This window comes from Lentzea flava (assembly GCF_014648475.1).
Taxonomy (GTDB): domain Bacteria; phylum Actinomycetota; class Actinomycetes; order Mycobacteriales; family Pseudonocardiaceae; genus Lentzea; species Lentzea flava.
This window is the reverse complement of record NZ_BMRE01000012.1, coordinates 114,221-170,100: the sequence shown is the minus strand read 5'-3', so window position 1 is coordinate 170,100 and position 55,880 is coordinate 114,221. Positions and strand designations below refer to the sequence as shown.

The following is a 55,880-nucleotide window of genomic DNA, read 5'->3' as shown; positions in this document are numbered from 1 at the left end:
CTTCGTGGCGGCCAACGCCGTCGACGGCAACACCGGCACGTACTGGGAGTCCAACGGCTTCCCCGGTCATCTGACCGTGAAGCTGGGCGCCGACGCGGACCTGTCGTCCATCGTCGTCAAACTCAACCCGGACCCGATCTGGGGCGCCCGCACGCAGAACTTCGAGGTGCTGGGCAGGGACTCGGCCGCCACGGCGTTCGCGACCCTGAAGGCCCGCGCCGACTACCGGTTCGACCCGGCCACCGGCAACACCGTGACGATTCCGGTCACCGGGCGGGCAGCGGACGTGCGGCTGCACTTCTACTCGAACACCGGCGCGCCCGGCGGCCAGGTCGCGGAGTTCGGAGTGTTCGGGTCCGCCGCACCGGCTCCCGACCTGACCGTCACGAACCTCACGTGGACGCCCGCAAGCCCGACCGAGACCGACGCGATCAGGCTCACCGCGACCGTGCGCAACGGCGGCACCGTGGCATCGGGCGCGACGAGCGTCAGCTTCACGCTCGGCGGCGGCAACGCGGGCACCGCCCAGGTCGGCGGGCTCGCTGCCGGAGCCACCACCGGTGTCACCGTCGACACCGGTCGGAGGGGTGCCGGGTCCTACGCGGCCGCGGCCACCGTCGACCCGGCCAACCAGGTCGCGGAGACCAACGAGGGCAACAACACCTTCACCTCCGGCTCTCCCCTGGTCGTCGGTCCTGCTCCTGGCCCGGACCTGCAGATCACCGGCATCACGCCGAACCCGTCGTCACCCGCCGCGGGCCAGCAGGTGACGTTCGCGGTGCAGGTCAACAACCGCGGCACGTCGCAGGCCGGTGCGTCGGTGACGCGCGTGGTCGTCGGCGGCAGCACGCTGAACGCCAACACGCCTGCGATCAACGCCGGTCAGACCGTCACGGTCAACGTCGGCACCTGGACCGCCACCAACGGCGGTGCCACGGCCACGGCGACAGCGGATGCGACCGGCCTGGTCGCGGAGACCAACGAGAACAACAACACCGCGAGTCAGTCCGTTGTGGTCGGACGCGGCGCATCGGTTCCGTTCACCAGCTATGAAGCCGAAAACGGCCGCTACCAGGGCCAGCTGCTGGAGGCCGACGCGAAGCGCACGTTCGGGCACACCAACTTCGGGTCGGAGTCGTCCGGCCGCAAGTCGGTGCGGCTCGACTCGCAGGGCCAGTTCGTGGAGATCACCTCGACGGTCGGCACGAACTCCATCGTCGTCCGCAACTCGATCCCGGACGCGGCCGCCGGTGGTGGCCAGGAAGCGACGATCAGCCTGTACGCCAACGACCAGTTCGTGCAGAAGCTGACGCTGTCGTCCCGGCACAGCTGGCTCTACGGCACCTGCGACGACCCGGAGTGCCTCACGAACCGGCCGGGTGGCGACGCCCGCCGGTTGTTCGACGAGTCGTCCAGCCTGTTGCCGAACTCCTATCCTGCGGGCACCCGCTTCAAGCTGCAGCGCGACGCCGGTGACAGCGCCCAGTTCTACGTCATCGACCTGATCGACCTGGAGCAGGTCGCGCCGCCGGCGCAGAAGCCCGCCGAGTGCGTGTCGATCACGCAGTACGGCGCCACGCCGAACGACCAGACGGACGACGCCGACGCCATCCAGCGCGCGGTCACCGCCGACCAGAACGGCGAGATCCCGTGCGTGTGGATCCCGGAAGGGAAGTTCCGGCAGGAGAAGAAGATCCTGACCCAGTTCAACTCCGGCGGCTACAACCAGGTCGGCATCCGCAACGCCACGATCCGCGGCGCGGGCATGTGGCACTCGCAGCTGTTCTCCCTGATCCAGCCGCAGGACGCGAACACGATCAACCACCCGCACGAGGGCAACTTCGGGTTCGACATCGACGACAACGTGCAGCTGTCCGACATCGCGATCTTCGGCTCCGGCCGGATCCGCGGCGGCGACGGCAACGCGGAGGGCGGTGTCGGCCTCAACGGCAGGTTCGGCAAGAACACGAAGATCACCAACGTGTGGATCGAGCACGCCAACGTCGGCGTCTGGGTCGGCCGCGACTACACGAACCTGCCCGACCGCTGGAACCCCGGCGACGGCCTGCAGTTCAGCGGCATGCGCATCCGCGACACCTACGCCGACGGCATCAACTTCACCAACGGCACGCGCAACTCCACGGTGTTCAACTCGTCGTTCCGCACCACGGGCGACGACGCACTCGCGGTGTGGGCGAGCAAGTACGTGAAGGACCAGACCGCCGACGTGGGCCGCAACAACGCGTTCCTCAACAACACGATCGCGTTGCCGTGGCGTGCCAACGGAATCGCCATCTACGGCGGCTCCGGCAACCGCGCGGAGAACAACGTCGTCTCCGACACGGCGAACTACCCCGGCATCATGCTGGCGACCGACCACGACCCGCTGCCGTTCTCGGGCGAGACCCTGCTCGCGAACAACGCCCTGATCCGCACCGGCGGCGCGTTCTGGGGCGAGCAGCAGTTCTTCGGCGCCATCACGTTGTTCGCGCAGAACCTGCCGATCCCCGGTGTGGTCATCCGCGACACCGAGATCGTCGACTCCACCTACGACGGGATCCAGTTCAAGGGTGGCGGCGGCGAGATGCCGAACGTCCAGATCACCAACGTGCGCATCGACAAGTCGAACAACGGCGCGGGCATCCTCGCCCAGGGCAGCGCACGCGGGTCGGCCAGGCTGACGAACGTCACGATCACCAACTCCGCGAAGGGGAACATCGTCGTGGAGCCGGGGTCGAGCTTCGTCATCAACTAGCCCGCATTTAGAACCACCTCCGGTCGGGTATCCCCTGGCCGGAGGTGGTTTCCCATGCCCGTCGTCGTGGTTGGGTTCGACGGTTCCGACCTCGCCCGCCAAGCCGTTCTGTGGGGCGCGGAGGAGGCTTCCCGCTCCGGCGCGGCCCTCCAGGTCGTCCAGGCCGTCCGCGCGCCTCTGCCCGAGCCCGTCTTCACCCCGATGACCACACCGGTGCCGGAGTTCGTCACCGAGGAGACGATGCGGCGCTCCGCCGAGGACCACCTCGCCGAGATCGCCGAGGAGATCAGGCGCGGCTGGCCGGACCTGCGCGTGTCCACGCGCGTGGGTCTGGGCCGTCCGGTCGACGTGCTGGCGATGGAGGAGGGCGAGCTGCTGGTGCTCGGTTCGTCCGGCCGCACCGGCATCGCCGAGATGTTCCTCGGTTCCACCGCCGCCGAACTGGTGGCGATCGGCGGACGCCCCGTCGTCGTGACGCGGTCCGGTCCGCTGGACGGCCGGGTGGTCGTCGGTGTCGACGGCTCAGAGACCTCCACCGACGCGATCGACTTCGCCTTCGCGTTCGCCTCCCGCCACGGCCGCGAGCTCCTGGCCATCCACGCGTGGAACGAGGTCGGCTGGGCCGAGCTGCCCGAGCAGGACTGGGACCACGTCCGCGTGGACCTCGCGAAGCTCCTGGAAGACCAGCTCGCCGACCACCGCGCACGGCACCCCGAGGTCCACGTGGCGCAGGAGGTCGCGTTCGACGCGCCCGCCCGCGCGTTGCTCCAGGCGGCCGACGGCGCTGCCCTCGTCGTCGTGGGCAGTCACGGTCGCGGCGCGGTGAAGCGTGCAATTCTGGGTTCGGTCAGCCACGCTGTGCTGCACCACGCGCCGTGCCCGGTCGCCGTGGTCCATCGGAGGTGACGCGAAATGCGCGGGTTAGCGGCCGTGCTGTTGTGCCTGATGCTGGCTTCGTGCGCCGGTCAACAGCCACCGCCCCGGGCTCCTGCGTCCAGCTCACCGACCAGTGACACGTCCACGCCGAGCATCCCGGCGCCGCTGCCGCCGTCGTCGGCGCCGATCACCACTCCGTCCCGCGCGCTGGAGCCGGGCATCACCGTGCGCGGCACGGTGTCGGCCGGCGTCGAGGCGGGTTGCCTGATCCTGGACACCGGTACCGCGCAGTACCTGCTGCTCGGCGCCGACCCCGCGATCGCGGTGGCCGGTGCCGAGGTGGAGGTGACGGGGCGGGCCGAGCCCGGTGCGATGACCACGTGCCAGCAGGGCACGCCGTTCCAGGTCACGAAGACGCAGCGGGTCGGCGGCTGATCTCCGGCTCAGCCGAGGGCTTCGCGCAGGAACGCGCTCGCCTGCTTGATCGCGGCCTCGGCGGCGTGCGTGCCGCGCAACGCGTTCAGCATGACGAAGTCGTGGATCGCACCCGCGTACCGGACGGCGGTGACGGGCACACCGGCCTCGCGCAGCTTGTCCGCGTAGGCCTCGCCCTCGTCGCGCAGCACGTCGGCCTCAGCGGTGATCACGAGTGCCTGCGGCAGACCCGCCAGCTGCTCCTTGGTCGCCCGCAACGGGGACGCGGTGATCTCGGCGCGCTCCGCCGGGTTCGTCGTGTACTGGTCCCAGAACCACTGCATGGCGTCGCGGCGCAGGAAGTAGCCCTCGGCGAACTGCAGGTACGAGTCGGTGTCGAAGGACGCGTCGGTCACCGGGTAGAAGAGGACCTGGGCCTTCAGCGAGACGTCGCCGCGTTCCTTGGCCTGCAACGTCAGCGCGGCCGCCATGTTGCCGCCGACCGAGTCGCCGGCCACCGCGATGCGTGAGGCGTCGAGGCCGTGGTCGGCACCGTTGCTCAGAATCCACCGCGCGGTCGCGTAGTTCTGGTTGATCGCGACGGGGTAGCGGGCCTCCGGCGACAGCGAGTAGTCCGGGAAGACGACCGCGGCACCCGCGCCGACAGCGAGTTCGCGGACGAGGCGGTCGTGGGTGTGGGCGTTGCCGAACACCCAGCCCGCGCCGTGGATGTACAGGACGACCGGCAGCACACCGGTGGCACCGGCCGGTTTCACCACGCGGACCTGGAAACCGTCGAGCTCGACCCAGTGCTCGTCGACCTCGGGCTTGTCGATCTCACCCGACTGGACCTCGTCGACGGCCTTGCGGCCCTCGGCCGGCGGGATCTCGAACAGGAACGGCGGCTGGGCGGTGGCGGCGGCGAACTCGGCGGCGGCGGGCTCGAGAACTGGGCGCTTCATGGCTGCTCCTTCAGGTCGGATGCCATGAAAGCTAGTGTGCGATTAAATCGTGCACAACGTAACTCTTGCCTCACCGCCGCCGGGAATAACCTCAGCCCACCGCGAAGGGCGCGGTCGCGCCCGTGAAGCCGGTGATCTTGCCGGTCCAGCCGGACTTCTCGTCGCCGTGGTGCACGATCCGGTACGTGCCCGCGGGCGTGTCGGCCGGGATCTGCCAGGTGATCGTGGCGTTCGAGAACGCGACGCCGACCCGTTCCCACCGGTAGCGCGTGGACCAGTCGCCGTCGTCGGCCACGCGCGTCCACTGACCGTTCACCTGCCGCTGCACCTCCAGGAAGGTGTGGTTGCGGTGCAGGTTGTTCTTCGGATGCCCGGTGACGAACACGGCCGTCACGGTCTCACCGCGCGTGTAGGACGGCTTGGGTGCGGCCAGCACGTCGCCGTACTTCTTGTCGGCGGGCTTGTCGTCGAGGACGACACCGGTCTGCAGGTTGATGTCGGTGAACGGCGGCTTGCCCGGCGTCGGACCGGCGGGCAACGTGGTGCCGTTCTTCATCGACGCCGCGAGCTTGCCGAACTCCTGCTGGTACGCGGGCGTGGTGTTGCGGCCGAACAGCGTGGAGCCGCCCTCGTACTGCTGCGAGTCGTACTCCTCCGGCGTGGTGACGTACTGGCTGTAGTCATTGGCGTAGCCCTGGATCAGGACGTTCTGCACGGGCACGCCGAGCTCGCCGGCGACGGTCCTGCGGATGCGCAGGCCCGCGGTGATCGTCACCTCACCGGGCACGGCGACGAGGTGCAACTGTCCGATGCGGACGATCTGCAGCGGCAGCACGTTCGGCGTCGCGGCGACCAGACCCGTTGGCACCAAAGAGGCCTTCGGGTACTGGCACGACTTCAGCCACTCGGGCACCTCGATGTTGAGCGGCTCGAACAGCTTCTTCAACGGCGACTGCATGCCCTCGGAGAAGCCGGGGATCGCCGGGCCGTCCTCGACGCTGCCCGCGATCGTCGACGCGCCGACGACTCCGGAGCACGTCGTGCCGGGCTGGCCGTTGGGGGTGAAGCGGCCCTCGACCTGAACGGTCGACATGTCCACGAACCGCATCCGGTAGTCGACCCCACCGCTCACAGTCTGCTGCGGGCCGTTGTAGATCTCCTGCGCCTTGCGGTTCTGGCGCTCGCCGATGATGCGGGTGTTCTCCCACTCGTTCTCGGTGGGGCCGGAGCCGGGCTTCAGGTTGAGGTTCGGCGACATGTCACCCGCGTTGGTGTTCGGGAACGCCGCGACGAAGCCCGCGGTGTTGTCCAGGTACCGCACGCCCTTCTCGTCGTGCTCCCACTGGTAGGCCGCGTAACCCTTGTTGTCCGGGCTGATCAGCGTGTTGGCGTTGGTCACCGACGTGTTGTGGGTGGCGAACCAGCTGATCGCGCCGACGTCGTCGCCGGACTGCTTGAACTTGAGCACGGTCATCTGCGGGTCGATGCCCTGCGGGAAGAACCCCTTGTCCGGGTTGCGGTCGAACGCGACGCGCGACCGGTTGACGCTCGCGTTCGTCAGCTCGCCGAACCCGAGGCTGATCGAGCCCGGTTTGAGGTCCTCGTGCGCCTCGACGATCGACTCGGTGATGCCGTCGACCACGGCCTCGAGCGCCTGCGGCTGCATGCCGAGGATCGAGAGGTTGTAGGCGAGGTTGTGCGAGTAGCCGCCGGGGCCGCTGTGCGTGTGGGTGGCCGACAGCAGCAGGTTCTCGCGCGTGTAGGTGTTGCCGTACCTGGCCTGCAGCTTGCCGAGCACGCCCTCCTGGACCGCGCGGAAGATCATCGCGAGGTCGGCGTTGACGTACGCGACGCGCTTGTTCGTCGCCCGGTCGACCACGACGTACGCCCGCGACCGCAGCCGCTGGGCGATGCCCGTCGTCTTCTGGTCGAACTTGGAGTAGCCCATCATGCCGTTCTCGGCGGCCGGACCGGTGACGTCCGAGATGCCCCTGCCGACGAGGTACGGCTCGGGTTCCGCCCACGCGAACGGGCCGCTGACCAGCGCGGCTCCTGCCAAAGCGGCGACGACCGTCATGACTGCAGTCCGCATGGACACCCCACTAAGTGAAGGGGATTCACATTTCGCGCTGAACGGTAGGTGATCCAGGCCACTCAGAGCAAGTCACCGCGAGTGCATTCGCCGTCACGACGAGCAAGATTCCCGCCCAATGGTGCAACGCGAGCTGCTCCCCCAGCAGGAACAGCCCCGCGAGCGCCGCGAGCACCGGGTGCACGCTCATCGCCAGCCCGAAGAACCGCGGCGGCACCCGCCGGAGCGCGATCACGTCGGCCGCGTACGGCACCACGCTGCAGAACACGCCCGCCCCGACCGCGTACAGCACCGCCGTCGCGGTCAACCTGCCGTCCACGACGAGGAAGACCACGACCGGGACGTAGAGCAGCGCGGACACGCTCGTCGCCGCGGCCGGTGCCTGCAGGCCGGGCAGCCGCCGGCCCACCACGCGGTTGAGCAGGATGTACGCGGCCCAGCACCCGGCGGCGAGCAGCCCGGCGCCGATGCCGGGGAAGTCGCTGCTCGGCCCCGGCAGCACCAGCACGTAGACGCCGACGGCCGCGATCAGCACGAACAGCACGTCCCTGCGCGTGCGCGAGCCGCCCAACGCGACCGCGAGCGGCCCGAGCACCTCCAGCGTGACGGCGAGCCCCAGCCCGATCCGGTCGACCGCCGTGTAGAGGCTGAGGTTCATGGTCGCGAACACCAGACCGAGCGCGATCGTCGGCCACCACTGCGCCCACGTGAATCTTCGCGGGTCGGGCCGGGCGACGGGCAGCAACACCGCCGCGGCCACGAACTGACGCACCGCCACGACACCGGCCGGGCCGATCGTGGCGAACGCGTGCGCGCCCACTGCCGCACCGAGCTGGCTGCTGGCCGCGCTGGCGGTCATCGTGGCGAACCCACCGAGGCTCTTCATGGGCACAGCCTGCGGCCGCGCGGTTGATACGGGAAATGCATGAGCCGTCTCGGCTATACGCTGGGCGCATGGATCTGCGGCAGCTGCGGGCGTTCGTCGCGGTCGTCGACGCGGGCACGTTCACCGACGCGGCAAGGGAACTCGGTCTCACCCAGGCGTCGGTGTCACGGGCCGTCGCCGCGCTGGAGGCGTCCCTGGGCGTCCGGCTCCTGCAACGCTCGACGCGGCACGTGGCCCTGACCGCGACCGGCACGCAGGTGCTGGCCGGCGCACGGCGGGTGCTCGACGAGGTCGCTCACCTGCACCGGATCGCGTCCCAGTCGCAGACCGAGCTGCGCGTCGGCTACGCCTGGTCGGCGCTGGGCAAGCACACCCGGCGCGTGCAGAAGGCCTGGGCCGCGGCACATCCCGGCCTGCCGCTGGTGTTCGTCCAGTCGAACTCGCTCACCGCGGGCCTCGCCGAGGGCACCGCCGACGTCGCGGTCGTGCGCAAGGCCCTCGACGACCCGCGCTTCGAAACCGCGCTGCTCGGCACCGAGCGCCGCTACGGCGTCGTCGCGACGGACAACCCGTTGGCGCGCAAGCGTTCCCTTTCCCTGGCCGACTTCTCCCGCTACGGCATCGCGGTCGACGACCGGACCGGAACGACCACTGTGGACCTCTGGAAACCCGGCGCCGCGCCCGCGGTCGTGCGCAACACCCACGGTGTCGACGAATGGCTGACGCTGATCGCGGCGGGCCAGGCCGTCGGCATGACGTCCGAGGCCACCGCGAGCCTGAACCCGCGCCCCGGCGTGGCCTACCGCGCGGTGAAGGACGCGCCGCCGATCGCGGTGTGGCTGGCGTGGTGGAAGGACGAGCCGCCGCGGTACGTGAACGACCTGATCACGCTGGCGTGCGACGCCTATCGCGCCTGACGATCTCGTGCACCACCGCGATCAACGCCCTCGCGGCGGCGGTCGGCGTGCGGTCGGCCGGCCGGGCGAGCCCGAGCGGCCACCGCAGGTCCGCGCCCGTGACTTTCAGGGTCGTCACTCCGGTCGCCGTGCCGAGGATGTAGTGGGGCAGCAGCGCGACACCGAGACCGTGGCGCACGAAGTCGACGCCGGTGACGATGTCCGCCATCTCCAGGGTCACGCGTCTCGGCACCGCGGCCTGCGCGAACGCCCGGTCCGCCACGGCCCGGTTGCCGTACCCCACCGGCGAGTCGATGAAATCCATTCCGGCGAGGGCGCCGATGGGCACTTCTTCGTTGGCGGCCAACGGGTGACCTTCCGGCACGACGAGGTCCATTGTGGAGTGAGCGAGCTCGTCGAGAACGATCCCGGCTGGCACCTCGCCCGGCAGTGACACGAAGGCGAGGTCGAGCCTGCGGTCCAGCAACTGCTCGACCAGGCCCTGCGAGCCCGACGTCGCCGCACTCGTGCGCACCAGCACACCGGGATGCCTGCGGTGGAACTCGCCGAGCAGCGCGGGCAGGTCGATCAGGGTCATGGCGGTGAGCGTGCCGAGCCGGACCGTGCCTTTCAGACCGCCCTCGACCTGAGCCACGGCGTCCCTCGCCTCGGTGGCGGCGTCCAGGACGGCCTGAGCCTTCGGCAGGAGCGCCTCGCCGGCGTCGGTCAGCAGCACGCGCTTGGAGTTGCGATCGAGGAGGGTGGCGCCGAGCTCCCGTTCCAGCGTCTTGATCGCGGCCGAGACGGCGGACTGGACGACGTGCACGCGGGCGGCGGCGCGGGTGAAGGTGCCCTCTTCGGCGACCGCGACGAAGTACTCCAGCTGGCGGAGGTCCACACCTGGGAGTATCTCAGAAAGTGATGATCGATAGCGTCAACTTTCGTTGGACGTGATGATCGCGGGCGCGGATCGTGGGGGCATGTCCCTGGACCTCACGCCGCTGATCGTCACCGCACCCGGTGCCGGCTCACCCGGTACTGCGGCCACCATGGCCACCGCGCCCGACGCACGCGCCGAGGCAGCCACCCCACCCGCCACCCGCTCCCACGCGGCCACCACGACACCGGCCGCCTCCAGCAGGCGCCACGGCGTCGGCTTCTGGACCGTCGCCGCCACCTTCCTCGTCGCGATGGCCTACTCGACCGTCCCCTCCCCGCTCTTCCCGCTCTACGTGGCCCGCGAAGGCTTCTCCACCTTCGCCGTCACGGTCGTGTTCGCGTCGTTCGCGGTGGGCGTGGTCATCAGCCTCGTCCTGGCGGGCCACGTCTCGGACTGGCTGGGGCGCAAGGCGATCCTCCTGCCGGCTCTCGGCCTGGAGGTCGCGTCCGCGGTGCTGTTCCTGAGCAGCACGGCCCTGCCCGTCCTGATCCTCGCCCGCGTGATCAACGGCCTGGGTGTCGGCATGATCGCCGCCACCGCCACCGCGTACCTGCACGACCTCCACACGCGGCACCGTCCCGGCGCGTCGTTGCGGCGTTTCGAGGTCGTCTCGACCGCCGCGAACATCGGTGGGCTGGGCGTCGGCGCGCTGCTCGCCGGTGTGCTGGCGCAGTACGCGGCCTCGCCGTTGAGCACGCCCTACGTCGTGCTGGCCGTGCTGCTCGTCGTGAGCATCGTCGCCGTGGCGCTCACACCGGAAACCGTGACGCGCCGGCAGGTCTCCTACCGTCCACAGCGGATCAGCACCGGCCACGGCGCGGGCTACCTCGTCGCCGGAGCGGGCGCGTTCTCGGCGTTCGCCGTGTTCGGTGTGTTCACGTCCGTCTCGCCGGGCTTCGTGGCTGGCGAGTTGCACCACCCGTCGCGGGCGCTGGCCGGGCTCGTCGTCTTCATCGTGTTCGGTGGCGCCGCGCTCGCCCAGACGCTGACGAGCGGGATGCCGGTGCCCGTTCAGCGCGCGCTCGGGCTCGGCGCGCAGGCGATCGGCGTGCTTCTGGTCGTGGCGGGGATGGACGCGGCCGGCTTCCCGCTGTTCCTCGTCGGCGGCGCGGTCGCCGGCGCCGGTGCGGGCGTGCAGTTCAAGGCGGCGATCGGGGCCGTGACGAGGACGGCGGCACCGGCGAAACGCGGAGAAGCCTTGGCAGGACTGTTCTTCATCGCCTACCTGGGGCTGAGCGTGCCGTCGCTGTCGATCGGCCTCGCCACCCGGTTCCTCCCTCCGACGACCGTGATGACGTGGTTCGCGGGCATCCTGCTCGTGCTCCTGGCGGTGCTGGCCGCGGCCCACCGCCGGAGCGATCTCCCGCAGCTCAGTCGATGTGCACCTTGACGGGATGGCGAACGTCCTTCGGGCACAGGAAGACGTTCAGGTTCCCCTCGCTCCCGAACACCCACTCGACGTTGTCGCCGGACGGCTCGTACGTGCCGAGCGAGAGCACCTGGCGCCGCACCTCACCGCACTGCGGGCACGCGAACGTCAGCGGGCCAGAGGCGTGCCACGCGGTCCAGCCGCCGATCTTCGTGCCCTCCGAGGTCTTCGGCAGGTCGCGCAGTTCCTCCGGGCGCTCGTACGCGTGCGGGTACTCGGTGTACCGGATCGGCTCGAGGACGTTGACCGTGGGAACGTAGAACTCCTCCTGCTCAGAAGGCTCCGGTTCCTCCTCGATCAGCTCGAACACCGTCGTGGAGTCACGCCACACCAGCCGCACGTCCGGGCCGTACGCGTCGGGAACCTCGTGGTCGAGCGTGCACAGGAACACCTGCAGCAGGTCCGTGCCGTCGGGAAACGGCAACTCGGGGAAATCTCGCCGGTACAGCTGCAGGGCGCCGACGAACGGCTCGCCGTCGCTCTCGCACTGCGGCCACGGCTCGTCGATCGGCCACAGCATCGGGCCGCCGATGTGGCTGTCGGCGTCCGTCGGATCGCCTTCCAGCGGGTTCAGCAGCACCGCGGGCCTCGCCCAGTCCTGCTTGCCCATCAGTCGATGTGCGGCTTGATCGGATGACGGACGTCCTCCGTGCACGCGAACACGTTCAATGCGCCCTCCTGGCCGAACTCGCACCCGACGACCGCCCGTTCGGCGACCTCGCAGGAGCACAGCTCCTTCTCGGGTTCCTCGTAGGTGTACAGAGCTAGCAGAAGGCGCCGGTCCGCTCCGCAGGAGGGGCATTCCAGCCCGAACGGCGAGGTCTGCCACCAGAACGCCCAGCCGCCGATCTTGCTGCCGTTCGCGACCGGCGGGCAGGATCGTGAGGCCCTCGTCGTGCTCGCTGCCGTCACACCACGGCCACGGCTCGTCGGCGGGCCACAGCATCGGCCCGCCGATGTGGCTGCCACTCACCCCCGGCGAGCCCGCGGCCGGATGCAGACGAACAGCGGGCCGTGCCCACTCCCCCATGATCGACACGAGAGAACAGGCCAGCTCCCGGCCCCGCGAACGGGGCCGGAAGCAGCGAAATCAGTCCGTTCCCGACTCGATCGCCGCGGCGTCGAGCAGCGCGTCGGCCTCCGAGACCTCACCGCGCGAGGCGATGGCCTCCGCGCCGCCGTCCGGCACCTCGCCGATCAGCTTCGTCGACTCGGCCTGGGCCGAGATGAGCGCCGACTGGCGGGTGCCGACCATGCCGAGGCTCGCGAAGAGCTCCAGCTTGGCGCGCGAGTCCGCGATGTCGAGGTTGCGCATGGTCAGCTGGCCGATGCGGTCGACGGGACCGAACGCCGAGTCCTCGGTGCGCTCCATCGACAGCTTGTCCGGGTGGTAGCTGAACGCCGGACCGGACGTGTCGAGGATCGAGTAGTCGTCGCCGCGCCGCAGCCTCAGGGTGACCTCGCCGGTGACCGCGGAGCCGACCCAGCGCTGCAGCGACTCGCGCATCATCAGCGCCTGCGGGTCGAGCCAGCGGCCCTCGTACAGCAGCCGGCCGAGCTTGCGGCCCTCGTTGTGGTACGCCGCGACGGTGTCCTCGTTGTGGATCGCGTTCACGAGGCGGTCGTAGGCGATGTACAGCAGCGCCATGCCGGGCGCCTCGTAGATGCCGCGGCTCTTGGCCTCGATGATGCGGTTCTCGATCTGGTCGGACATGCCCAGACCGTGACGGCCGCCGATGGTGTTCGCCTCCAGCACGAGGTCGACGGAGCTGCCGAACTCCTTGCCGTTGATGGTGACCGGACGGCCCTGGTCGAAGCCGATCGTCACGTCCTCGGTCGCGATCTCGACCGACGGGTCCCAGAACTTGACGCCCATGATCGGCTCGACGATCTCGATGCCCTCGTTGAGCAGCTCGAGCGACTTGGCCTCGTGCGTCGCGCCCCAGATGTTCGCGTCGGTCGAGTACGCCTTCTCGGTGCTGGCGCGGTAGGGCAGCCCGCGCTCCTGCAGCCACTCGGACATCTCCTTGCGGCCGCCGAGCTCGGTCACGAACGCGGCGTCGAGCCACGGCTTGTAGATCCGCAGCGACGGGTTCGCGAGCAGGCCGTAGCGGTAGAACCGCTCGATGTCGTTGCCCTTGTAGGTGGAGCCGTCGCCCCAGATCTGCACGTCGTCGTCGAGCATGGCGCGCACCAGCATCGTGCCCGTGACCGCACGTCCGAGAGGAGTGGTGTTGAAGTACGCGCGGCCACCGGAGCGGATGTGGAACGCGCCGCACGCGAGCGCCGCGAGACCCTCCTCGACGAGCGCCGACCGGCAGTCCACCAGACGCGCGATCTCGGCACCGTACGTGGCGGCGCGGCCGGGGACCGTGTCGATCTCAGGCTCGTCGTACTGACCGATGTCCGCGGTGTACGTGCACGGCACCGCGCCCTTCTCACGCATCCACGCGACCGCGACGGAGGTGTCGAGACCACCGGAGAAGGCGATGCCGACGCGTTCGCCGGCGGGAAGTGAAGTGAGCACCTTGGACACGCCGAGAATTATGCACGACAATGTATGGGCATGCACGTCGGGGTGGCTGTTAGTTGCGCCTCAGCGATGTCGTCGCAGGTAGTGAGCCATACATCGGGCCGCGCCGCGAGCCGGGCGAGCGTCTGGCCGAGGTGCTTGTGCCGCAACGGCCACCCTCGCGCGAACGGCCTCAGCACCACGGCGCGGGCGTCCAGCTCACTCACCCGGTAGAGACCCGGCGGCGCGGGCGCTGGCCCGGACCAGCCACGCGGCCGTTCGCCGGTCGCACGCTCGATGGCGTCTATCGCCTCCGGCTCGCTCGCCAGCCACACCCAGCGACGGGGAACACCGGCCTCGAGCAGCAGCGGGTACTGCTCGACGGCCGCGCGGGTGAGCGGGACGCCGGCGCGGATGCCGTGGCGGTCGAGCGCGTCGATGGTGCGCCAGATGCCGATTCGCGCGCCGTAGTCGCGCCAGCCGTGGTCGTTCGCGATGTCGAGGAGGACGTAGGTCGCTTGCCTGTTCGCCGTCATGGCGGGACGGTAGGAGCTGACATCAGTGTCAGGTTCAAGGGGCGAGGATGAAGATCGGTGAACTGGCACGGCGCACGGGCGTGAGCGAGCGGTCGTTGCGCTACTACGAGCAGCAGAACCTGCTGACGTCCACGCGCACACCCGGCGGCCAGCGCGAGTATCCCGAGTCGGCGGTCGATCGGGTGATCAGGATCCAGGAGCTGTTCGCCGCCGGTCTGCCCAGCAGGAAGATCGCGCTGATGCTGCCGTGCCTGCGCGACAGCGACGGCGGGCCGTCCGAGATCGCCACCCCGTTGCTCGTCGAGGACCTCAAGAAGGAGCGCGAGCGGATCGACCGGATGATCGCCGATCTGCACAACACGCGGGATGTGCTGGACGACGTGATCGAGGCGGCGGAGGGCTGACGGTCACCGCCGAAGGGCTCAGGCAAGCCTGCCGCGAGCCGGGATCCGCCGTGCTGAAGGCGATCGAGGGCCAGGCCCTGTCCACTGTGGACTACGGCTGGGCGTGCGGTGAGCCGGGGCTCGCGACCGGGTGCGGCGCCACCTGGTGAAGGAGCGCGGGGTGGACCGCAAGGCGGTCACGTTCAGCGGGTACCGGAAGGTCGGCTCGGCGCGGCTGCGAGACCGCTCAGCCGCAGCGTCTCGGCCACGACGGGATCGGCGGCCGTCATCCCGTACCGGTGCTCGTACACCGCCAGCACGATCCGTCGCGAGTCCTCGGCGGCCGGCGGGGTGTTCGGCACGTGGTCGGCGGCCATCAGCAGCATCGGGTGCCCGGCGCTGCCCTGCGGCGGCAGGAAGCCGCGGACCGGCAGCACCTCCGCGCCCAACCGGCGGTAGAACGCGATGCGGCGGTGCCTGATCAGCTCCTCGGCGGCGCTGATGCCGGGCTGGGCCGGGTCCTCGACGTCGAAGATGATCCGGGTGTGTCCGGCGCCGGTCATCTCGTCCCGCAGGTGTGCCCACAGGCGCCCGCCGAGGCCGCGGCCCTTCTCCCCCACGGCGAAGTAGCGCAGGTAGACCCAGCCGGTCTCGGCGAGCACCCGCAGCACCGCGAGGCCCAGCGGCTTCGAGTCCACCAGCACCAGCGCGGTGTCGGCGAGCAGGTTCTCCACCGGCGCGCGGAGGTGCGGCGCGAAGCCGTCGAAGTAGATCTGCCGGACCTGCGCCAGTTCGGCGTCGGTCAGCGAAGAGGCCGCGACGAGTTTCACGAGATCCCCCCCCCAGGACATGAACGATCTTCCGGCTACGGCAAAGATTTGGCAAACCACCTAGACGTGAACTGTGTTCATGTACCACCTTCTGCCTCGCAAGCCTCACCGCACCCTGCTCACGGAATCGAGGCCACTGTTGAGGAAGTTCCTGCCCGCGCTGACCGGCGCGCTCCTGATCACCGCCCTGCTGCCCGGCGTCGCGCTCGCCGACCCGCCGCAGGCCATTCCCGCCAGTTTCGCGGCGGAGGACGGCAAGTGGCAGCCGGCGTTCGACTACGACGGTGACGGTTGCTACCCGACCCCGGCGATCTCGCCGACCGGTCAGGTGGCGACGGGCCTGAAGAACTCGGGCGCGCTCAACGGCAACTGCCACGACCGCTCCGACCTGGACAACACCAACTCCTACAGCCGCTCCAAGTGCAACAACGGCTGGTGCGCCTACCTGTACGACCTGTACTTCGAGAAGGACCAGGCCGTGCCGGGCTGGGACTGCTGCGGCCACCGCCACGACATCGAGCACGTGATCATCTGGGTCCAGAACGACGTGGCCCAGTACGTCTCGACGTCCGCGCACGGCAAGTACAGCACCTACTCGCGCGACAAGGTGGCGTGGGAAGGCACCCACGCCAAGATCATCTACCACAAGGACGGCGCCAGCACGCACTGCTTCCGCCTCGCGGGCTTCACCGAGGTCGCGGAGAACCACTACGGGGTCTACCAGTACCCCGCCCTGGTCAGCTGGGACCGCTTCCCGGCCGGGGTGCGCGACATCCTGGTGAACGCCAACTTCGGCAGCGCGTCGCTCGCGATCAAGGACAGCGCGTTCAGCTACAACCTCGGCATCGCCAAGCCGGCCGGGATCCCGTTCGACCCGAACGCGTAGCTCATTTCGCGACGCGGTCGAGCCATTCGGCCAAGAGGGCCCGTTCCGCTGGAGACAGCATCAGGGGCGGGTCCTCCTCCAGCGCCGCCTTCAACGCGATCGCGCGGCTCGGGATGTCCGTCGGCTCGTCCGGCGAGGCGTCCGTCGTGATCGCCCTGATCACCTGCTCGCGCGAGAACGTGATCAGCTCCAGGTCGCGTTCGGGTTCCGGCGTCGCGATCAACGACAGCACGACCCCCATGCCCGCCGCGTGCACGAACTGCGCGGCCTGCTCGACCGGGACCGTCAGCCGGCCCACCGCCGCGATGCGGCTGATGATCTCGCGGAGCATCGCGTCCGCCTCCAGCCGCGCCTCCCGCTTGCGCGGCTCGCCGTACATCAGCAGGTAGAACGCGGGCCGCGCCAGGCCGAACCCGATGTGCAGCTCCCACCCGCGACGCAGGTCGTCGACCGGGTTGTCGCTCGCGCCCATCGCGTGCTTGGTCGCGAGGTAGTCGGAGAAGCCGTAGGCCGCGACGGCGTCGAGCAGACCGTCCTTGTCCCCGAACAGCCGGTACAGCGTGGGTGCCTGCACACCTGCCGCCGACGCCACCGCGCGCGTGGAGACAGCTTCCTTGCCGCCTTCGATCAGCAGCTCGGCCGCGGCCTTCACCAACCGCTCTCTCGTGTCCATGTAACGACGATAACACATCAGGGGTAGCGCTGATTCGGTAGCAGTGATACGTTAGTTGTGTTAGCGACGGAAACACCAGCTAGGAGCACTGTCATGACTCGCGTTGCGATCGTCACCGGTGGATCGAGGGGGATCGGACGGGCCGCCGCCGAGCGTCTCGCCGCGGACGGCATGGCCGTCGTCATCGTCTACGCCGGCAACAAGACCGAGGCCGACAAGGCGGTCGAGGAGATCAAGGCGGCCGGCGGCCAGGCCATCGCCGCCCGGGCGGACGTGGCCGACGAGATCGCTCTCGGTGCGGCGTTCGACCTGGCCGCGGAGACGTTCGGCGGCGTCGACGTCGTCGTGAACTCCGCGGGCATCATGCCGTTGGGCACGGTCGCGGACATGGACCTCGATGTCTTCGACCGCCTCATGCGCACCAACGCCCGTGGCACGTTCGTCGTGTCCCAGCAGGCGGCCAGGAAGCTGCGCAACGGTGGCGCGATCATCAACCTCTCGTCGTCGGTCGTGGGCCTGCGCTTCCCCCAGTACGGCGCCTACGCCATGTCGAAGGGCGGCGTCGAGGCGCTGACCCTGGTCCTCGCCCGCGAGCTGCGCGGCCGCGACATCACCGTGAACGCCGTCGCCCCCGGCCCCACCGCCACGGCACTGTTCCTGGAGGGCAAGGACGAGGCGACGATCGACACCCTCGCGAAGCAGGCCCCGCTGGAGCGCATCGGCTCCCCGGAGGACATCGCCGAGGTCATCTCCTTCCTCGCGGGCCCGGCCCGCTGGATCAACGGTCAGGTCGTTCGTGCGAACGGAGGCATCATCTGATGGGCAAGGTCATCGTCGTCACGGGAGCGTCCAGCGGTTTCGGTGCGCTCGCGGTGCGAGCACTGGCCCGCGCGGGCCACACCGTCTACGCCGGCATGAGGGAAACGACGGGCCGCAACGCGCCGGCCGTCGCCGAGCTCGGGGCTTTCGGTGCCGAGAACGGGGTCGACGTGCACGCCGTCGAGCTCGACGTGCAGTCGCAGGAGTCCGCCGACGCGGCCATCGCGCTGATCATCGCCGAGCAGGGGCGTCTGGACGTCGTGGTCCACAACGCGGGGCACATGGTCACCGGCCCGGCCGAGGCCTTCACGCCGGAGCAGTACGCGGCCCTGTACGACGTGAACGTCCTCGGCACGCAACGGGTCAACCGCGCCGCGCTGCCGCACCTGCGGCGTCAGCGCTCCGGCCACGTCGTGTGGGTGGGTTCCTCGTCGACGCGCGGCGGCACTCCCCCGTACCTGGCCCCGTACTTCGCGGCCAAGGCGGCGATGGACGCGGTCGCGGTCTCCTACCGCGCCGAGCTGCTCCGGTTCGGCATCGAGACCACGATCGTCGTGCCGGGTGCGTTCACCCACGGCACCAACCACTTCGCGCACAGCGGCTCACCCGCCGACACCGCCGTGGCCGCCGCCTACGAGGAGTTCTACCCCGGCCTGATGGACCAGGTGGGCGCCCGTCTCGCCGAGCTGGAGCCGTCGTGGGCGTCCGTCTCGGCCGTCGCCGACGCGATCGTGTCCGTGGTCGACGCCGAGAAGCCGCCGTTCCGCGTGCACGTCGACCCGTCCGACGACGGCGCCGAGGTCGTGAACAAGGTGGCGGACCGGGTGCGCAGCGAGTTCCTGCGCCGGGTGGAGCTGGCCGACCTGATCTAACGGCCGGCGAGGAGCGCGGACACGGTGACGAACCGGAAACCGCGCTCCCCGAGCTTGGTGATGATGGGCTTCAGCGCCTGCCGGGTCTGGTCCCTGGACTGGTACATGGGGTGCAACAGGATGATCGAGCCCGGCTTGGTCCGGTCGAGGACGTCCTGCTCGATCTGCTGGGCGGTGGGCGTGCCCGCGGAGTCCGGTTCCACGTCCCACATGATCGTCTTGCGGTGGTGCTCGCTCAGGTAGTGCGGCAACGCGAAGAGCTTCTTGCCGTTGGGCGGGCGGAAGTGGATGTCACCCCGGTAGCCCGTCCTGCGGATCTGGGCGTCGGTGTCCTCGATCTCCTTGGCCACCGTGCTGGGCAGCACACCGACCATCCGCTGGTGGTTGTAGGTGTGGTTGCCGATCTCGTGGCCCGCCTGCGCGATCTTCCTGCCCAGGTCCGGGTGCTTCTCCAGATCGCGGCCCACGAGGAAGAACGTGGCCTTGACCTGTTCCTCGTCCAGCGTGTCGAGGACCTGCTGGGCGCCGGCCGGGTCCGGGCCGTCGTCGAAGGTCAGGGCCACGACCTTCTCGGTGGTGTCGACCCGGTGGACGAGTTCCCCGAAGAACTGGAAGGTGCGGGAGCTGCTGACGTTCCACAGCACCACCGCGGCGACGAGCACGACGACGAGACCGGTGGCGGTGATGATCGTCGGCTTGCGGCGCAACCACTTCATGTGATCACTATGGCCAGCGCCGCTTTCCCGAGGCGCAGCACCCCGTCGTCGAGCGGCGTGCAGCGCTTGCCGCCCTTGCCGCGCAACGCCTTGAACGCGCCCGGCGCGACGACGACGTCCATCCAGGCGCACGGGCTGGCGGGCCGGTGCACCTCGAACCGCACCGGCCCGTCCCCGGTGTCGAGGCTGAACACGGTGCCGCGGGCCAGCGCGTCCACGTCGAACCCGCGCAGCACGATGTTCCGCCGCGCCACCAGCGGGTCCACCGGCCACGGGTCGAGCGACTCGGCCGCGATCACCGTCACCGCCGCGTTGTGGTGCGCGGGGTTGTTGAAGAACCGGTCGCCGACGATCCCGAGCCCGGCCCGCAGCCGGACGTGGTCGCGCCCGACGGGCTCCGGGTCGGGACGAGGGCCGTCCGACGGACGGCCCTCGAAGGCGTGCACGGCTGAGACGTGCAGTGCGACGATCTCTACTTCTCGCCGAGCTGCCATTCCGGCCTCACGTAGTGGCACGTGTAGCCGTTGGGGTAGCGCTCCAGGTAGTCCTGGTGCTCCGGCTCGGCCTCCCAGAACTCCGTCGCCTGCGTGACCTCGGTGACGACCTTGCCGGGCCACTTGCCGGAGGCGTCGACGTCGGCGATGGTCGCCTCGGCCACCTGCTTCTGCGCGTCGTCGGTGTAGAAGATCGCCGAGCGGTAGCTGGCGCCGATGTCGTTGCCCTGGCGGTTGCGGGTCGTCGGGTCGTGGATCTGGAAGAAGAACTCCAGGATCTGCCGGTAGCTCAGCCGCTCGGGGTCGAACACGATCTCGATGGCCTCGGCGTGGTTGCCGTGGCGGCGGTACGTGGCGTTCGGCGTGCTGGGGTCGCCGGTGTAGCCGACTCGGGTGGAGACGACGCCGGGGTGGCGGCGGAACAGGTCCTGCATGCCCCAGAAACAGCCGCCCGCGAGAACAGCCTTCTCCGTCACGGTGGTTCTCCTCTGCTCGGTGTTCACTCAGGAGAACGTTCGGTCTCTCCCGGTTCATCCCCGTCAACCTGTGACGTAACTATTACGGACCGCGCCTCGATGACCTCGCCCAGGTAGCGCAGCACGACCGCCACGGCGGCAGCGACCGGCACCGAGAAGAACGCGCCCGCGATGCCGTACAACGAGGTACCCGCGGTCACCACGAGCAACACCACCGCCGCGTGCAGGCGCAGGCCCCGCGACTGCAGGATCGGCTGCAGCACGTTGCCTTCGACCTGCTGCACCACGACCACGATGATCAGCATGATGATCGCCGTGGTCAGCCCGTTGCTGACGAGCGCGACCAGCACGGCCAGCGCGCCGGCGATGAACGCGCCGACGATCGGGATGAACCCGCCGAGGAACGTCAGCGCGGCCAGCGGGACCGCGAGCGGCACCCCGAGGATCACCAGGCCCAGCCCGATGAACACCGCGTCGATCAGGCTGACGAGCGCCTGGCTGCGGATGAAGCTGCCGAGCGTCACCCAGACCCGCTCCAGCACGGTCGTGACGTGCAGGCCCGCGCGCTCACCGATCAGCCCGCGCAGCCACGGCGTGAACCGCATGCCGTCCTTGACGAAGAAGAACGCGAGCAGCAACGCCACGAGCCCGGTCACGACCCCGGACGTCACCGCACCAGCCCCGGTCAGCAACCCGCTCGCGATCGACCCGATGCTCGACTTGACCTGCTCGACCCCCTGAGCGATCAACCGGTCGAGATCCGTGTCGGCGAGGTTGAGCGGAGGCCCTGCCGCCCACTTCTGCGCCTGCTGCAACGCCTCCTGGGCGCTCTGCGCGATCTCCGGCACACCGGACGCGATCGACGTGGAGATCGCCGCGATCACCCCACCCAGCACCACCAGCCCGACGACCAGCACGATCGTCGCCGACAGCGCCGAGTTCAGCCCCTTCGACATCAACCACCGGGCGGGCGGCCACAGGACCGTCGTGATCAGCAACCCGAGCAGCACGGGCATCACGACCACCCACAGCTGCCCGACGAGCCACAGCACCATCCAGAAGCCGAGCGCGGCCAGCGCGACCCGCAGACTCCACCGCGCGAGCCAGCTCACGCCGTGCCCGATGGCCTCACCCTTGTCCGCCCACCTGCGTTCCCGTTCCACGCGGACAGTCTGTCGTGATCTAGCCCGATCGGGTAACAGACACGCGAACTACGCCTCGGCGAGGCCTGCCACACCGCCGAGCGCTACGGGTGCATCCGGCGACTGCTCCGCCCGCCGCTCCACAGCCAGATCGCGACCCCGGCCGCCACCAGCACGGCGAACCCGATCAGACCGTCGGAGACGCCCCCTTCCTTCTGGCGCTGCGGGGCGGCGGTCTGCGGAACCACCTTCGCTGCCGCACGCGGCGGAGTCGGTGCGGCCGGGGAAGGCTGCGCGACCAACGCCAGCGGGATCGCCTCGGTGTCGTTGAAGTCGACCATCCCGGTGGCTTCGAGCACCGTCATGTGGTCGAGCACGGTGTCCATGCACACCTTGGCGTAGTCGCGGATGGCCGTGTTGCGCGTGCCGGTGCGCACCTGGGCCAGGAACTTGTAGACCACGCCGTGCGCGGCGCGGAGGCGGTTCGCGAAGATCTTGTCGAACTCGGTGCTGCGCGCGGGCGCGGCGGACATCTCGTTCAGCCAGCCCTGCTGCGCCTCGTTGGGCCGGGTGGGCAGCTGCACGTTCAGCGTGCGGGCCAGTTCGGCGGTTCGCCGGTCCAGGTCGGCGTGGCCCTCGACGAGGTGCCTGCTCGCCTCCTGCACCTTCGGGTTGGCCGACTTCTGCAGGCCCATCCGGCCGGCGGGGCCCTCCCACAACCCGGCGAGTGCCACCTTCTGCAGCAGGTCGCGGCCGGCGGGGCCCATCGGGCCGAACTGCGTCTGGACGTAGTCGGGGCCGAAGTCCGGCTGCGCGACCGCGGGTGGTGCACCCATCAGGATGACCAGCAGGGTGATGAGCAGTGTCCGCATGCCGGGAGGTACGGACGACGGCACACGCGCTGACCGTTGCACAGTGCAATGGTTATCGGTTCGTTACCAAAGCCGAGGCCTCGATCAGCGCCTCTCGTTCGACCCGGCCCACGGCACGACGAACTCCCCACGTCGACCAACAAGCGCAACCCCGGAGTTGCACATCCCCCGAAGATGCGCAACTCCAGGGTTGCGGGTTTACGGGCGGGCGCCCAGGGAGCCCACGAGTGCTGACGTCACCGCGGAGGAGGAGATGACCGTGCCCTTCTTCATCGTGCCCTGGTCCCCCGACTGGTCCTCGGCGATGACCTCCCTGGTCCCGATGAAGTCACCGTTGTCCGGGTCGATGATGATCTCGGTGAAGTTGTCGTAGTACTTCTTGCCGAGAGCCACGCCTTCCTTGCCGTCGAGGTTCGCCCGGTTGTCGGTGACGACCAGCCCCGGCAGCAGGGCGAGCGCGCGGAAGAGGTTCGCGCGCACCTCGGCCGGGTACTGGCCCGACCGCAACGCGTCGAGAGCCTGCATGAACGCGCCCGCGTCGTCGGCGTGCCCCTCCTCCCTGAGCCTGGCCAGCAGTTCCTTCGGGTCCTTGGGCAGCGCCGCGATGAACTCGGGCGTCGGGTTGTGGAACGTGGCGTTGGTGCAGCGGTCCGGCTGGCCTTCTGCGTAGTAGGAGTACTTGCCGCACTTGCCGCGGAACTCGTCACCGTTCTTGAACGGGCCGGAGTCCGGCGTGCCCTGACCCTCGTGGCCCGGCACCCACGCCACCGAGTTGATCGTGAACCTCAGCATCCACTCGTCGCGGCGGTCAGCGGGGATCCACTGCTCGTTCACCATGTCGGTGGTCCACGCCTCGTCCGAGCCCCACGCCCTGGTGATGCCCTCGTACCTGGAGCGCACATAGCGGTACTGACCAGGGGCGATGGGCCGTTCGACGACGCGTGAGGCGAGGTCGGCGGCGTGGATCAGCTCCTCGGCGGCGGTCGCGGAGTTGCTGCCGACGCCGGTGAGGTCGACGGTCGACGCGACCAGGGAACCGCCGGTCAGCACGGCGACGGCGGCCGCGGCGGCGAGCCAGCGCACCCGGCGGCGCGGACGGCGTTCGACGGCAACGGGTTCCGCCGCACGTGCCTGCAAAGCGGCTGCCAGCGCGTTCCTGCCCGCGGTGACGTCGAACCGCACGGGCTCGTCGGCGGCACGGGCCAGCGCCGCGTCGAGCACTCGGTCGAGGGTCTCTGGCTTGGTGGGCTCAGACATGGCTGTCCTCGGAGAAGGTGTGGTCGGTGGCGGCGATGCGGGTGCGCAGCCGGGCGCGGGCACGGTGCAGCCTGGTGCGCACGGTGGCCACCGGGACGTCGAGCGCCACGGCGATCTCGGCAGGGGCGAAGTCCGCCCAGGCGTGCAGCAGCAGCACCTCGCGTTCCTCGACGCGCAGCTCGGCGAGCCAGGCGGTCAGCGGCCCGGCGAGCAGGTCCGCGTCCGCCGCCGCGCTCGCCCGCTCACCGATGTCGCCCTCGTCGACGCGGGCCGCGTGGGCCTTGCTCCACGCACGCAGCTTGCGTTCCTCCGCGCGCACGTGGTTGCGCAGCAGGTTCGTCGCCACGCCGTAGAGCCACGCGCGCACGGCGTCGGCCTCGTAGACCTGACCGGCGCGCTGGTCCCACAGCACCAGGAAGGCCTCGGACACCACGTCCTGTGCGGTGTCGGCACCGACGCGCCTGGCCACGTAGCGGTGCAGCCGCTCGGCCGTCGACTCGTAGAGGGTCAGCAGCGCGGCCTCGTCGAGCACGGCGGGCGCCACTTCCGGTGTCAGCGCCACGGGCGCCACGTCGCTTCGCACACCCCTACCTGGCCGCAGGCCCCAGGAGCGTTCCCGGCGTGTGCTCACCGCCACATCGTGGCGGCGGAGATCAGAGTTCGCTCGGGAACGGGTGGCGGGCGGCGAACTCGGGCGCCGTCATCCCGAACAGCACGACGTCGTGGTGGCGGCCGGCGAAGAACTCGTGGTCGCGCAGCCGGCCCTCCTCCGTGAAGCCGAGCTTGCGCTGCAACGCGAGAGAAGGCTCGTTGAACGCCCAGACGCCCGCCTCGCACTTGTGGAACCGCCGCTCGCCGAACATGAAGTTCAGCAGCAAGGGCACGGCGTCCGTCGCATAGCCGCGGCGGTGGTGCTCACTGCCCAGCGCGATGCCGTACATGAACCGTCCGGCGCGGCGGTCGACGAGGGCCGTGGACACCGTCCCCACGAGCACGCCGGCGGCCAGCGTCTCGATCGCGAGCACGAAAGTGTCGTCGTCCTGCTTCAGCGCGGTCTGCTCGGCCCACTCCCGTTTCCGCGCTGCCGACCGCGGCGGACGGATCATCGACCCCCTCCGCTCGTCCACGGTGTTCTGGTCGAGCTCGCGGAAGACCTCCCAGTCCTCCGGCTCCACCGCGCGCAGACGTACGAGCTTCCCCACCCAGGCAGACGTCATGGCTTGATCAAACGACCACCCGATCGTGTCCGGCAACCGGATTACTACCATCTGCCCGGTGACCGCCTACGACGATCTCGACCTCGACACGACGGTGCTGCCGGAACGCCAGCAGAAGATCCTCCTCGCCATCCGCGACTGGGTCGTCGAGCACGGCTACTCCCCCAGCACCCGCGAGATCGGCGACGCCGTCGGCCTCAAGTCGTCCTCCTCGGTGTCCAAGCACCTGGCCGCGTTGGAGGACAAGGGTTTCCTCAAGCGCGGCTCGTCGGTCACGCGGCCGATGGACGTGCGGGTCTTCCTGCACGAGACGGCGTCCGCGCAGGTCTCCGAGGACTCGATCTCGGTGCCCGTCGTCGGTGACATCGCCGCCGGTACGCCGATCTCCGCCATCGAGCACGTGGACGACGTGCTGAACCTGCCGCGCGGCCTGGTCGGCCGGGGCAGCAACGTGTTCGCGCTGCGCGTGCGCGGCGACTCGATGGTCGACGCCGCGATCTGCGACGGCGACATGGTCGTCGTCCGGCAGACGCACGAGGCCCACAACGGGCAGATCGTCGCCGCGATGATCGACGAGGAGGCGACGGTCAAGGTCTACCAGCGCCGGGGCGGCCACGTGTACCTCGAGCCGCGCAACCCGGACTACCCCGTCATCGACGGCGACAGGGCGGTCGTCCTCGGCGTCGTCGTGTCCGTGCTGCGCAGCGTCTGAGACCGCGTCAGAGCACGCCCCAGTCGCGCTCCACGAGGTGCTCGGCGACGGCCAGCACGGCGGGAGCGGGTGTTCCGCGGGTCACCAGGTAGAGGGTGTTGAGCGGCGGGACCTCCGGCTGGTGCAGCAGCTCGACGGACCCGGCGGTCAGCGCGGGCTCCGCGAGGTAGCGCGGCAACGCGGACACGCCCGCTCCGGCGATCACGGCGGCCAGGACCGCGCGCAGGTCGGGGACGACGACGGCCACGGCGTTCTTCGGACGCTTGCCGAACTCGCTGCGCCAGTACCGGCGGATGATCGGCAGCTCGTCCGAGTAGGCCACGAGCGGCAGGTGTTCGAGGGCGCGTGCCGGATCGTCGCGCAGCAGCGCCTGGTCCACGGTTCTGGCCAGCAGTGGTGGCCCCACCAGCAGGAACTCCTCGTCGGTCAACGGCGTCGCGGTGAAGCCGGGACCGGGCCGGACCGCCGACAGCACGACGTCGAGCCGCCCGGACCTCAGGGCGTCGAGGAGGTCGTTCGCGAGGCCGAGGGTGATCTCGAACCGGAGGCCGCACCGGGTCAGCGGGGTGAGTGCGGGCAGGCCGCGCGCGGTCATGAACTCGGCCGCTCCCCCGATCCGCACCGTGCCTTCGACGGCGGGCGCGGGGTCGAGCGCGCTTCTCAGCTGGTCGAGATGGGGCCCGACGCGGCGGGCCAGTTCCTCGGCTCGCGGTGTGGCGGTGACGCCCCGGCTGCCGCGGACGAACAGCGGTGCGCCGAGCTCCTTCTCCAGCTTGGCGAGCTGACCGCTCACCGCGGGCTGGGTCAGCCCGCGCCTGGTCGCGGCGGCGGTGATCGAACCACCCCGGTAGATCTCCAGGAAAGTCACCAGCAGATCGAGGTCCGTCAACTTCTCAGCCATAAGGAAGCTTATAGCAGCGCCGACGTTCATGAAGGATTCGTGATGACATGGGTGCCATGAAGAAGTTGCTGATGGTCGTGTCCGGCGCCGACTCGCTGACGTTGGCGGACGGCACGAGCCACCCCACGGGGTTCTGGGCCGAAGAGGTCGTCGAGTCGGTGCGCGTGCTGCGTTCCGAGGGCGTCGAGGTCACGATCGCGACGCCCGGCGGTGTCGTGCCCACCGTCGACAAGGCGAGCCTGGACGGCACGTTCGACGAGGCCGTCGCGTCACTGCACGACCTGCGCGCACCGGCGGTGCTCGAAGAGATGAACGCCGCCGACTTCGACGCCATCTACCTGCCCGGCGGCCACGGTCCCATGACGGACCTGGCGTTCGACAAGACGCTGGGCGCGCTGCTGGCGGAGTTCCACGACAGCGGCAAGCTGGTCGCGGCGCTGTGCCACGGCCCGGCCGGGCTGCTCAGCGCGGTGCGCGCGGACGGCTCGTTCGTGTTCGCGGGCAAGGAGATGGCGGTGTTCAGCGACGAGGAGGAACGCCAGGGCGGCCTGAACGTGCCCTACTCGGTCGCGGGACGGCTGGAGGAGCTGGGCGCTCGGCTCGCGACGGGTGAACCGTGGTCGAGCACGGTGGTCGTGGACGGCAGGCTCGTGACGGGCCAGAACCCGCAGTCCACCGCGGCCACCGCGACGAAGGTCGCCGCCCTGATCTAACGCAGGGCCGCCGCGATCCGCTCCAGCAGCGCCGGTTCGTCGGCTTTGGTGACCGGCAGCTCGGTCGGCGCGTTGTCCCAGTCGACGTGGTCCATCTCCAGCACGGACCTGCGGTCGAAGTCGAGCGCGCGGGCACCCAGTTCCGGCTCCAGCAACCCGATGACGAGACCGGTGTCCACGGTGGTGTGCCGGGCGAGCAACGCGGCGTCGTAGAGGTCCTTGGCCTGCGGATAGCTGTCGGTCATGAGCCACTGGAGCTTCCACGCGAGCGACAGCTCCTGGTTCGCGGCGAACAGCGTCGTGCCGGCGATCCGCAGGGGTTCCGGCGCGATCGGCAGCTCCTCGTCGAACACGAGGTCGACCTGGATCGCGCCGTGCGGCAGGCCCTCGACCTCGAACGGGAACAGCACCCGCTGGCCGGGCACGCGCTCGTAGGTCCAGATGGGCTCGGTGTCGAACGGGCCGGGCAGCAGCACCGGGCCCGGATTGCGCACGACCTTCGAGGTGATGCCGTCGATGAGCTCGTCGGCCTCCTCGCCACCGAACGCGATGCTGCGCGGGGTGACCACGAAGTCGATGTCACCGGGCTCCCGCGCGGCGTCGCCGAACCACTCCCGCATCACGACGCTGCCGCGCAGCACGAGGTTGTCCCGCCACCGGGTCTTCCCGATCAGGTGCAGCAGGCGGGCCATCGCCCGCCTGCGCCCCGCGAGCCACCGCGCGCCGTCCGCCGGGTCGCCGAACCTCGGTTCGCCGGCCCGGAAGGCGTTCCGGTGCTGTTTGAGCGCTGGGTCGAACACGGCGCGCTGCTGGATGTCCTGTCCCGGCTTCACCTGGAGCGGGCTGTAGGTCACCGGGAAGTCACGCGCGTTCGCGGGCGCCTGCCGCATCCGCTCGTCCCGGCTGCGCCACCAGTGGTACGTGCCGTGGATCCAGCCGTTGTCGATGTGCAGCGCGTCGTCGTCGACGACGTACTCCTCCTCGACCTCCAGCACGGCGAACTCTTCGAGGTCTGCGAGCAGCGCCGCGAGGTTCTGCTTCGCGGTGTCGCGCCCGACGCCGAAGCACCGCTGCGTGACGAACCGCTCCTGGGTGCCGTTCTCGTACTTGCGGCGGGCGTTCTGCGACACGTGCGCCTCGTGCCCGTCAACGGCCTTGAGGATGCGCGCGTACCAGTCGTGCCACGTCCCGGACATGAGGACCTTGACGTGGTGCTCGAAGTACAGCGCGGGGTCGGCGTCCTCATCGGACTGCGGCACGCCGTCGTTCCACGGCGCCGCCTCGATCTTCACCCGCACGACGTGCAGCTCGGCCTCGAACAGTTTCCGCCGCCACTGCGCCGCGACCGCCCGGACCTCGTCGAGCGTGCCGGTGGCGCCGATCGTCAGCATCGGCTGCGACGGCACCTCGCCCTGGTGCAGCTCGATGTGGCTGAACTTGACCTGGTGGCGTGCGGCGAACGCGGCCAGCTCGTCGACCTGCCACTCCGACCCGGTCAGATGTAGCTCGAACTCACCCGAGAACACGGCTTCCCCCTCCGCTGAGGGCGCTGACCCTAGCTCGCAGGGATGTGATCGGCGCAATGGGAATACCTCGGGGGTGCGTGCGTTAAGGTAGATGCAAACGCATAGAACTTCCGACAGAAGGAGGCGGGGATCGTGCAGTTCGGAGTGTTCTCGGTGAGCGACATCACCAGGGACCCGGTCAGCGGCGAGACCCCCAGCGAGGCCGAGCGCATCGACGCGATCGTGCAGATCGCGGAGAAGGCCGAAGAAGTGGGACTGGACGTGTTCGCGATCGGCGAGCACCACAACCCGCCCTTCTTCTCGTCGGCGCCCACCACGCTGCTCGCCCACATCGCGGCGAAGACCAAGAAGCTGATCGTCAGCACCGCGACGACGCTGATCACCACCAACGACCCGGTGCGCATCGCCGAGGAGTACGCGATGCTGCAGCACCTGGCGAAGGGCCGCATGGACCTGATGCTGGGCCGCGGCAACACCGCGCCGGTCTACCCGTGGTTCGGGGCGGACATCCGGCAGAGCCTGCCGATGGCGCTCGAGAACTACAACCTGCTGCACCGGTTGTGGCGCGAGGACGTCGTCGACTGGGAAGGCAAGTTCCGCACCCCGTTGCAGGGCTTCACCTCCACGCCGCGGCCGCTGGACGACGTGCCCCCGTTCGTGTGGCACGGCTCGATCCGCACGCCGGAGATCGCGGAGCAGGCTGCCTACTACGGCGACGGCTTCTTCGCGAACAACATCTTCTGGCCGAAAGAGCACTACATGCGGCTGATCAAGTTCTACCGCCAGCGGTACGCGCACTACGGCCACGGCACGGAGAAGCAGGCCATCGTCGGCCTCGGCGGTCAGGCCTACATCGCGAAGCGGTCGCAGGACGCGATCAACGAGTTCCGGCCGTACTTCAACGAGGCCCCCGTCTACGGGCACGGCCCGAAGATGGAGGACTTCATGGAGATGACGCCGCTGTCGGTCGGCAGCCCGCAGGAGGTCATCGACAAGACACTGACCTTCCGCGAGCACTTCGGCGACTACCAGCGCCAGATGTTCCTGATGGACCACGCGGGCCTGCCGCTGAAGACCGTGCTGAACCAGCTCGACCTGCTGGGCGAGGAGGTGGTTCCGGTGCTGCGCAAGGAGATCGAGTCGCGCCAGGACCCGGAGACCGCCAAGCCGCCGACGCACGCCCTGCGCGTCAAGGAGAAGTACGGTGACCAGCCCGCGCGTCAGCCGCGGCCGAACGCCAACCGGGGTGACAACGTCACGGGCGGCTCGCCGTACCAGGACTCGGAATGACGCGAGCGAACGAGGCGTGGGAGTCCTTGATGAGGGCCTACGCCGTGCTGATGAAGCGGTTCAACGCAGAGGACGTCTGGGGCGACCTGACGATGAGGGAGTACGACGTCCTCTACACCTTGTCCAAATGCGACAGTCCACTGCGGATGAGTGAGCTGAACCGCCACGTGCTGCTGAGCCAGCCCGCGCTGTCCCGCATGGTCGACCGCCTGGTCGACCGCGGGCTGGTGGACCGCTGCACGGACCCCGGTGACCGCCGGGGTGTGCGCCTCTCGCTCACCCCGGACGGTCGCAAGACCCAGCAGGAGATCGGCCGTCCGCACGCTCGCAGCGTCACCCGCGCGTTGAGCGTGCTGACACCGGAAGAACTTTCGCAGCTCGCCGCCATCACCGGCAAGCTCGCCCAAGATCGGGCACAGAGCGAGGAGAAATGACCGAACAGTTCACGCTCGTCGTGGTTTCGGCCGGCACGAGCGACCCGTCGTCCACCCGCCTGCTCGCCGACCGCGCCGCCCAGCGCGTGGCGACGCTCGCGGCCGAGAAGCAGTACGAGGTCGACGTCCAGGTCGTCGAGCTGCGCGAGCTGGCAGGCGAGATCGCGAACGCGCTGGTGTCCAACCACATCGGCGCCAAGCTGCAGAAGGCGATCAAGGCTCTGCAGCACGCGGACGGCATCGTCGCGAGCACCCCCGTCTACAAGGCGGGCGCGAGCGGGCTGTTCACGTCGTTCTTCCAGATCCTGGACAACGACCTGCTGATCGCCAAGCCCGTCGTGCTCGCCGCCACCGCCGGCACGGCACGGCACGCCCTCGTGGTCGACGACCAGATGCGCGGGCTCTTCGCCTACCTGCGGACCGTCGTGGTGCCGACGTCGCTGTTCGCCTCGACCGAGGACTGGCAGGACAACGCGCTGAACAAGCGCATCGACCGCGCGGCCCTCGAACTGGTGGCGCTCATGGCCGCCGGGTTCGAGAAGCAGGTGCGCAGCGAGTCGTGGGGCCGCTACCAGCACGAGTTCGGCAGCGCGGGCGGCACCGAGCTGTCGATCGACCTCGACTCGGACCTGATGCGCCTCGCCGCGGGCGGTCACGCGTAGGGCACGACCTTCCGCCCGGCTGCGGCAACGCGTGCCGCAGGCGGAGCTCGAAGAACTCGTGGCGGCGCGGGGCCGCACGTCCTCGCGGCGCTGGACGTGCGGCCCCATCGGGGCGGACCGTGCTCGCTACCTAGGCCAGGAGCTGGGGGATCTCCTCTGGTTCGACGACCTGCCGGACCTCGACGGACATCTCCTCCACGCCCGCGAAACAGGTGATGTACTCCTCCGCGACGGACTTGGCCTCGGCGAGGTCCTTCGCCTGGATGATCATGAACCCGCCGATGACCTCCTTCGCCTCGGCGAACGGGCCGTCGGTCGAGGAGATCTCGGTACCGCGCCTGCGCACGGCCGCTCCGGTGGACGGCTTGTGCACGCCCTCACCGCCGAGGAACACACCGTTCGCGTCCAGCTTGTCGACGAACGCGTTCATCCGCCGATGAAGCTCCGGACTCGCCTTCCACGCCGCGTCGGCGTCCTCCGGGACCCGGTGCATCAACAGAAACCGCATGGCATCTCCCCTGATCTCGGTACGGCGGCGTCGGGCCGCCACACCTGCGTCGATCGGCGTCACGGTCGTTTCGACATTTCGCCATGATGGACCGGTGATCTTTTCCAGGCTCGTCGTGCCCCTGCTGAGCATGTGGTTCTTCGGCAACCTCTACGAGCAGGTCGTGTGGAACCCGCAGCTGCTGGCCGACCCGCGACCGGGCTCGCTGGTCGGCGTGTTCGCGGCGGGCAGCCCGGTCTACTACTACCTGCCGTGGGGGCCGCTCGGGGTGGTCCTGGCGGTCGTCACGCGTGCGCCGTGGCCCGCACTCGGGTGCCTCGCGGTCTCGATCGCGATGAAGATCCTCCTGATCACGCAGGTCAACCCCGTGTTCCGCGACCCGGCCGTCTCCCGTGAGGTCGTGCACGACCACGCGGTGCTCTGGGCGTTCGGCAACGGCGTCGTCGTCATCGCGGTGGGGGCCGCGATCCTGCTGGTTCAGCGAGCAGCCCGGCGCGGCGCGACACCAGGTGGTCGGCCGTCCGCAGCGCCAGCGCGGCCATCGTGAGCGACGGGTTGGACGTGCCGAGCGACGGCATGCTGCCGCACCCCACCGCGTAGAGGTTGGGGTGGTCCCAGCAGCGTTGCCACTGGTCCACGACCGAGTCGCGCGGCGAGGACCCCATCACGTGCGTGCCGCCGCCGTGCCCAGCGCCCCAGTAGCGCAGCGGCTCGCCGTCGTGCTCGAAGTACCGCTCGTCGTCCGGCTTGTACGAGGTGTGGTCCTCGGCGCCGAGCAGCTCGAACAGCCGGTCCGACACCCGTTTCGCGGCCAGCAGACCGTCCTTCACGTAGCCGGACAGGTCGTAGTGGACGCTCGGCCGCGGGTTGCCCAGGGCGTCGCACTCGGTTGCCAGCGTGACCCGGTTCGCCGGGTCGGCCTCCTGCTCGATCTCGAACTGCAGCGTGAACTGCCTGCCGACCCGGTCCGCCACGGCCTGGCGCAGTGCCCTGCCGCGCAGGCCGGCCGCGACGAACTCGGCCGTGTCGGTGTCCGGGCTGCCCGCAGGCCAGCCCCAGCCCCAGTTGCCGATCTCGATGCGGAACGGTGCCCGCGTGCCGCGTTCCCCTCCCGCGCGGAACGCCTCGATGCTCGTCGTCGACCCCGGTCCGCGGAACGGCCCGACCGGGTGCGGCATCAGCGCCCACGTCAGCAGGGCGGGGTGGTCCATCAGGTTGCGGCCGACCTGGTCACTGCTGTTCGCCAGGCCGGACAGGAGCAGCAGCTTGGCGTTCTCGATGGCGTGCGCGGCCAGTACGACGACGTCCGCCTCGACCTCGTGCCGCGTGTGACGGCCGGTCGTGTCGTCCTCGTAGCGCTGATAGCTGACCTTGGTGACGCGCCCGAACTCGTCGGCGTGGACCCGGTTCGCCACGCATCTGGTGCGCAGCTCGACGGTGGGCGACCAGCGTTTCTGGGTGCGGTGCGGCGTGTACTTGGCGTTCTCCGGGCACACCGGCACACAGCTCGCGAATCCCGCGCAACGGTTGCCGTCCGGCCGGTAGCCCGTTGTGGGAACGCCGTTGCGTGCCTGCGGTGTGCCGGTGACCAGCAGCTCGTGCCCGTCGATGCTCGCACCGTCCACAACGGACGCCACCACGTGGTCGAGGTACGTGCGCGGCAAGGCGTGCATCGGATAGACGTACCCGCCCGCGACGGGAACGTGCTGCCGTTGCTCGTCGGCGTCGGCCGCGACCCCGATCTCCCACTCCGCCGCGCGGTAGTAGGGCTCCAGGTCGTCGTAGCCGATCGGCCAGTTGCGGCCGCGGCCGAGATCCGCGGTGCGGAAGTCCTCGGGGTGCATGCGGGGCGTGATGCCGACCCAGACGGAGCCGGTGCCGCCGTTCGCCCGCAGGTACGGGCTCGCGTAGGCGAACGGCCCGGTGTTGATCAGGTAGTCGCTAGACGGCGCCGCCACCGTCCGGCGATACGGCGCGAGCGGCGTCTTGACGAGCGCGGTCCGGAACGCGCGCACCGCCTCGTCGTGGCCGGTCTCGGCCCCCGCTTCGAGGACGATGACGCGAAACCCGTTGTCCCCCAGCACCTTCGCGATCAGCGAGCCGGCGAACCCGGCCCCGACGACCACGGCTCTCATCCGGCGCTGCTTCTGGGTCTGCGCTCCCAGCTGCCGAAGCCGGGACCCGCCGTGCCCGGCGCGGCCACCCCGACGGCCTTCCACGCGAGCCCCTCGGCGTAGGCGCGGGCACTCGGGACCACCCCGCGCCAGACACCGGTGTACCAGAGTTGGATGATCTCGGCCGGCGAGGCGTCCCGCGCCAGCACGGCGTACTGCTCGACCAGTCCGGTCGACCTCAGCTCCTCCGCCGAGAACCCGGTCAGCTCGGCGGACAACTCCACGAAGGCGTCCATCGGGCCATCCTCGACCGCCGGGCCGCGTCACGCCCGGCCTCTCACCCGCGTGGCGCAACCTCCATCTCGCCCAGCAGCGACCAGTCGTCCTGCTCCAGCACCGCGTTCACGATCTTCGGCGTCTCCTGCAGGTACGGCGGCAGCTCGGCCTGCGCGACCTTGAAGTGCGCGGACTGCACGTGCGCCGCACCCGCGTCACCGTCCCGGAAGGCCTCCACGAGCACGTACTCGGTCTCGTCGTCGAGACTGCGCGACCAGTCGAACCACAGGCAGCCGGGCTCGGCGCGGGTGGCCTCGGTGAAGGCGCGGGAGATCTCGGGCCACGTGTCGGCGTACTCGGGCAGGACCCGGAACTTGGCGGTGATGAAGATCAAGACGGCCTCCGTCGGGTGATTTCCGTGGATGAACGGAACCTTCATTCACCCCAGGTGGACGAAGGTTCCGTTCATCCACAACGTAGGAGCTCCGCGGCGTGGTGACCACCAGGCCGGCCTGCGAGTCCACCCGACCTGCGCGATCATCGCCGGGTGCCCGAGATCGACACCCGCAGGCGGAACCTGGTCGTCGCGGCCGTCCTGCTCGCCATGCTGCTGGCCGCCCTCGACCAGACGATCGTCTCCACGGCGCTGCCCACGATGGTCGCCGAGCTCGGCGGCGGCGCGCACCTGTCGTGGGTGGTGACGTCGTACCTGCTCGCCGAGACCGTCATGACGGTCCTGATCGGCAAGTTCGGCGACCTCTACGGGCGCAAGAAGACGTTCCTGGTCAGCGTCGTGCTGTTCCTCGCAGGGTCGTTCTTCGCGGGCTGGTCGGAGTCGATGGGCATGCTGATCGCGTTCCGCGCGGTCCAGGGGCTCGGCGGGGGCGGCCTCATGGTGACCGCGACGGCGATCATCGCGGACGTCGTGCCGCTGCGGGAACGCGGCAAGTTCCAGGGGTTCGCGGGGGCCGTGTTCGGCATCGCGACGGTCGCCGGGCCGTTGCTGGGCGGGTTGTTCGTGGACCATCTGAGCTGGCGGTGGGCGTTCTACGTCAACATCCCGCTCGGCGTCGCCGTCATCGGAGTAGCCCTCGCCGCCCTGCCGACGATCAAGGCGGACGGTCGCCCGAAGATCGACTACGCGGGCATCGCGCTCATCGCGCTCGCGGCGACGGGGCTGACGCTGGTCACGAGCTGGGGCGGCACCGAGTACCCGTGGACGTCACCGACGATCCTGTGGATGGCGGCGGGCTCGCTCGTTCTCCTCACCGCCTTCGTGTTCGTCGAGCAACGGGCCGCCGAGCCGATGCTGCCGATGAGGTTGTTCCGCAGCCGGGTGTTCACGGTGTCGGGCATCCTGAGCTTCGTCGTCGGGTTCGCGATGCTCGGTGGCATCACCTACCTGCCGATCTACCTGCAGTACGTGCGCGGCGAGTCGGCCACCGCGTCCGGGCTGTGGATGCTGCCGCTCATCGCCGGGCTGATGGCCACGGCGCTGCTCACCGGCAACACGATCAGCCGGACCGGCAGGTACCAGGCCTTCCCGCTCGCCGGGTCGGCGGGGCTCGCCGCCGGCATCTTCCTGCTGTCCTTTTTGGACGCCGGCACCAGCTACTGGGCGATGGGCGCCTTCATGGTCGTGCTCGGCGCGGGCATCGGCCTGGTGGCGCAGGTGCCGATGATCGTCGTGCAGAGCACCACCAGCTACGCCGACCTCGGCGTCGCCACGTCCGGCATCAGCTTCCTGCGCACGATGGGCAGCTCGTTCGGCGTCGCGATCTTCGGCACGATCTACGCGAACCAGCTGCCGGAGCACCTCGTCGTGCCGCAGGGCGTGGACCCGCGCGCCATCGCGAGCCCGGCCGCCGTCCACGCGCTGCCCGACGCGATCAGGGCGCCGATCGTCGCCGGCTACGCGGAAACCGTGCAGACGATGTTCCTCATCGCCGCGCCGATCGGCCTGGTCGCGCTGCTGGTCGCGTTCTTCCTGCCGCAGGTGCCGCTGCGGGACACGAGCCGTGCCGCCGCCACCGGCAACAGCGGTGTGGGCGAGAGCTTCGCCGCGCCGCCGTCGAACTCCTACGACGAACTGCGCAAGCTGGTCTCCACCGTGGTCTCGAAGTCCGCGGAGGACCCCGGGATGGCGGTGCTGCGCAGGTCCGGCGTCGACCTGCCGCTGGAACAGGCGTGGCTGCTCGGGCGGATCTACCGGGCGTCGACGGACGACGGCGTCGCGACGCTCGACGAGATCGCCGAGATGACCGAGGTGCCGGGCGGCATCTTCGAGCCGACCGCGCGGGCGCTGGTCGAGTCGGGACACCTCGCTCTCGACGACGGCGGCTACCGGTTCACCGACCGGGGCGCCGACGTGTTCACGCAGCTCGTGCGCGCGTGGCGGGGCTGGCTGCTCGACCAGCTCGAAGACTGGCACGAGCCGGACCAGCGCGACTTCGCCGAGGCGCTCGACTCGTTCACCGCCGAGCTGATCGAGAGCGGGCGCCAGATGAGCAGGGTCTAGAGGCGAGCCGTCAGGGCCGCGGCTTCCGAGGCGCGGCCCTGCTTCTCGTACAGCTCCAACGCCCGCCTCCACTGCTCGCGCGCCTCGCCTTCCGACCCCGTCGCGAACAGCACGTCGCCGAGGTGCTCCAGGACGGTGGCCTCCTCCGCGGAGTTGTCCAGCTCCCGGTACAGCGCCAGGGCCTCGCGGTAGTGCGCGAGGGCGTCGGCGTGCCGGCCGTCGTGGTGGGCGATGTGCGCCAGACTGTCCAAAGTGGCCGCCGCGCCCTCGGTGTGCCCGAGCTTGTCGTTGAGCACCATGGCGTCCTCGCAGTAGGCCCGCGCCTCCGCGTACCGGCCGAGGCACGCGTACCGCCAGCCGACCTCGTTCAGCGACTCCGCCTCGCGGATCTCCGACCCGGCCGCGCGGAACTTCGCGAGCCCCGCCAGCGAGTGCTCCAGCGCCCTGCCCAGGTCGCCCTCGAACTCGGCCGCCCACGCCATCGCCCGGTGTGCGCTGCCCTGCGCCACGTGGTCGTCGGTCTGCGCGAACAACTCCAGGCTGCGCTCGAAGTGGCGGTGTCCCAGCGACGACCGGCCCAGCTCGACGTAGCCCAGGCCCAGGCACATGTGCGCCGCCGCCTGCTTCGCGCCGTCCTGCAACACCTCGGCTGCCCGCAGGGCGATCAGCCAGGCGTCGACGTCGTCGGACGTCCGGCCGCGACGCGAGTAGTAGCTGTTCATCGTGCGGCCGAGCAGCCACGCCACTTCGAACGCGCCGCTGTCCAACGCGCGCCGCTGCGTGGTCGTCAGGCAGTCGTGCTCCGCGTCGAACCACGCCATCGCGTCCGCATTGTCCGCAAAGGACAGTGAGTGGCCGCTTTCGTGCTCCGGCAACGGCTTGTGCGGTTCCAGCCTCGCCGCCGCGGCCCGCGCGGTCGCCGCGTAGAAGTCCAGCAGACGCGACCCCGCGTCGGCCTCCAGGTCGGCAGCGTACAACCCGACCAGGTCGTGCATCCGGTACCGGCCGGGCACGTGCTGCTGCAGCAGGTAGGTGTTCTCCAGTTCCCGCAACACCATCCTGGTTCGCGGGACGGACCGGTCGAGCAGCGCCGCCACGGCTGGGAGCGACACGTCCGCCGTGCCCACCGTGCCGAGCAGCGCGAACGCCCGCGCCGCCTCGTCCGACAGCGCCGCCACGGACCACGAGAACACCGCGCGCAGGTTCGTGCCGATCTCGCCCGCGTCCAGCGCGTCGAGCGGCTGCTCCCGCAGTTCCTCCGCGAACACCGCCAGCGGGAAGTCGGGCTCCATCGCGGCACGCGCGGCGACGATCGACAACGCCAGCGGCAGGCCACCGCACCAGGTCACGAGGTCCGCGACGACCTCCGGCTCGGCCGCCACCCGGTCGGCGCCGAGCCTGGCCCGCAGGAACGCCTGCGCGTCGGCGGAGTTCAGCACGTCCAGCGACACCGACCTGGCGCCGTGCGCCGCCACCAGCCCCGCGAGCTTGAGCCTGCTCGTGACCAGCACCGTCGCGTCCGGCCCCGGCAGCAACGGCACGACCTGCTCGGTGGATCGGGCGTTGTCGAGCACGACGAGCATCCGCCTGCCCGCCATCAGGCTGCGATACCGGGCGGCCCGCGCGTCCAGGCCCTCGGGAATCATCTCCTCCCCCAGCGCCTCCAGGAACTCCCGCAGCACCGTCTCCGGCGGCGTCGGCTCGGCTGCCGGGTCGAAGCCGCGCAGGTTCACGTACAGCTGGCCGTCCGGGAAGTCGTCGGCGTGCCGGTGCGCCCAGTGCAGCGCCAGCGCGGTCTTGCCGATGCCTCCCGTGCCGCCGATCGCGGTGATCACGACGGTTTCCGGCGCGTCCAGCGCGGCCAGTTCCTCCTCGCGGCCGGTGAACCACGGCTGCGGCGCGGGCAGCTGCAGCGGCCGGCACTCCGCACGGGCGGACTCTCCGGCGAGGATCCGCTGGTGCACGTCCTGCAGCGGTTTGCTCGGATCCGCGCCGAGCTCGTCGGCGAGCTCCCGGCGCACGGTTTCGTACTGCCGCAACGCCTCGGCGTCGTTGCCCGACAGGTGCAGCGCCAGCATCAGTTGCGCGGCAAGGCGTTCGTCGTGCGGCCGTTCGTCCGCCATGCGCCGCAGCACGGGCAGCAGCGCGGCGTGCCGCCCCTGCGCGAGCGCGGCGTCGTTGCGGTCGAGTTCGGCGGCGAAACGTTCGGCGTGCAGACTTTCCCGCAGCGCGTCGAACCACGGCGAGTCGAGCCCCTCCACAGCGTCACCGCGCCACAGGCCCAGCGCCTCGTCGAGCGCGCCCAGCCGCACGAGTGCGCGGAAGCGGAACAGATCGACCTGGGCCGTGGCCACGTTCAGGCGATAGCCGGCGGGTGAACGTTCGATGTCGAGCCCGAGCAGCTTGCGCAGCTTCGACACGTACCCGTAGAGCGTCTCGCGGGCCCTCAGCGGCGCCCGCTCACCCCAGACGCGGTCGAGCAACCGGTCCACCGGGACCGGACGTCCCTCCTCGACCAGCAGCGCGACCAGCACCGACTGTTGCCGGACGTGGCCCACGTCGACCAGCGCGCCGCGGTTGCGCACCTCCACGGCACCGAGCAGCCCGAACTCCAAGATCACCCCTCAGCAGCGGATTCAAGGTTCATCCTAGGTTCGTTCCTGATCAAAGGGGCAACCTTGCCGGTGGCAGGAGGGCCCCGGACATCAGACGTCCGGCAGCCCAGCCACACGGGGCCCTCCACCACCGACCGGCGAAAGATCACCCGACCAGACCAGGGCGCGGCCGTATATCCACATGCGACCCTGAAATCGATGAGCATCACGCGAATCGGGTCGTTCAACGTGGAGAACATGTTCGAGCGCCCCAAGGTGATGGGCCGCGGCGCGACCAGGCACGCGGCCCCGGTGCTGGCCGCCCACGCGCGGTTCAACGAGCTCATCGCCGCCGACACCTACACGCCGGAAGTCAAGGAAGAGCTCAAACAACACCTGGCGACGCTCGAGTTGCTGCGCGGTGACCGCAGCAGGTACGCGATCCTGCGCCGCATCCGCGGCCGGTTCCTCGCCCGCCACCGGACCGGCGAAACCTCGGTCGTGGCAAGCGGTCGCGAGTCCTGGGTCGGCTGGGTCGAGCTCACCACCGAACCCATCAGCGAGCTCGCCACCCGCCACACCGCCCAGGTGATGCGCGACGTCGGCGCCCACGTCCTCGGCGTGGTCGAGGCCGAGTCCCGCGAGCTGCTGCACATGTTCTCCGCCAGCATGCTCAAAAGCGTCGGCTGGACCCCGTACGACGAGGTCCACCTCATCGACGGCAACGACGAACGCGGCATCAACGTGGGCCTGCTGACGCGCGACGCGCACGAGGTCATCACCATCAGGACCCACGTTTACGCCAAGGACAACTCGGGCGTGATCTTCTCCCGCGACTGCGCCGAGTACCACGTCCGCACGCCCGCAGGTCCCGAGGTCGTGGTGCTCGTGAACCACCTGAAGTCCAAGGGGTACGGCACTCCCGGCGACCCGATCGGCGCCCGCCGCCGCTTCCGCCAGGCCGTCCGCATCGCCCGCATCGTGAACCGCCTGCGTGACGAGGGCCACGAGCACGTCGCTGTCGTCGGCGACCTCAACGACACCGCCGGCAGCGAGGCGCTGCGCCCGTTGTTCCAGCGCACCGGCCTGCGGGACATCAGCGAGCACGCGAACTTCGAGTGGAACCACCGGTTCGGCACCTATCGCGGCGTCAACGAGAAGGGCAAGATCGACTACGTCCTGCTCACCCCGGAGCTCTTCGCCAAGGCGGTGGGCGGCGGCATCTTCCGCAAGGGCGTGTGGCGCGGCCCGCGCACCAAGAACCGTTGGGACGTCTACGAAACACTGACCGACGAGGTGCACGCGGCGAGCGACCACGCCGCGATATACGCCGACATCGACTGGTCCGCCTAGACGACCTCGACGGTCACCTCGACCACGTCGCCGGGACCCACGTCGTTCTTCTTCCGCACGGCCGCCTTGATCGGCAGCACGTAGCAGCCGGACTCCTTGTCCGGGAACACCGACGTCGACCACGACGAGGCGCCCAGCCCCGCGCGGACCTTCACGGAACCGAAACCGGCGCCGGGCGTGGCGAGTTCCCTGATTTGCTCGGAGACGTCCTCCGGCAGCGTCACGAAAGTCCACGTGTCCATCCGGCGGGCATCCCAGAGCCACAATTCGGCGGTGAAGACGAACATGCTCACATTATGGGGCCAAACAGGTGATGTGTCCGGTATCGCATCACGTATCGGCAACTGCGTCTTGAATGCTGGCTTAGGTTAGCTTTACCTTGTCCGCGCCCTGTCTGACCTGGGGGTTGGCCGAGGAGGACCGCCGGTGAGGCACCGTGCACGGACCGTGACGCTGGTCGCGGCGCTGTTGGCGTCGACGTTGAGCGCCTGCAGTTCCGCGAACGATCTGATCATTTACTCCGGCCGCAACGAACAATTGGTCGGCGGGCTCCTGGACCAGCTGGAAGACGCGGTCGGAATCGACGTGCAGGTCCGCTACGGCGGCAGCGGCGAAATGGCGGCGCAGCTGCTCGAAGAAGGCCAGGGAACCGAGGCCGACCTGTTCTTCTCGCAGGACGCCGGCGCGCTCGGCGCGGTGGGCGCACAGGGCAGGCTCGCCGAGCTGCCCGCCGACGTGCTCGGCATGGTGCCGGAGAACTACCGGGCCCGCGACAAGCGCTGGGTGGCCACGAGCGCACGCGCCCGCGTGATCGCCTACGACCCCCGCGTCGTGCAGGAGAGCGAGCTGCCCAAGACGGTCGAGGAGGTCGTCGACCCGAAGTGGAAGGGCAAGATCGGGTACGCGCCGACCAACGGCTCGTGGCAGGCGTTCGTGACGTCGGTGCGCGTGCTCAAGGGTGAGGACTTCGCCAAGGACTGGCTGAAGAAGTTCGCCGCCAACGAGCCCAAGCGGTTCGACAACAACAACAGCATCCTCAAGGCGGTCGACGACGGGCAGCTCCCGTTCGGGCTGATCAACCACTACTACTGGTACGCCATGGTCGCCGAGAAGGGCGGCCAGGCAGGCGTGAAGGCCAGGCTGCACCGCGTCGGCAACGGTGATCCGCTCGCGCTGGTCAACGTGGCCGGGGTCGGGATCATCCAGGGCACCAACCAGAGCGAGGCCGCGCAGAAGGCCGTGCGGTTCCTGTTGTCCGAGAAGGCGCAGCGGCACTTCGCCGACGTGACCGCCGAGTACCCGGCCAACCCGGACGTGAAGCCGGGCAAGCACCAGCTGCCGCCGATCACCGACCTGCAGGCGCCCGACCTCGACCTCTCCAAGCTGTCTTCGTTGCAGGAGACGCTGAAGCTGTTGCAGGAAGCGGGGTTGTCCTGACCCCCGGCCGCCGGGCCGCGCCTGCTCTGACCACGCTCTCCCTGCTCGTCGCCGCGGTGGCCGTGCTGCCGCTGGCGTATCTGGCGGTGCGTTCGTTCGAACGCGGTGGGGGTGTCGTGTGGGACGTGCTGGCGCGGACCCGGACCGCGGAACTGGCGCTGCGCAGCCTCTCGCTCGCGCTGGCGGTGACGGCCTCGTGCCTCGTGCTGGGCGTGCTCGGCGCGTGGCTCGTGGTGCGCTCGGATCTGGTGGGGCGACGGGTTTTCGGCGTGCTGCTGGTGCTGCCGCTGGCGGTGCCGTCCTACGTCGCCGGGTTCACCTGGATCTCCGTGGTGCCGGACCTCACCGGGTTCGCGGGCGCGTTCGTCGTGCTGACGCTGGTGTCGTACCCGTACGTGCTGCTGCCGGTCGCGGCCGCGTTGCGCACGGCCGATCCTGCGGTGGAGGAGGTCGCGCGGTCGCTCGGCAGGACCAGCCGTCAGGTGTTCTTCTCCGTGACGCTGCGGCAGATCCGGCCCGCGGCGCTGGCGGGCGGGTTGCTGGTCGCGCTGTACGTGCTGAGCGACTTCGGCGCGGTGTCGCTGATGCGGTACGAGGCGTTCACGCTCGGCATCTACACGAGCTACCGGGCGTCGTTCGACCGCACCCCGGCGGCGGTGCTCGGCGTGGTGCTGGTGGTGCTGGCGATCGCGTTGACGGTCGGCGAACGACGGGCTCGCGGTGTCGTGGCGCATCGCGGCCGGCGACAACCGCTCACCGTGCCGCTGGGACGGGCTCGGGTGCCGGCGTTGGCGGGGGCCGCGGTGCTGGTGCTGCTGACGCTCGGGGTGCCCGTGATCAGTCTCGTGTGGTGGCTCGTGGAGGGCACCTCGACGTCGTCCGCGGCGGATGTGCTCGCCACGACGGGGAACACCGTCGCGGTGTCGGCGCTGGGAGCGTTGCTGACGCTGCTTCTGGCGCTGCCGGTGGGGATTCTGGCCGCACGGCACCAGGGCCGGCTCGCACGAGGGGTCGAGCTGGCCAGTTTCGCCGGGCACGCGCTGCCGGGCATCACGGTCGGACTGGCGTTGGTGTTCTTCGGGATCCGGTTCGCTCCGGCGCTGTACCAGACGATGCCGATGCTCGCGTTCGCGTACGCGGTGCTGTTCCTGCCGTTGGCCGTCGGAGCGGTGCGCACGGGTGTGGCGCACGCACCGCCCGTGCTGGAGGACGTCTCGCGGTCGCTCGGGCTCGGGCGGCTGCGGACGGGGTTGCGCGTCACCGTTCCCCTGGCCACGCCGGGGATCCTGGCCGGCACCGCGCTCGTGTTCCTGACGTGTGCCAAGGAGTTGCCGGCCACGTTGCTGTTGCGTCCGACCGGAGTGGACACCCTGGCGACCGAGCTGTGGACGCGGACAGAGGTCGGCGCGTACGCCGCGGCGGCGCCCTACGCGGCGGTTCTGCTCGTGGTGGCGGCGATTCCGGCGCTCGTGCTGGACCGGTTCTCGGGAGGTGAGCGGTGAGCGGCTTGGCGGTGAAGCGACTGGTCGCGGGTTACGGCGGGGAACCCGTGCTGCGCGAGGTCGACTTCGAGGTGCCGGAAGGTGGCCTGCTCGCGGTGCTCGGGCCTTCCGGGTGCGGCAAGACGACGTTGCTGCGGGTGCTGGCTGGCTTTCACCCGGCCTCCTCCGGCGAGGTGTGGCTGGGCGGGCGGCAGCTGACCGCCGACGTGCCGCCGGAACAGCGCGGGATCGGGATCGTGCCGCAGGAGGGCGCGCTGTTCCCGCATCTCAGCGTGGCGGGCAACGTCGGGTTCGGGCTGCGCCGGGGTGAGCGCGACGATCGCGTCGAGGAACTGCTCGACCTGGTCGGACTCGCGGGCTTCGGCGCGCGGATGCCCGCCCAGTTGTCCGGCGGGCAGGCGCAACGGGTGGCGCTGGCCCGTGCGCTGGCGCCGCGGCCGGGGGTGGTGCTGCTCGACGAACCGTTCTCGGCGTTGGACGCCGGTCTGCGCGAGGAGCTGCGGGCGGACGTGCGCGCGACGTTGCGGGCGGCCGGTGCGACGGCGTTGCTGGTGACGCACGACCAGGAAGAGGCGTTGAGCATCGCGGATCACGTTGTGGTGCTCAGGGATGGTGCCGTGGCGCAGTTCGCGAGGCCGCAGACGATCTACGCCTCGCCCGCCGATCTCGGGGTGGCGTTGTTCGTGGGTGACGCGGTGACGTTCCGCGGTGTCGCCCGCTCCGGCCTGGTGGCCACGCCGCTCGGGGAGTTGCGGACGTCCGGCGACGGGCCCGGCACGGTTCTGCTGCGTCCCGAGCAGCTCGTGCTCGGGACGGCCGGCGTGCCGTCCACTGTGGACGACGTGCTGTTCCACGGGCACGACGCGACGGTTCTGCTGCGGCTCGCGGACGGCGCACAGGTCCGGGCACGCGTGCAGGGCCGGATCTCGGTGCGCCCCGGCGACTCGGTCGCGGTGTCGGTCGACGGCCCGGCGTTGTTCTTCGGGGACACCGCGTGACGGCCACGGCGGACCTCGGGTTCGCGGACAACCTCGCGGTGCACGGCGACCGGCTCGCCCTGGTGGCCCCGGACGGCGCACTCACCTACGCGGAGCTGGACCGGCGGGTGGCCGCAGCCGCGGAACGGCTCGGCACCACGCGCAGGCTGGTGCTGCTCGCCGCGGAGAACGACGTCGAGTCGATCGTGTGCTACCTGGCCGCGTTGCGCGGACGGCATCCGGTCGTTCTCGCCGCCGCGGCGCAGGTGCCGGGACTCGTGGCGGCGTACGACCCGGACGTGGTGATCTCGGGCTCGTGGACCGAACGGCACGAGGGCACGGTGCACGAGCTGCACCCCGAGCTGGCGCTGCTGCTGTCGACGTCCGGCACGACCGGGTCGCCGAAGCTGGTGCGGCTCAGCGCGGACAACCTCGCCGCGAACGCCGCGTCGATCGGGTCGTACCTCGACATCCGGGCGTCCGACCGCGCCATCACGTCGTTGCCGCTGCACTACTGCTACGGCCTCTCCGTCGTGAACAGCAACCTCGCGCGCGGGGCCGGGCTCGTGCTGACCGGGCGTTCGGTGATCGAGCCGGAGTTCTGGGATCTGGTGCGTTCTCACGGCGTGACGAGCCTGCACGGCGTGCCGCACACGTTCGGGCTGCTCGACAGCATCGGCTTCGAGGACATGGATCTTCCGTCGCTGCGGTACGTGACGCAGGCCGGCGGGCGGCTGGCTCCGGCAGATGTCGTCCGTTACGCGTCGCTGGGTGCCGCACGTGGCTGGCAGTTCTTCGTGATGTACGGCCAAACCGAGGCCACCGCGCGCATGGCGTACCTGCCGCCTTCGCTGGCCGTGACGCACCCGTCCGCGATCGGTGTCGCGGTTCCCGGCGGGGAGCTGTCGATCGACGACGGCGAACTGGTCTACCGCGGCGCCAACGTGATGCTCGGCTATGCGCGGTGTGCGGACGACCTGGCGCTGGGTCGCACGACGTTCGAGCTGCGGACCGGCGACCTCGGCTCGTTCGAGGACGGCGTGTTCTCGGTGACCGGCCGCAAGAACCGGTTCGTGAAGCCGTTCGGGCTGCGCGTCGATCTCGACCAGGTCGAGCGGTCGCTGCTCGCGGACGGCCTGCGGGTCGCCTGCTCGGGCGACGACGAGGGCCTGGTTGTCGCGGTGCTCGGGGACGCCGACCGTGCGGCACGGCTGATCCGCGCCCTGACCGGCCTGCCCGCACCGGCTGTCCGCGCCTACGCCGTGACGTCGTTTCCCTTGCTGTCCAACGGGAAAATCGACTACCGGGCGGTCGCAGCACCCCCTGACCGCTCCTCGGCGTCCGTACGCGAGGTGTTCGCCTCGGTTCTCGGCGTGCGGTCCGTGCCGTCCGACGCGACGTTCACCTCACTGGGCGGCGACTCGCTGCGCTACGTCCAGATGACCGTGCAGCTGCAACGGTTGCTGGGCGACCTGCCCGGCGACTGGCCGACGATGCCGGTGTCGGCACTGGAGTCGCTGCGCGCCACGCACCGCCGCCTACCGATGATCGACACGACGATCGTGCTGCGGGCGTTGTCGATCCTGCTGATCGTCGGCTCCCACGTGGGCTTCTTCAAGCTGCTCGGCGGCGCCCACCTGCTGCTCGTGGTCGCGGGCTGGAACCTGGCCAGGTTCCTGCTGCCGGCCCGGCCGCGGCACATCCTGCGCGCGGCGGCGTTGATCGCGGTGCCGACGTCGCTGTGGCTCGGCTACCGGGTCGCGGTCACCGACGACGTCACGCTCGACAACGTCTTGCTGGTCAACAACTTCACCCGCGTCGGCGCCGCCGGTTACTGGTTCGTCGAGGTCCTCGTGCACGTGCTCCTGTTGTGCGCGCTGGTGTTCGCGGTGCCGGCGGTCAGGCGCTTCGAGCAACGGCACGGCTACGCGTTCGCGCTCGCGTTGCTCGGCCTGACGCTGGCCCTGCGGCTCACCGTCGAGGGCGACTTCTTCGCCCGCAACATGACCACGCTCGGCGCGGCCTGGTTCATCGCGCTGGGCTGGCTCGCCCAGCGCTCCCCCGCGGTGTGGCAGAAGTGCCTCGTCGTGGCGGTGGTCGTCGCGATGGTGCCCGGCCGCATGGAGGACCTCTCCCGCGAGATCGTCATCATCGCCGGTCTGATCCTGCTGCTGTCGCTGTCCCGCGTGCCGGTGCCGCGCGGCCTGCTGACCCCGCTGAGCCTGCTGGCCGGTGCGTCGCTCGCCATCTACCTCACGCACTACGCGGTGTTCCCGCCCTTGCAACCCCAGGTGCCGGCGGCCGTGGTGTGGGCCGTGTGCATCGCGGTGGGGTGCGCGGTGTGGTTCGCCATCACTCGCGCGGTCACAGCGGCGCGCTGATGTGGAGGTGCTCGTCGACCCTCCTCCCGGCGAGCGCCTCCCCCATCCCGAGCAGGTACCCGATCTCCATCCAGAACCGGCGTGCCCGGCGCCCAGCACCACACGATGGCGCTCCAGCTTCCGTCCCCGCCACACCGGGTCTCCGGCATCGCACCTCGGCGGCGCGCTCTCACAGCACGGCGGCCTCCCTGCTCCAGCCCGGCTCCCCCGCGCTCCTCCTTCTCTCGCGAGGAAGATGACCATGGTTTCCGGACATCTACCAGACGGCGCCAGGCGTGAATCCGGGCAAACATCACCCATCAGAGTGACGGGCAGGCTGGGTGACGAACGCCACCGACCATTTCGGTCGGTTTACCTACCGATCCGGTCGGTAAACGCCGTAAATTCGAGTGCATGCCACGACAGCTCAGGACCGGAGCCGACGAGAAGATCCTCGACGCCGCCGCCGCGCTCTTCGCGCGGCACGGTTTCGAGCAGACCTCGTTGAAGGCGCTCGCCGACGCCGTCGGCCTGTCCAAAGCCGGTCTGCTGCACCACTTCCCCAGCAAGGAAGCCCTCTTCGAGGCGGCGTGGCAGCAGAGCCACGTGCTGAGCAGGCAGGTGCTGGAGCTCGTCAGCCCCCTACCTGCCGGGCCCGCCCGCGACCGGAGGGCGCTGGAGCTGCTCACCGACGTCGCGCTCGACCGGCCCGGTCTGGTCGCGCTGCTGTTCCGCTCGATGACCGCGCCGGGTGAGGACCCTCAGCAGGCGCAGGACGAGCTGCTGCTCAACGAGATGTTCGTCATCGACCCCGAGCGGGAACTGCCGCGCGCGATCCGGATCGTCGGCGCGCTCACCGCGATGGCCGTGCTCACGCTCATGGCCAACCAGGAGGGCGACAAGACCACGTGGCGTCCCCTGATCCTCGCAACCTGTTACGACGCACTCGGGCACCGGGAGGCCTGATCATCATGGCGAAACTGCTCTACAGACTGGGAATGGGCGCGCACCGGCGCCGGCTCCCGGTCGTCCTGATCTGGCTGCTCGTGCTGATCGGCGCCGGCGCCGGTGCCTTCACGCTCGGCGGTGAGACGTCCAACTCGATGTCCATCCCCGGCCAGGAGTCGACGACCGCGCTCGAGCGCATCCAGCAGAAGTTCGGTTCCGGCGAGACGGCGTCCGCGCGTGTCGTCGTGCAGGCGCCCGAGGGCCAGAAACTGCCGCAGCACGCGAAGGCGATCACCGAGCTGGTGGCCGACGAGGCGGCGCTCAAGGGGGTCCGTTCGGCGACCAACCCGCTCGACCCGGCGGCGCCGAGCGTGAACCGCGACGTCACCGTCGGCTACAGCACCGTCACCTACGACGTGAAGCCCGGCGAGGTCACCGCCGACCAGCGGTCCGAACTGCTCAAGGCCGTCGACAAGGCACGGGCCGCCGGACTGACCGTCGAGGTCACCGGCACCGCGATGCAGGAGACGCCGCACGTCGGCGGCCCGACCGAGGCGATCGGTGTCGTGCTGGCGCTCGTCGTGCTCGCCCTGACCTACGGCTCGCTCGTGACCGCGGGCATGAACCTGCTGACCGCCGCGATCGGCGTCGGAATCGGCGCGCTCGGCATCACCATCGCGACCGGGTTCATGGACCTGCAGTCGACCACGCCGATCCTCGCCTCGATGCTGGGCCTCGCGGTCGGCATCGACTACGCGTTGTTCATCATCAACCGCTACCGCCAGGAGCTGCGCCGCGGCTCCGACGTCGGCCACGCCGTCGCGACCGCGGTCGGCACCGCCGGTTCCGCCGTCGTCACCGCCGGTCTCACCGTCGTCATCGCGCTGGTGGGTCTCGCGATCGCGGGCATCCCGTTCCTCACGCAGATGGGCATCGCGGCCGCCGCCACGATCGTCGTCGCGGTGCTGATCGCCGTCACGCTGGTGCCCGCCGTGCTGGGCATGCTCGGCCGCCGCGTGCTCACCCGCAGGGAACGCTCCGCCGCCGCCCCCGAGCCCGCCGACCGCGGCGTCATCCGCGGCTGGGCCGGTGCCGTCACGCGCAACCGCGTCGTCGCGCTGCTGCTCTCGATCGTGGCGCTCGGCATCGTCGCGGTCCCGGTGGCCTCCATGGACACCACGCTGATCCAGAAGCCGCCGGCCGGCTCCACCCAGGAGCGCGCCGACCAGATCCTTGCGCAGGGCTTCGGCGAGGGCTTCAACGGTCCGATCATCGTGCTCGTCGAGGGCAACGGTGCCGCCGCGACCGCCACCAAGGCCGCGGAACCGATCGCGAAGATGTCCGACGTCGCCCTGGTGACGCCCGCGCAGCCGAGTCCGGACGGCTCCGCGGCGATGGTCACGGTGATCCCGAAGTCCGGCCCGGACAGCGCCGCCACCGAACAGCTCGTCGCCGATCTGCGCGCCGAACTGTCCGGAGTGGAGGGTGGCAGGGCCTACGTCACCGGCGCCACCGCCGTCAGCGTCGACGTGGCCACGTCGCTGGACCGCGCGCTGCCGATCTACCTGGCCGTCGTCGTGGGCCTGGCGCTGGTCCTGCTGATCCTGGTGTTCCGCTCGCTGCTCGTGCCGCTCGTGGGTGTGCTCGGCTTCCTGCTCACCATCGGCGCGTCGCTCGGCGCCACCGTAGCGGTGTTCCAGTGGGGCTGGCTCGCCGGCGCGGTGAACCTCGACAGCACCGGACCGCTGATCAGCCTCACCCCGATCCTGGTGATCGGCATCCTGTTCGGCCTGGCCATGGACTACCAGATCTTCCTGGTGTCCCGGATGCACGAGGCGCACCACCGCGGCGCGCAGCCGGTCGAGGCCATCACCACGGGCTTCCGCCAGGCCGCCCCGGTCGTCGTGGCTGCCGCACTGATCATGTTCTCGGTGTTCGCGGGCTTCGTCCCTGCGGGCGAGGCGACGGTGAAGTCGATCGCCTTCGCGTTGGCCGTGGGCATCTTCGTGGACGCGTTCGTGGTCCGCATGGTCCTCGTGCCCGCCGCGCTGGCGCTGATCGGTGAGCGCGCCTGGTGGCTGCCGAAGTGGCTGCGCTGGCTGCCGGAGCTCGACGTCGAGGGCACCGCGCTGGACTCGTACGAGCGCGAGACCCCCGAGCCGGTCACCGTCGGCTAACCCGCTCGCCTGACCAGTGGCCGGTCCACCTGTTCGCCGGGGACCGGCCACTGGCCTGACAGCAGCCTGCCCGCCCACCGCGCGACCGTGCGCGGCGGAGGCTCGACCGCACCCCGTAACCGGGCCACCACGGTCAGTTCGGTGCCACCGGGCTCCTCGACCGCGAGCTCCCAGCCGCGGCCGTCCGTCCAGAGCAGTGCCACGTCACGACCGGGGTGTCCCGGCAGCCGGCCGTCCACGGCGAGGTACAGCCGCAGCGGCCGCTCCTCGTCGACGCACGACGACTCGCCGCTCAAACCGAGTTCCGCGGACACCCGGCGTGCGTAATCCCGAACCGCGGTCATGAACACGACGCCGCCTTTCGCCCCAACGGTGCAACAGCGCCGACTGCTTGACGTATGGGCCGTTTACCCCGTTGAGGGTGATTCCACCCTCTGTTCCGATCCAGAGGATCCGTCGCGTTTTCCCCGCGGCCGAAAATCCGGGACTCGCCGCGAGCCCGCCGGTCGCGCCAAGGTGGACAGGCCGCCTCCGCCGCGTGTCACCACGGCAGGAAGTGAGCGATGGAGTTCCCGGACACCCCCACCACCATCAGCCGCCGCTGCTTCATCGGCGGCTGCGCCGCGGCCGCCCTCACGACCGGCACCGCGGCGGCCTCGGACGTCGAGCCGTGCGGCAAGCTCCCGCCCGGCACGGTTCTCGCGAAGAAGGCCGACGTGCCGCTCAACGGCGGTGTCGTCGTCTACTTCGACGACGAGACGTCCGTCGTGGTCGCGCAGCCGAAGAAGGGCACGTACACGGCGTTCGACGCCAAATGCACCCACGCCGGCTGCATGTGCAGCGAGGTCGACAACAACCTGATCATCTGCTGGTGCCACGACAGCCGGTTCAGCTCGGTGGACGGCAAGCGGAAGAAAGGCCCGGCGAAGAAGCCGTTGCCGCGGATCAGGACGAAGGTCAAGGGAGACGACATCGTCGTGGCCTGAGCCGCCGCGGCCTGCGCGGACGGGTCCGGAGAGTCATGCTGTCCGGACCCACCGCACGAGAGAGGCCGGTCGGATGAGCTTCCAGGACGAGGTGCTGCCGCTGCTCCACCGCGACATCGAAAGCCTGCACAACGGCGACGCCGGGCCGCGCAAACAGATGTGGTCGCGCACGGAACCCGTGGTGCTGTTCGGCGCCGCGATGGGCGGCGTCGGCTGGACCGAGGTGGAACAGATCTTCGACACGATCGAGAAGTGGTTCCACGGCAGCAGATCCCTCGACATCGAGGTCGTGGCCGCGGAGTCGAGCGGCGATCTCGGGTACGTGTGCGCGATCGAGCGATCCGAGATCGTCGATCCCGCCGGGTCGCCCAAGACCTACGCGTTGCGCGTCACCACGGTCTTCCGCCGTGAGGACGGCACGTGGCGGATCGTGCACCGCCACGGCAGCCCCTTGGACGAACGGGCACTGGACGCCCTCGCGAGCATCCGGTAGCGGCGCCGGACTGGACCGTCCGCGCCACCCGGTGCGCCGAGGGCTTGCGCGTCCTCACGCCGACCCGTACGACGAGAGGGTGAACCTCCGCAGCGCGCACTGGTACGCCGGACAGGACCGCAACGCCTACATCCACCGCGCCTGGATGCGCCGGGGCAATCCGGACGACGCGTTCACCAGACCGCAGATCGCGATCGCCAACACCGCCTCCGACCTCACGCCGTGCAACGCGCACCTGAACGAGGTCGCCGCGTCCGTCTCGAACGGCGTGCACGAGGCAGGCGGGATTCCGTTGAACCTGCCCGTGGTGTCGCTCGGCGAGACCAACGTCCGCCCGACCGCGATGCTGTGGCGGAACATGGCGGCGATGGCCGCCGAGGAGATGCTGCGCGCCAACCCCGTCGACGGCGTGGTGCTGCTCGGCGGATGCGACAAGACGATCCCGGCGCTGCTGATGGCCGCCGCGTCCGTCGACATCCCGGCGGTCGTGGTGCCCGGCGGGCCGATGCTGACCGGCACGTTCCGCGGGGTGCCGCTGGGCTGCGGCACGGACGTGTGGCGGCTGTCGGAGGAGGTCAGGGCCGGGACGTTGTCGCAGGAGGCGTTCACCCGCTCCGAGTCGGCGATGATCCGCAGCCGCGGCCACTGCAACACCATGGGCACCGCCTCGACGATGGCTCTCGTCGCCGAGGCGCTCGGCACCGTCGTCCCCGGCGTGGCGGGCACCCCGGCACCGGACAGCCGGCTGCTGGAGGCCGCGCACGGCACCGGCCGCCTGGTCGTCGAGCTGGTCGCGGAGGACCGGCGCCCCAGCACGTTCCTCACGAAGGCGAACTTCCACAACGCGATCGTGGCGCTGGCCGCGATCGGAGGCTCGACCAACGCCGTGGTCCACCTGCTCGCCATCGCCGGGCGCTTGGGCGTCGACCTCACCCTCGACGACTTCGACCGCATCGGCTCCGGTGTCCCGCTGCTCGTGGACCTCCAGCCCGCCGGCCGGTTCCTGATGGAGGACTTCCACCGCGCGGGCGGACTCCTGGCGGTGCTGCGGGAGGTCCGCGACCTGCTCGATCCGACGGGCCTGACCGTCACCGGGCAGCCGCTCGTCAACTACCTGGAGGACGCCCCGATCTGGGACCCGGAAGTGATCCGCAGCCGCGCCGAACCCATCATCGCCGAGGGCGGGATCGCGGTGCTGCGCGGCAACCTCGCCCCGCTCGGCGCGTTGATCAAACCGGCGGCCGCGTCGCCGAACCTGTTGCGGCACCGCGGAAAGGCCGTGGTGTTCGACAGCATCGAGGACTTCCACGCCCGCATCGACGACCCTGACCTCGACGTGGACGCGGACTCGGTGCTGGTGCTGCGCGGCTGTGGGCCGCGCGGCTATCCGGGCATGCCGGAGGTGTCGAACATGCCGCTGCCCAAGAAGCTCCTGGAACAGGGCGTGCGCGACATGGTCCGCATCTGCGACGGACGCATGAGCGGCACCGCGTACGGGACGGTCGTGCTGCACGTGGCACCGGAGGCGGCCGCAGGTGGGCCGCTCGGGCTGGTCCGCACCGGCGACGTCATCGTGCTGGACGTGGAGAACCGGCGCATCGACGTGGAGGCGCCGGACTTCGGATCCCGCACCCCCAGCACGGCGATGTCGGAGGCGTTCGCGGCACCGAAACGCGGCTGGGAACGGCTCTACGTCGACCACGCGCAGGGCGCCGACACCGGAGCCGACCTGGACTTCCTGGTCGGCTCCAGCGGCAGCGAGGTCAGCCGCGAGTCCCACTGAGCCGGTCGACGACCTGCGCCTCGTACAACGACTCCGGCACCAGCGGCCCGGTCTTGATCTCGATGCTCCCCCACGGCCCGGGGAAGTACGGCTGCGAGCGCCGGGTGCCCTCGTTGGACACGGCGTAGTTCTGCGCGGTCGGCGGCTTCTGGACGACCATCTCCTTGTTGTAGTCCCAGACCACCGAGTGCGCGGCGCCCCAGCCGTGCGAGGTGCCGTAGTCACCGCGGTTGATCAGCTTGGCCTGGTTGCCGCCGGTGCCCACCTCGCGGATGTTGTCGAACAGCAGTCCCTGGCTCCACCGCCGGTGCGCCTCGGCGTCGCCACCGTCCACAGTGGCCCGATGCCACACCACGCCTGCCGCGGTGTTGGCGCCGTTGCTGACGAACGCGTGCCGCGCCTTGGCCGCGTGCAGGCCGGTGAACAGGATCAGGTCTGAGTTGCTGTTGGCGGCGAAGTTGTACATCCGGCCGCCGGTGCGGATCGCGACCGGATCCGTTGCCTGCGCGTCCTTCACGGTGATCCGCACCGACCGTTCGGTGACCACGCCCGCGTAGCCGAAGTAGCGGGTCTTGACGCCCCGCACCCAGCTGTTGTCCGCACCGAACACGCCGATCGCGTTCCACGCGTGGTTCTCGTCCTCGCCGCCTTTGGTCTCGATGTCGACCCGCAGACTCTCCACACCGGACTCGCTGACGAGGGTGCGCGAGGTCACCGGCGCGACCGTGGAGACCGTCAGCGACCGGTCGAGGTGGTTGTAGACCGGCGCGTCGAACGTGAGCCTGCGCCCGTCGATCGCCCTGATCCGGCGCACCCAGTGCAGGTCCATCGATCCCGGCGTCCACTTGGCGTCCTGCACCACACCGCCGCCGCCGACCGCGTCGATCCACTTCTGCGACGACGGGTGCCGGACCACGACCTCCTGGCCCACCTTGAACTGCGCGGCGTTCGCGACCTCCAGGCTCAGCGAGCCGACCTGCACGAACGGCGTGGTCACCTCGGTGGCCGAGCCGGTCGTCCAGGGCGTTTTCGCATCGCTGCCGAGCACCACGACCGTGCGCTGGTGCGGGGTGTCACCGCGGCCGAACAGCGTGGTCGCGTCACCGGATCCGCGCAGCACCACGCCGCTGTGCCTGATCCGCACGGTCCCGCGGATCTCGTACCGCCCGGCGGCGAGCTTCACCGCGCCGCGGTGCCCGTTCGCGTCGGGGGTGCGGGCGCCGACCTGATCGATCGCCTGCTGGATGCGCGCCGTGTTGTCACCGGCGACGGGGCTGATCGTGACCGCGTCCGGCACGGTGGGCAGCGGCTTCTCGCCGTAGTGGTAGCCGACGTAGCTGAAGTCCGGCACGCGGTTGCCGTCCTTGTCGGAGGCGTACTTCAGCTTGCCGTTCGTGCCGTAGGAGACGTGGGCGGACGACCACTGCCCCGGTTGGGGTGCGGGTGGGTACTTGCCGCAGAACTCCTGCCAGCACGCCGGTGCCGCCTGCGCCACCGGGGTCAGGCCGCCCAGAAGGGCCAGCGTGGCAAGGATTTTCGCCATTCGAGACACTCGCACTGCTCCTGCCGCGTCAACGTGGAAGGCGGCAGCTGGAGCAGCGTATCCCCCTCACCCGGCTTCGGGCACCGGCCACCGATTTTTCGCCGCCGCCCAGACGACGGACACCGCGACGACCACGTGGACGGCGCCGTAGACGCCGACGATCAGGTGGTCTCTCGCGCCCTCGCCGGCCAGCAGCGCCACCACGTGCCCGACGCCCGTGGTGGCGATGACCAGGAGAATCATGCAGAGCCCGCCCAGCCGGAGCTGCTGGGTGAAGTCCTTCGAGTGCGACAGGCCGCCGCACCAGATGCCGAACGCCAGCGGGCCGGGGATGAGACCCCACTCCTCGACGTCCGCGGGCAACGGCCAGTCCACGACGTACAGGGCGATGAGCGCCGCTCCGAACAGCAACGCCACCGCCGCGAAGAGTCCGAACACGATCCTGGCGACCACGCGGCCCTCCCCCACTGCGGCGGAGGTGACGATAACCCCGGTCAGCCGTGCGAGTGTTCGTGTTCCTCCAGATGACCGGCGTCGTGGACGTGGGTGTGCGAATGCGTCTCGCCGCCGTGCGTGTGGGTGTGCTCGTGTTCGACGTGCTCGTGCGTGTGTGCCCCGTGCGGATGCGTGTGGGTGACGTCGCCGTGGCTGTGCTCGTGACTGTGCACTTCATCGCTCATGTGCCGGATGCTGGCACGGGACGCGGCAGCCCGCAGTTGTTGCCACTTCCTGGCCGTCAGACCTTCAGCACCGCTTCGACGATGACGTTGTTGCGGTAGCTGCCCGCCACGCGGTCGAAGTCGCCGCCGCACGTCACCAGGCGCAGCTCGGACAACGGCGTCGGCCCGTACACGACGGCGGTCGGGAACGCGGTCTTCTCCGTCGAGTACGTGTGGTTCACGACGAACGTGAGCTTGCTGCCGTCCTTGCGCTCGACCAGCACCTCGGCGCCGGGCCGCAGCTCGGGCAGCCGGAAGAACACGCCCGGCCCGGTCTTCGAGTCGACGTGACCCGCGATCACGGCGGGCCCTGCGTCGCCCGGCGCGACCCCCTTGGCGTACCAGCCGGCCCTGTCCGCGCGCGTCGGCGGCTCCAGCACCCCTGAGGAGTCCACCTTCAGCGCTTCCAGCGAGGTCTC

The 55,880-nt window shown here is 70.1% G+C and carries 57 protein-coding genes (2 of these 57 running past the window's edge); 26 read left to right on the top strand and 31 right to left on the bottom strand.

Going from position 1 to position 55,880, the window contains the following annotated elements; all coding sequences use genetic code 11:
- The 3 genes in view from IEZ09_RS17095 to IEZ09_RS17085 are tightly spaced (at most 54 nt apart) and all read left to right on the top strand, a layout consistent with a single transcriptional unit that may run on beyond the window.
- Positions 1-2,755, top strand: the 3' portion of a protein-coding gene (locus IEZ09_RS17095; RefSeq protein ID WP_189254688.1) for a CARDB domain-containing protein. 575 nt of this gene lie to the left of the window's left edge; only the last 2,755 of its 3,330 coding nucleotides appear in the window; the start codon falls outside the window, past its left edge; it ends in the stop codon at positions 2,753-2,755.
- A gap of 54 nt (positions 2,756-2,809) precedes the next feature.
- On the top strand, positions 2,810-3,661 hold the full coding sequence (locus tag IEZ09_RS17090) for a universal stress protein (protein ID WP_189254687.1): 852 nt from the start codon (positions 2,810-2,812) through the stop codon (positions 3,659-3,661).
- Between the two features lie 6 nt (positions 3,662-3,667).
- Positions 3,668-4,066, top strand: coding sequence for a hypothetical protein (locus tag IEZ09_RS17085; protein ID WP_189254686.1), 399 nt, complete (start codon positions 3,668-3,670; stop codon positions 4,064-4,066).
- 8 nt (positions 4,067-4,074) lie between these two features.
- On the opposite strand, the gene IEZ09_RS17080 is transcribed toward IEZ09_RS17085, so the two are convergent.
- The 3 genes from IEZ09_RS17080 to IEZ09_RS17070 form a co-directional block, all read right to left on the bottom strand.
- Entirely contained in the window at positions 4,075-5,007 is a 933-nt protein-coding gene (locus IEZ09_RS17080; protein ID WP_189254685.1) for an alpha/beta hydrolase, read from the bottom strand.
- Positions 5,008-5,098: 91 nt separating this feature from the next.
- Positions 5,099-7,099, bottom strand: a complete 2,001-nt coding sequence (locus IEZ09_RS17075; protein ID WP_189254684.1) for a neutral/alkaline ceramidase — start codon at positions 7,097-7,099, stop codon at positions 5,099-5,101.
- A gap of 25 nt (positions 7,100-7,124) precedes the next feature.
- A complete protein-coding gene (locus IEZ09_RS17070) occupies positions 7,125-7,985 on the bottom strand; it encodes an EamA family transporter (protein WP_229812638.1) in 861 nt (286 codons plus the stop codon).
- 68 nt (positions 7,986-8,053) lie between these two features.
- Between IEZ09_RS17070 and IEZ09_RS17065 the strand changes: the two genes are divergently transcribed.
- Complete coding sequence (locus tag IEZ09_RS17065; protein ID WP_189254683.1) at positions 8,054-8,902, top strand: LysR family transcriptional regulator; 849 nt, start codon at positions 8,054-8,056, stop codon at positions 8,900-8,902.
- On the opposite strand, the gene IEZ09_RS17060 is transcribed toward IEZ09_RS17065, so the two are convergent.
- Positions 8,871-9,779: a LysR family transcriptional regulator gene (locus tag IEZ09_RS17060; protein ID WP_189254682.1), complete on the bottom strand. Its 909-nt coding sequence runs from the start codon at positions 9,777-9,779 to the stop codon at positions 8,871-8,873. The genes IEZ09_RS17065 and IEZ09_RS17060 overlap by 32 nt on opposite strands.
- 82 nt (positions 9,780-9,861) lie before the next feature.
- Between IEZ09_RS17060 and IEZ09_RS17055 the strand changes: the two genes are divergently transcribed.
- Entirely contained in the window at positions 9,862-11,211 is a 1,350-nt protein-coding gene (locus IEZ09_RS17055; protein ID WP_229812637.1) for an MFS transporter, read from the top strand.
- On the opposite strand, the gene IEZ09_RS17050 is transcribed toward IEZ09_RS17055, so the two are convergent.
- From IEZ09_RS17050 to IEZ09_RS17035, 4 genes are all read right to left on the bottom strand, one after another.
- Complete coding sequence (locus IEZ09_RS17050; protein ID WP_189254681.1) at positions 11,192-11,860, bottom strand: YwqG family protein; 669 nt, start codon at positions 11,858-11,860, stop codon at positions 11,192-11,194. The genes IEZ09_RS17055 and IEZ09_RS17050 overlap by 20 nt on opposite strands.
- Positions 11,860-12,162, bottom strand: coding sequence for a hypothetical protein (locus tag IEZ09_RS17045; RefSeq protein ID WP_229812636.1), 303 nt, complete (start codon positions 12,160-12,162; stop codon positions 11,860-11,862). The genes IEZ09_RS17050 and IEZ09_RS17045 overlap by 1 nt, the downstream gene beginning before the upstream one ends.
- A 178-nt stretch (positions 12,163-12,340) precedes the next feature.
- Entirely contained in the window at positions 12,341-13,786 is a 1,446-nt protein-coding gene (argG, locus tag IEZ09_RS17040) for an argininosuccinate synthase (RefSeq protein ID WP_189254680.1), read from the bottom strand.
- An 8-nt stretch (positions 13,787-13,794) separates the two neighbouring features.
- The gene (locus IEZ09_RS17035) at positions 13,795-14,298 is read right to left on the bottom strand and encodes a polysaccharide deacetylase family protein (protein WP_189254679.1); all 504 of its coding nucleotides are present in this window, start codon (positions 14,296-14,298) and stop codon (positions 13,795-13,797) included.
- 47 nt (positions 14,299-14,345) lie between these two features.
- Between IEZ09_RS17035 and IEZ09_RS17030 the strand changes: the two genes are divergently transcribed.
- On the top strand, positions 14,346-14,702 hold the full coding sequence (locus tag IEZ09_RS17030; RefSeq protein WP_189254678.1) for a MerR family transcriptional regulator: 357 nt from the start codon (positions 14,346-14,348) through the stop codon (positions 14,700-14,702).
- Positions 14,703-14,884: 182 nt separating this feature from the next.
- Here the strand turns inward: IEZ09_RS17030 and IEZ09_RS17025 are convergent, their stop codons facing one another.
- Entirely contained in the window at positions 14,885-15,511 is a 627-nt protein-coding gene (locus IEZ09_RS17025) for a GNAT family N-acetyltransferase (protein ID WP_229812635.1), read from the bottom strand.
- Positions 15,512-15,650: 139 nt separating this feature from the next.
- On the opposite strand from IEZ09_RS17025, the gene IEZ09_RS17020 reads away from it, so the two are divergent.
- Positions 15,651-16,397, top strand: coding sequence for an NPP1 family protein (locus tag IEZ09_RS17020; RefSeq protein WP_229812634.1), 747 nt, complete (start codon positions 15,651-15,653; stop codon positions 16,395-16,397).
- Between the two features lies 1 nt (position 16,398).
- Here the strand turns inward: IEZ09_RS17020 and IEZ09_RS17015 are convergent, their stop codons facing one another.
- Entirely contained in the window at positions 16,399-17,070 is a 672-nt protein-coding gene (locus IEZ09_RS17015) for a TetR/AcrR family transcriptional regulator (RefSeq protein ID WP_189254675.1), read from the bottom strand.
- Between the two features lie 93 nt (positions 17,071-17,163).
- On the opposite strand from IEZ09_RS17015, the gene IEZ09_RS17010 reads away from it, so the two are divergent.
- Both IEZ09_RS17010 and IEZ09_RS17005 read left to right on the top strand, forming a co-directional pair.
- Complete coding sequence (locus IEZ09_RS17010) at positions 17,164-17,889, top strand: SDR family oxidoreductase (RefSeq protein ID WP_189254674.1); 726 nt, start codon at positions 17,164-17,166, stop codon at positions 17,887-17,889.
- A complete protein-coding gene (locus IEZ09_RS17005) occupies positions 17,889-18,761 on the top strand; it encodes an SDR family NAD(P)-dependent oxidoreductase (RefSeq protein WP_229812633.1) in 873 nt (290 codons plus the stop codon). Before IEZ09_RS17010 ends, IEZ09_RS17005 begins: the two co-directional genes overlap by 1 nt.
- Here the strand turns inward: IEZ09_RS17005 and IEZ09_RS17000 are convergent.
- The 8 genes from IEZ09_RS17000 to IEZ09_RS16965 form a co-directional block, all read right to left on the bottom strand.
- Positions 18,758-19,477, bottom strand: coding sequence for a polysaccharide deacetylase family protein (locus IEZ09_RS17000; RefSeq protein WP_189254673.1), 720 nt, complete (start codon positions 19,475-19,477; stop codon positions 18,758-18,760). The two genes, IEZ09_RS17005 and IEZ09_RS17000, sit on opposite strands and share 4 nt — an antisense overlap.
- Entirely contained in the window at positions 19,474-19,971 is a 498-nt protein-coding gene (locus IEZ09_RS16995; RefSeq protein WP_189254672.1) for an MOSC domain-containing protein, read from the bottom strand. The genes IEZ09_RS17000 and IEZ09_RS16995 overlap by 4 nt, the downstream gene beginning before the upstream one ends.
- A complete protein-coding gene (msrA, locus tag IEZ09_RS16990) occupies positions 19,950-20,447 on the bottom strand; it encodes a peptide-methionine (S)-S-oxide reductase MsrA (protein ID WP_189254671.1) in 498 nt (165 codons plus the stop codon). Before msrA ends, IEZ09_RS16995 begins: the two co-directional genes overlap by 22 nt.
- Before the next feature lie 23 nt (positions 20,448-20,470).
- The gene (locus IEZ09_RS16985; RefSeq protein WP_189254670.1) at positions 20,471-21,610 is read right to left on the bottom strand and encodes an AI-2E family transporter; all 1,140 of its coding nucleotides are present in this window, start codon (positions 21,608-21,610) and stop codon (positions 20,471-20,473) included.
- An 83-nt stretch (positions 21,611-21,693) separates the two neighbouring features.
- On the bottom strand, positions 21,694-22,461 hold the full coding sequence (locus tag IEZ09_RS16980) for a DUF4142 domain-containing protein (protein ID WP_189254669.1): 768 nt from the start codon (positions 22,459-22,461) through the stop codon (positions 21,694-21,696).
- A 198-nt stretch (positions 22,462-22,659) separates the two neighbouring features.
- Positions 22,660-23,718, bottom strand: coding sequence for a CU044_5270 family protein (locus IEZ09_RS16975; RefSeq protein ID WP_189254668.1), 1,059 nt, complete (start codon positions 23,716-23,718; stop codon positions 22,660-22,662).
- The gene (locus tag IEZ09_RS16970) at positions 23,711-24,301 is read right to left on the bottom strand and encodes an RNA polymerase sigma factor (protein ID WP_189254667.1); all 591 of its coding nucleotides are present in this window, start codon (positions 24,299-24,301) and stop codon (positions 23,711-23,713) included. The genes IEZ09_RS16975 and IEZ09_RS16970 overlap by 8 nt, the downstream gene beginning before the upstream one ends.
- A 70-nt stretch (positions 24,302-24,371) precedes the next feature.
- Positions 24,372-24,935, bottom strand: a complete 564-nt coding sequence (locus tag IEZ09_RS16965; protein ID WP_189254666.1) for a GNAT family N-acetyltransferase — start codon at positions 24,933-24,935, stop codon at positions 24,372-24,374.
- 58 nt (positions 24,936-24,993) lie between these two features.
- Here IEZ09_RS16965 and lexA point away from each other — a divergent pair, with 58 nt between their 5' ends.
- On the top strand, positions 24,994-25,647 hold the full coding sequence (gene lexA / locus IEZ09_RS16960; RefSeq protein WP_189254665.1) for a transcriptional repressor LexA: 654 nt from the start codon (positions 24,994-24,996) through the stop codon (positions 25,645-25,647).
- 7 nt (positions 25,648-25,654) lie between these two features.
- Here the strand turns inward: lexA and IEZ09_RS16955 are convergent, their stop codons facing one another.
- Entirely contained in the window at positions 25,655-26,548 is an 894-nt protein-coding gene (locus tag IEZ09_RS16955; protein WP_229812632.1) for a LysR family transcriptional regulator, read from the bottom strand.
- A 56-nt stretch (positions 26,549-26,604) separates the two neighbouring features.
- Here IEZ09_RS16955 and IEZ09_RS16950 point away from each other — a divergent pair, with 56 nt between their 5' ends.
- Positions 26,605-27,261: a type 1 glutamine amidotransferase domain-containing protein gene (locus tag IEZ09_RS16950; protein WP_189254664.1), complete on the top strand. Its 657-nt coding sequence runs from the start codon at positions 26,605-26,607 to the stop codon at positions 27,259-27,261.
- Here IEZ09_RS16950 and IEZ09_RS16945 read toward each other — a convergent pair.
- The gene (locus IEZ09_RS16945) at positions 27,258-28,787 is read right to left on the bottom strand and encodes a nucleotidyl transferase AbiEii/AbiGii toxin family protein (protein ID WP_189254663.1); all 1,530 of its coding nucleotides are present in this window, start codon (positions 28,785-28,787) and stop codon (positions 27,258-27,260) included. The two genes, IEZ09_RS16950 and IEZ09_RS16945, sit on opposite strands and share 4 nt — an antisense overlap.
- A 132-nt stretch (positions 28,788-28,919) precedes the next feature.
- Here IEZ09_RS16945 and IEZ09_RS16940 point away from each other — a divergent pair, with 132 nt between their 5' ends.
- The 3 genes from IEZ09_RS16940 to IEZ09_RS16930 are packed head-to-tail and all read left to right on the top strand — an operon-like array spanning position 28,920 to position 31,173.
- Positions 28,920-30,077 (top strand): LLM class flavin-dependent oxidoreductase, encoded by a 1,158-nt coding sequence (locus IEZ09_RS16940; protein WP_189254662.1) that lies wholly within the window; start codon positions 28,920-28,922, stop codon positions 30,075-30,077.
- Positions 30,074-30,511, top strand: coding sequence for a MarR family winged helix-turn-helix transcriptional regulator (locus IEZ09_RS16935; RefSeq protein WP_189254661.1), 438 nt, complete (start codon positions 30,074-30,076; stop codon positions 30,509-30,511). Before IEZ09_RS16940 ends, IEZ09_RS16935 begins: the two co-directional genes overlap by 4 nt.
- Positions 30,508-31,173, top strand: a complete 666-nt coding sequence (locus IEZ09_RS16930) for a CE1759 family FMN reductase (RefSeq protein ID WP_189254660.1) — start codon at positions 30,508-30,510, stop codon at positions 31,171-31,173. The genes IEZ09_RS16935 and IEZ09_RS16930 overlap by 4 nt, the downstream gene beginning before the upstream one ends.
- Positions 31,174-31,303: 130 nt before the next feature.
- On the opposite strand, the gene IEZ09_RS16925 is transcribed toward IEZ09_RS16930, so the two are convergent.
- Complete coding sequence (locus IEZ09_RS16925) at positions 31,304-31,681, bottom strand: YciI family protein (protein ID WP_189254659.1); 378 nt, start codon at positions 31,679-31,681, stop codon at positions 31,304-31,306.
- A 94-nt stretch (positions 31,682-31,775) separates the two neighbouring features.
- Between IEZ09_RS16925 and IEZ09_RS16920 the strand changes: the two genes are divergently transcribed.
- Positions 31,776-32,228 (top strand): hypothetical protein, encoded by a 453-nt coding sequence (locus tag IEZ09_RS16920; protein ID WP_189254658.1) that lies wholly within the window; start codon positions 31,776-31,778, stop codon positions 32,226-32,228.
- Here the strand turns inward: IEZ09_RS16920 and IEZ09_RS16915 are convergent.
- The 3 genes from IEZ09_RS16915 to IEZ09_RS16905 are packed head-to-tail and all read right to left on the bottom strand — an operon-like array spanning position 32,128 to position 34,465.
- Positions 32,128-33,816 carry a GMC family oxidoreductase gene (locus IEZ09_RS16915; protein WP_189254657.1) on the bottom strand — a complete coding sequence of 563 codons (1,689 nt, stop codon included), beginning with the start codon at positions 33,814-33,816 and terminating at the stop codon, positions 32,128-32,130. The two genes, IEZ09_RS16920 and IEZ09_RS16915, sit on opposite strands and share 101 nt — an antisense overlap.
- Complete coding sequence (locus IEZ09_RS16910; protein ID WP_189254656.1) at positions 33,813-34,091, bottom strand: hypothetical protein; 279 nt, start codon at positions 34,089-34,091, stop codon at positions 33,813-33,815. Before IEZ09_RS16910 ends, IEZ09_RS16915 begins: the two co-directional genes overlap by 4 nt.
- Positions 34,092-34,132: 41 nt before the next feature.
- Positions 34,133-34,465, bottom strand: coding sequence for a putative quinol monooxygenase (locus IEZ09_RS16905; RefSeq protein WP_189254655.1), 333 nt, complete (start codon positions 34,463-34,465; stop codon positions 34,133-34,135).
- 153 nt (positions 34,466-34,618) lie between these two features.
- On the opposite strand from IEZ09_RS16905, the gene IEZ09_RS16900 reads away from it, so the two are divergent.
- Positions 34,619-36,589, top strand: coding sequence for an MDR family MFS transporter (locus IEZ09_RS16900; protein WP_229812631.1), 1,971 nt, complete (start codon positions 34,619-34,621; stop codon positions 36,587-36,589).
- Here IEZ09_RS16900 and IEZ09_RS16895 read toward each other — a convergent pair.
- Complete coding sequence (locus IEZ09_RS16895; protein WP_189254654.1) at positions 36,586-39,210, bottom strand: AfsR/SARP family transcriptional regulator; 2,625 nt, start codon at positions 39,208-39,210, stop codon at positions 36,586-36,588. The two genes, IEZ09_RS16900 and IEZ09_RS16895, sit on opposite strands and share 4 nt — an antisense overlap.
- 192 nt (positions 39,211-39,402) lie before the next feature.
- On the opposite strand from IEZ09_RS16895, the gene IEZ09_RS16890 reads away from it, so the two are divergent.
- A complete protein-coding gene (locus IEZ09_RS16890) occupies positions 39,403-40,536 on the top strand; it encodes an endonuclease/exonuclease/phosphatase family protein (protein ID WP_189254653.1) in 1,134 nt (377 codons plus the stop codon).
- On the opposite strand, the gene IEZ09_RS16885 is transcribed toward IEZ09_RS16890, so the two are convergent.
- Positions 40,533-40,823, bottom strand: coding sequence for a DUF1905 domain-containing protein (locus IEZ09_RS16885; RefSeq protein WP_189254652.1), 291 nt, complete (start codon positions 40,821-40,823; stop codon positions 40,533-40,535). The genes IEZ09_RS16890 and IEZ09_RS16885 overlap by 4 nt on opposite strands.
- Positions 40,824-40,962: 139 nt before the next feature.
- Between IEZ09_RS16885 and IEZ09_RS16880 the strand changes: the two genes are divergently transcribed.
- From IEZ09_RS16880 to IEZ09_RS16855, 6 genes are all read left to right on the top strand, one after another.
- Positions 40,963-41,973, top strand: coding sequence for an iron ABC transporter substrate-binding protein (locus tag IEZ09_RS16880; RefSeq protein ID WP_189254651.1), 1,011 nt, complete (start codon positions 40,963-40,965; stop codon positions 41,971-41,973).
- Between the two features lie 56 nt (positions 41,974-42,029).
- Complete coding sequence (locus tag IEZ09_RS16875; protein WP_229812630.1) at positions 42,030-43,475, top strand: ABC transporter permease; 1,446 nt, start codon at positions 42,030-42,032, stop codon at positions 43,473-43,475.
- Positions 43,472-44,473, top strand: coding sequence for an ABC transporter ATP-binding protein (locus IEZ09_RS16870; protein WP_189254650.1), 1,002 nt, complete (start codon positions 43,472-43,474; stop codon positions 44,471-44,473). The genes IEZ09_RS16875 and IEZ09_RS16870 overlap by 4 nt, the downstream gene beginning before the upstream one ends.
- Entirely contained in the window at positions 44,470-46,833 is a 2,364-nt protein-coding gene (locus IEZ09_RS16865) for a non-ribosomal peptide synthetase (RefSeq protein ID WP_189254649.1), read from the top strand. Before IEZ09_RS16870 ends, IEZ09_RS16865 begins: the two co-directional genes overlap by 4 nt.
- A gap of 393 nt (positions 46,834-47,226) precedes the next feature.
- Entirely contained in the window at positions 47,227-47,778 is a 552-nt protein-coding gene (locus IEZ09_RS16860; protein ID WP_189254648.1) for a TetR/AcrR family transcriptional regulator, read from the top strand.
- 5 nt (positions 47,779-47,783) lie between these two features.
- The gene (locus IEZ09_RS16855) at positions 47,784-49,937 is read left to right on the top strand and encodes an MMPL family transporter (protein WP_189254647.1); all 2,154 of its coding nucleotides are present in this window, start codon (positions 47,784-47,786) and stop codon (positions 49,935-49,937) included.
- On the opposite strand, the gene IEZ09_RS16850 is transcribed toward IEZ09_RS16855, so the two are convergent.
- Positions 49,934-50,281 (bottom strand): DUF6292 family protein, encoded by a 348-nt coding sequence (locus tag IEZ09_RS16850; RefSeq protein ID WP_189254646.1) that lies wholly within the window; start codon positions 50,279-50,281, stop codon positions 49,934-49,936. The genes IEZ09_RS16855 and IEZ09_RS16850 overlap by 4 nt on opposite strands.
- A 219-nt stretch (positions 50,282-50,500) precedes the next feature.
- Here IEZ09_RS16850 and IEZ09_RS16845 point away from each other — a divergent pair, with 219 nt between their 5' ends.
- From IEZ09_RS16845 to IEZ09_RS16835, 3 genes are all read left to right on the top strand, one after another.
- Complete coding sequence (locus tag IEZ09_RS16845; RefSeq protein WP_189254645.1) at positions 50,501-50,923, top strand: Rieske (2Fe-2S) protein; 423 nt, start codon at positions 50,501-50,503, stop codon at positions 50,921-50,923.
- A gap of 73 nt (positions 50,924-50,996) precedes the next feature.
- A complete protein-coding gene (locus IEZ09_RS16840) occupies positions 50,997-51,416 on the top strand; it encodes a YybH family protein (protein WP_189254644.1) in 420 nt (139 codons plus the stop codon).
- A 79-nt stretch (positions 51,417-51,495) separates the two neighbouring features.
- A complete protein-coding gene (locus IEZ09_RS16835) occupies positions 51,496-53,199 on the top strand; it encodes a dihydroxy-acid dehydratase (RefSeq protein ID WP_189254643.1) in 1,704 nt (567 codons plus the stop codon).
- On the opposite strand, the gene IEZ09_RS16830 is transcribed toward IEZ09_RS16835, so the two are convergent.
- From IEZ09_RS16830 to IEZ09_RS16815, 4 genes are all read right to left on the bottom strand, one after another.
- A complete protein-coding gene (locus IEZ09_RS16830) occupies positions 53,180-54,742 on the bottom strand; it encodes a peptidoglycan-binding protein (RefSeq protein WP_189254642.1) in 1,563 nt (520 codons plus the stop codon). The two genes, IEZ09_RS16835 and IEZ09_RS16830, sit on opposite strands and share 20 nt — an antisense overlap.
- Positions 54,743-54,808: 66 nt before the next feature.
- The gene (locus IEZ09_RS16825) at positions 54,809-55,195 is read right to left on the bottom strand and encodes a hypothetical protein (protein ID WP_189254641.1); all 387 of its coding nucleotides are present in this window, start codon (positions 55,193-55,195) and stop codon (positions 54,809-54,811) included.
- Positions 55,196-55,236: 41 nt separating this feature from the next.
- Positions 55,237-55,422 (bottom strand): zinc transporter Slc39a7, encoded by a 186-nt coding sequence (locus IEZ09_RS16820; protein WP_189254640.1) that lies wholly within the window; start codon positions 55,420-55,422, stop codon positions 55,237-55,239.
- Between the two features lie 56 nt (positions 55,423-55,478).
- Positions 55,479-55,880 carry the 3' portion of a class F sortase gene (locus IEZ09_RS16815; RefSeq protein ID WP_189254639.1) on the bottom strand. 123 nt of this gene lie beyond the right edge of the window, so only the last 402 of its 525 coding nucleotides appear in the window; its start codon lies off the right edge, out of view; its stop codon occupies positions 55,479-55,481.

Coding starts and splice junctions, on each gene's coding strand:
- IEZ09_RS17090 (WP_189254687.1), top strand. CDS start 2,810: ATGCCCGTCGTCGTGGTTGGGTTCGACGGTTCCGACCTCGCCCGCCAA.
- IEZ09_RS17085 (WP_189254686.1), top strand. CDS start 3,668: ATGCGCGGGTTAGCGGCCGTGCTGTTGTGCCTGATGCTGGCTTCGTGC.
- IEZ09_RS17080 (WP_189254685.1), bottom strand. CDS start 5,007: ATGAAGCGCCCAGTTCTCGAGCCCGCCGCCGCCGAGTTCGCCGCCGCC.
- IEZ09_RS17075 (WP_189254684.1), bottom strand. CDS start 7,099: ATGCGGACTGCAGTCATGACGGTCGTCGCCGCTTTGGCAGGAGCCGCG.
- IEZ09_RS17070 (WP_229812638.1), bottom strand. CDS start 7,985: ATGAAGAGCCTCGGTGGGTTCGCCACGATGACCGCCAGCGCGGCCAGC.
- IEZ09_RS17065 (WP_189254683.1), top strand. CDS start 8,054: ATGGATCTGCGGCAGCTGCGGGCGTTCGTCGCGGTCGTCGACGCGGGC.
- IEZ09_RS17055 (WP_229812637.1), top strand. CDS start 9,862: ATGTCCCTGGACCTCACGCCGCTGATCGTCACCGCACCCGGTGCCGGC.
- IEZ09_RS17050 (WP_189254681.1), bottom strand. CDS start 11,860: ATGGGCAAGCAGGACTGGGCGAGGCCCGCGGTGCTGCTGAACCCGCTG.
- IEZ09_RS17035 (WP_189254679.1), bottom strand. CDS start 14,298: ATGACGGCGAACAGGCAAGCGACCTACGTCCTCCTCGACATCGCGAAC.
- IEZ09_RS17030 (WP_189254678.1), top strand. CDS start 14,346: ATGAAGATCGGTGAACTGGCACGGCGCACGGGCGTGAGCGAGCGGTCG.
- IEZ09_RS17015 (WP_189254675.1), bottom strand. CDS start 17,070: ATGGACACGAGAGAGCGGTTGGTGAAGGCCGCGGCCGAGCTGCTGATC.
- IEZ09_RS17010 (WP_189254674.1), top strand. CDS start 17,164: ATGACTCGCGTTGCGATCGTCACCGGTGGATCGAGGGGGATCGGACGG.
- IEZ09_RS17005 (WP_229812633.1), top strand. CDS start 17,889: ATGGGCAAGGTCATCGTCGTCACGGGAGCGTCCAGCGGTTTCGGTGCG.
- IEZ09_RS17000 (WP_189254673.1), bottom strand. CDS start 19,477: ATGAAGTGGTTGCGCCGCAAGCCGACGATCATCACCGCCACCGGTCTC.
- IEZ09_RS16995 (WP_189254672.1), bottom strand. CDS start 19,971: ATGGCAGCTCGGCGAGAAGTAGAGATCGTCGCACTGCACGTCTCAGCC.
- IEZ09_RS16980 (WP_189254669.1), bottom strand. CDS start 22,461: ATGCGGACACTGCTCATCACCCTGCTGGTCATCCTGATGGGTGCACCA.
- IEZ09_RS16975 (WP_189254668.1), bottom strand. CDS start 23,718: ATGTCTGAGCCCACCAAGCCAGAGACCCTCGACCGAGTGCTCGACGCG.
- IEZ09_RS16965 (WP_189254666.1), bottom strand. CDS start 24,935: ATGACGTCTGCCTGGGTGGGGAAGCTCGTACGTCTGCGCGCGGTGGAG.
- IEZ09_RS16955 (WP_229812632.1), bottom strand. CDS start 26,548: ATGGCTGAGAAGTTGACGGACCTCGATCTGCTGGTGACTTTCCTGGAG.
- IEZ09_RS16950 (WP_189254664.1), top strand. CDS start 26,605: ATGAAGAAGTTGCTGATGGTCGTGTCCGGCGCCGACTCGCTGACGTTG.
- IEZ09_RS16935 (WP_189254661.1), top strand. CDS start 30,074: ATGACGCGAGCGAACGAGGCGTGGGAGTCCTTGATGAGGGCCTACGCC.
- IEZ09_RS16930 (WP_189254660.1), top strand. CDS start 30,508: ATGACCGAACAGTTCACGCTCGTCGTGGTTTCGGCCGGCACGAGCGAC.
- IEZ09_RS16925 (WP_189254659.1), bottom strand. CDS start 31,681: ATGCGGTTTCTGTTGATGCACCGGGTCCCGGAGGACGCCGACGCGGCG.
- IEZ09_RS16915 (WP_189254657.1), bottom strand. CDS start 33,816: ATGAGAGCCGTGGTCGTCGGGGCCGGGTTCGCCGGCTCGCTGATCGCG.
- IEZ09_RS16910 (WP_189254656.1), bottom strand. CDS start 34,091: ATGGACGCCTTCGTGGAGTTGTCCGCCGAGCTGACCGGGTTCTCGGCG.
- IEZ09_RS16890 (WP_189254653.1), top strand. CDS start 39,403: ATGAGCATCACGCGAATCGGGTCGTTCAACGTGGAGAACATGTTCGAG.
- IEZ09_RS16885 (WP_189254652.1), bottom strand. CDS start 40,823: ATGTTCGTCTTCACCGCCGAATTGTGGCTCTGGGATGCCCGCCGGATG.
- IEZ09_RS16860 (WP_189254648.1), top strand. CDS start 47,227: ATGCCACGACAGCTCAGGACCGGAGCCGACGAGAAGATCCTCGACGCC.
- IEZ09_RS16855 (WP_189254647.1), top strand. CDS start 47,784: ATGGCGAAACTGCTCTACAGACTGGGAATGGGCGCGCACCGGCGCCGG.
- IEZ09_RS16850 (WP_189254646.1), bottom strand. CDS start 50,281: ATGACCGCGGTTCGGGATTACGCACGCCGGGTGTCCGCGGAACTCGGT.
- IEZ09_RS16845 (WP_189254645.1), top strand. CDS start 50,501: ATGGAGTTCCCGGACACCCCCACCACCATCAGCCGCCGCTGCTTCATC.
- IEZ09_RS16840 (WP_189254644.1), top strand. CDS start 50,997: ATGAGCTTCCAGGACGAGGTGCTGCCGCTGCTCCACCGCGACATCGAA.
- IEZ09_RS16830 (WP_189254642.1), bottom strand. CDS start 54,742: ATGGCGAAAATCCTTGCCACGCTGGCCCTTCTGGGCGGCCTGACCCCG.
- IEZ09_RS16820 (WP_189254640.1), bottom strand. CDS start 55,422: ATGAGCGATGAAGTGCACAGTCACGAGCACAGCCACGGCGACGTCACC.